This is a genomic window from Pelagicoccus mobilis (genome assembly GCF_016595505.1).
Lineage (GTDB): Bacteria > Verrucomicrobiota > Verrucomicrobiia > Opitutales > Opitutaceae > Pelagicoccus > Pelagicoccus mobilis.
This window is the reverse complement of record NZ_JAENIL010000029.1, coordinates 57,672-98,610: the sequence shown is the minus strand read 5'-3', so window position 1 is coordinate 98,610 and position 40,939 is coordinate 57,672. Positions and strand designations below refer to the sequence as shown.

Genomic DNA, 40,939 nt, shown 5'->3' with positions numbered 1-40,939 from the left:
GGGAGGGGGGTAGGGGGGAGGGGCATCCGAAGGAATCGCGAAGCCGTCAATCTGACGGGATAGAACCGAAGGGGCGAAACCTAGGGTTGGCGACTTAAGCGATAGAAGGCTACTGCTTGCGAAGCAAGAAGGAGGCTGAGTGCCTCTACACGATTCGTTTAGGAAGGTTCGTGTCGCCTAGATCAGCTCTTTGTTTTCGAGAAGGAAGCTGCTCAGTTCTGGGAGCCTTTGGTCAGCAAGGCTAAGAACGTACTCCTCTACGGTCTTGGGAGGGTTCTTAAGGCGGGCTCGGCATCGTTTGGCGGTGACTAGGATCGCGTCGGGTTTCAAATGAATCAGGTGCGAAATGAATTCGTCTGGATGCTGAGCTTCGAGATCGAAGTGAGAAAGAGTTTCGGACGGGAAGTCCTTTAAGTTGTAGGTAACGATCACGTCGCACCGACCTCGTATTGCTGCGGCCAATACGTGCCGATCGTCGGCGTCCGGAAGCTCGAGAGTCGGGATTAGCGCTTCGAAGCCTGTCACGAGAGCGTCGGGCACTGCGCGATTCATGAGGTCTTGCGTTCTTCTGAGCTGCCCTTCTTTCAGGTCGGGCCTGTTTTTGAGAACGTTCCTGATCCATTCGTCGTGGATCTCGGAGCTCCATCTCACTCGAAAAAGATTCGTGGTAGAGAGCTGGATCAGGAAGTCTCTAAGAGGAGCGGGGTAGAGGACGCAGGCGTCGTAAAGGGCTGTGTAGCGTGCCATGGTCGCTTAGGTCGCTGTTCAATTAGTATCCCATATCCAGCTCCTGAGCCTGCTCGGCGAGAGCGTCCAAGGCGTTGTTTCGGTCTTCGTCAACGCGAGCCTTGTACTCCTTCAAATCCGAAAATCGTATCCGGCGATGGGTGCCGACCTTGTGAGCCGGAAGTTTGCCTTCCTTGATCAGTTGGACGACGAATGGCCTTGATACGTTGAGGAAGTTGGCTGCCTCCTGCGTGGTGAGTTCGGCATGCACCGGGATGATCGTGACCGAGTTCCCCTTGGCCATTTCGGATAGGATGTTCACTAGGAACCCAACGGCTGATGGTGGGATGTCGACGGTTTGGCCTTTGCCTTCAGCGTCGTCGATTGGAACGCTCAGCCCGCGATGCCCTTTCAGCAAAGGCGCGAGCAGCCGGCTGGCTTCAAGTGCGGTGTTTCGCTCTTGTTCGTCGGGTAGGGCTGAATTGAAGGGGAAGGATTCTGAAAGCTTCATCTTATGTTCTCCTATCGTCTTTTAGGTTCACTAAGTAAACGAAATAAACGAAACAAACGAAATAAGTGCAAATGATTTCCGAGAGTTGTTTGTTTCCGTTTCTAGTATCGAATATCTCGGATTAGATGGAAGGGGCGGGGGTGAATGTGTGCAGAAGTGCCCGGGAACGAGAGGCGTGTCGTGTGAGTGGGCCTTAAAACCGGTCTTCAGGTTGAAATCCTGAAGGGCAAACGGATATTTTCTAAATGTAAAAATTTGCCATTTATTTGCCTAATTTCCGTTTTTGACCGCATCTCGCGTTTTTTGACCTCATCGGGAATCTCGTGGTTTCCGAACGCCTTCGGGGTGGTGTGTCCTCTGTAAGTCACTGATTAGCAGTATAAAAGGCGAAGGCCCAACGCTTTAAGCATTGGGCCTTCATGGGTGCAGGGGCTGGATTTGAACCAGCGACCTTCAGGTTATGAGCCTGACGAGCTACCAGACTGCTCCACCCTGCAACTGCAGTATCTAAACTGTAAATCTCCGCTCTGGTGTTCGGAGGAGCTGCAGAAAGGTGGATTCGTTTTCACCTGTCAATGCCTTTTCGCAACTTTCCTCGTAAATGTTGCAAATTACTCCTTGCCAAGGAGGGGGCTAGGGCTACGGTTCTCGCTTCCTTCAATCCTGAGGGAACTAACAATAACCAATAACCATGATCGTAAGGCAGCTCTCGAGCGGCCTGCGCCCCGCGATTAAAGGGGTGTTTTGAAAAGCATATGAATATCGAACTCACTGATCTACTCGACGCTGGAGTACACTTCGGCCACCAAGTTAAGCGTTGGAACCCGAAGTCTAAGGGCTTCGTTTTCGACCACCGCCAAGGTATCTCTGTCATCGACCTCGCTAAGACTTACGAAGGTCTCAAGGCAGCATACGATTTCGTTGAGGAAACAGTCGCTAAGGGCGGCGAAGTTCTTCTCGTAGGCACCAAGCGTCAGGCTCAGGAAATCATCCGTGAAACAGCTGCCAACACTGGCATGCCATTCTGCGTTAACCGCTGGATGGGTGGCACGCTCACTAACTGGCAGACCATCACTTCCTCCATCACTAAGTACAAGAAGTACATGAAGATGGAAGCAGACGGCTCTCTCGCAAAGCTTCCTAAGAAGGAAGGTTCCGCTATCCGCCGCGAGATGGCGCGTATGCACCGCAATTTCGAAGGCATCGTGAAGATGGAAAAGCTTCCAGCCGCCATGTTCGTTGTAGACGTGAACTACGAGGACATCGCCGTTGCTGAAGCGCGTCGCGTTAAGATCCCGGTTGCTGCGATCGTCGACACTAACTCCGATCCTTCTACAGTAGACTACGCGATCCCAGGCAACGACGACGCTGTTAAGTCTATCCGCATCATCCTCGAAACGATCGCCGAAGCGGTTGAAGCAGGTCGCGCTAAGCGCTCCGCTGCTGCTAACCAAGGCAAGAAGGGTGGCGACGCTACTGCAGCTGCTGCCGAAGCGGTTGCTGCTGCTGAAGAAGCTCCAGTCGCTGCTCCTGTTGAAGAAGCTCCGGTTAAGGCTCCAGTCGCTGCTGAGGCTCCCGTTAAGGCTCCGACTCCAGAAGCTCCTGCAGCTGAGGAAGAAAAGTCAGAAGGCTAAGAACGACTCTCTAGGAGGCGTTGTTTCGACAACGCCTCTTTTCGTTTCTACCAAATCAATCTCCACTCACTACATTTTATAAAAAGCAAATGAGCGCACAAATATCCGCGAAACAAGTAGGCGAACTCCGTGCTCAGACCGGTGCTGGTCTGATGGACTGCAAGAAGGCTTTGACCGAAGCCAATGGCGACCTCGAAGCCGCAGCGACTATCCTCCGCAAGAAGGGTGTTGCTTCCGCTGACAAGAAATCTGGCCGCGCGACTTCCGAAGGTCTCGTTGACTCTTACATCCACCTCGGTGGCAAGGTAGGCGTTTTGATCGAAGTGAACTGCGAAACTGACTTCGTTGCCAAGAACGACGACTTCAAGGCTTTCGTTAAGGACATCTCCCTCCATATCGCTGCTCTCAATCCGGTTGCGATCAGCCGTGAGGAAGTTCCAGCTGAGCTCGTTGAGAAGGAGCGCGAAGTCGCTGCTTCCCAAGCGGAAGGCAAGCCAGCCCAAGCGGTTCAGAAGATCATCGAAGGCAAGCTCAACAAGTACTTCGCTGGCGTTTGCTTGCTCGACCAACCTTTCGTAAAGGATGGCGACAAGACCGTTCAGGACGTTCTCACCGAGACAATCGCAAAGCTCGGCGAAAACATGAAGATCAAGCGTTTCGTACGTTTCGCGATCGGCGAAGAGTAATTCTTCACTGAATCGACGATCTTATATTATTTTAAAGCGGCTTTCCGGAAACGGGAGGCCGCTTTTTTTTGGTTCATCACCAAATATAGTGGAAAGGCAGTAGCGTGAAGCGGTCGAGCCGTGCAGAGTTTATTTGCTACAATGAACTCCAAATTGACCACAACCGCCTCACTGGATGGAAGCTGAGCTTTGTTCCCTGTTTTGGAAAGGCTATAGCATAGTCGTCTTGGATTTGCTTGAGCAGAACCACCTGCTCGTTCGTCTTCGTCCCAGCGGCGTGGCCTTCTGCGGGGATGCTGATTGGTTCCGATCATTTTGGAGTACCATCCGGCGAGAAAAGCTGGCAAGTAAGGAACATTTGCCGGCGCGATTTCATTCCAGCTCGTGCAAACTACTGGCCATCTTTCTAAGGCAAGATCCATGGGAAGGTGGTATGGTTCATTTGGTTCGGTGCTTGAATTTTGTTTACCTTCGAAGCGGGCGGAGCAGTTAATGTTGCATTCTTTGCATTGGTCCCAGAACAAAGAGAGGCTTTCGTACTAATTGTCTGTTCGGAAAGGAGCGGCTGGGAGACCTTCCTTGTTTGCGAGATTGGCGAAGTCTGGGTTGTCCGCCCAGGCATAGCGAACGTATCTAGGTTTGGATACTTCTTTGCTTGAGACTACGACTTTATCCCCTGCAATCTCAGCACTCGCCCAGACGAACCTCTTGTCCTCTCCTGCAATTGCGAAGTGGGCGAGTTCTTCTCCATTGTTTGAAACGAGGCCACTGCCTACGTGGTGGAAGCTGAGTACGATCTTTCCGTCTTTGATTTCTTGGGACGTGAAGATCGGGCCTGAGGGGACTATGGTCTTGTCGCTATAGGAGATTGACCGGGCTAGCAGGGCTAGCCGTTCTCCGACGATGCCTTTTTTGGCTGGGTGGATATCATTCCATTCGCCGAGGTCGATATTAATGCCTGTGCCTGTATTAGGAGTTGTGAGACCGGTTTTGAGTTGGACTTCTCGTAATTCGGCCCAGTTGCTTTCGGCTGGTAGATAATCTACGTCCATAAAGCGTGGAAGCTGGGCAATAAAGAAGCTGAGTTCATCAATACTCCACTTATTTCTCCAGTCGGTGATAAGGTTTGGTAGGAGCTGCCTATATTCCTGAGGGTTCGAAGCATTCGCTTCACCTTGATACCAGAGGGCTCCGCGAATCTGGTAGTTCGTCAGCGGGGCGATCATCCCATTGTAGAGAGAACTCGGCTGTGATTGGGCGGAGATGCCTTGTTTGTGTTCACGGGTAGCTGGCGCGAAGACTTCGCCGACTCTGTAATGCCATGTTCCTTTGAGGTCGATTGCTTGCCCATCGGCTTCGAGCTGGTAGGGACGGTCGGGGATAAATCCCCCGTTCCCGCTGTCGTTTCTTACTCTGACTACCAGAAGGTTCTTGCCTGATTTGAGAACGCCAGTCGGGATTTTGTATCGGCGCTGAGGATACTCGTAGCCAGTGCCTCCGACACGTTGGCCGTTCACGTAGAAGTCGTCAGCGTTGCGAATTCGGCCAAGCTTAGCGGTGACTTCAATCCCAGTCATGGACTCCGGGACCTCGACCTCGCGGCGGTACCAGACGACGCCGTCTAAGTTGCGAACCCCTTGATGTTCCCAGTAGCCAGGAATGTTTATTGGTTTCCAGTTGACCGCCTTGTAGGCAGGGTCGTACCAGTTGATTTCACCAGCGGTTCCTTGATCAATCGTTTTCTTTGGACCGACCTCTTCGCGGTCCGCTTTGGCTTCGGCGTTAACTCGTGCTACGTAATCAGAGTCTTTGTTTCGCTCGATTATTTCGAGTTGCTTGGGAAAGGCCTTAAGCCCTTCCTCGCTGGTCCAGGCCTCAATGCGTGTGCCGCCAACGCAAGACATTATTATCCCTTGAGGAACGTCGTAGGAATCGTGTAATGTTTTCGCGAAGAAGTAGCCAACCACAGTGAAATCCAATAGATTGTCTGGATTGGCTTTTTTCCAACTTTGATTGGGAACGTCGTTAGCAGGACCGGAGAGTATTGGAGTTGTGGGGACGGAGAACTGGCGGATCTTGTCGTTTTTTGAGTTGGCGATTTCCGAGGCGTAATCTTCCTGCCAGCGATTGAAGGCGTGGGTCATATTCGATTGACCGGAGGCCAGCCATACATCCCCGATGAGAATGTCATCCAGTTTTATCTCATTATTACCCGTGATTCGCATTGAATGCGGACCTCCGGCTTCGGCGGGAGGGAGAGATAGTTGCCAATCTCCGTTAGAATCAGCCTTGGTGGAGTGTGACTTGCCCAGGAAGTTTACTGTGACCTTTTCTCCGGCGTCAGCCCAGCCCCATACCTTTAATGAGACGTCTCGCTGCAGGATCATGCCATCGCTTACTATGCTTGGGAGCCTGACCTCAGCTGAAAGTTCTGAGCAAATGAAAGAGGCACTGGCGATTGCCAGTGCTTTGAGGTTTTTGGAAATCATTTTCTGGTGGATGTTACCACTGTTCAGCGGGGTGTCCGGGAACATGGTAGAGTTTAAAGTTTTTGTAGTGTTCGAGATCGTTCTCGGGAGGAGTAATTGATTTCGGGTAGGGGCGTTTGCTGAAGGTTTGGAAATAGCTGAGGCATGCGTCCTTCCAGAAGATCGCATCAGCGTGTTGGCGTATAAGCATTGCTGCTACACGAGCATGTCGTTGAGCGTCAATTTTTCCTGATAGTCCGTCCCATTCCTGTATCCACTTTGCGACGTCGTTTACTCCACGCTGATAGGTGAGGCAAAGTTCATTCCAGAGCGTTTCTCCCGAATCCATTTCGAAATCCCAGGAGACATGGTGGAACCAGAGAAGGTAGCGTTCGTCGATTTGCTCGGGGTCTGACCATTTGGCCACCCGTTCAGGGAAGTACTGCCCGAGCGCGTTCGTTCCGCTTTCGGTCCGGTCGAAGCCGATCCCAGCTTCATCCGCTCGGTGGTAGTAGACAGAAGTCCAGTCAGGTCGACCTTGGTCGAACCAGGGGCCCGGACCGTAGTGATGTCCCTCGGCCATAATGTGGTGCAAGCCCAGAGGCATGGAGTAGTCGACCACGGTTTGGTGAGAGGCGAGCATTATGTTCGCAATTGTATCCACAACCTCACTCTGGTTGTTGAAGGTCATGCGGATCCATTCATCAGCTATCTGCTCGGAACTGAGCGTGTGATCCCAGGCTAGACGTCCGAAGGCATACCAATTGGAGGCTGCGATTGGGTGGCCGGTCCAGTTACGTTCATTACCGGCGTTGGAGACGCCTGCGAAGGTCGTGTTTTTGTGACTGAATACGCTGCCATCAATCACTTTAGCGACAGTTGATCCCTTTCCTTGGGCAAAGGTGTCCGCATTCAGTACTTCGCGCCACATGGGGGCGAGGTAGGCAAGATGAACATCGCCCCCTAGATATTCCTGGGTGATTTGCAGCTCGAGGGCTTGGGTTGTCTCCGGAGTCGCTCCGAAAAGCGGGTGGTACGGTTCGCGCGGCATGAAGTCGATGGCCCCGTTTTTGGTTTGTACGATAGCGTTTTCCCGGAAACGCCCGTCGAGGTTGGTGAACTCTGTGTAGGCTTGCTTGTGGCGATCCTCCTTGATTTCGAAGTCGTATACGAAGGCACGCCACATAACGATGCCTCCGTGAGGAGCGAGGGCGTCTGCGAGCATGTTCGCTCCGTCCGCGTGGTCTCGCCCGTACTTTTGTGGGCCGGGCTGGCCTTCGGAATTTGCTTTGACGAGAAAACCGCCAAAGTCGGGAACGTATTCGTAGATCTCGGCTACTTTATCGTTCCACCATTTGATGACCACTGGATCGAGTGGATCCGCTGAGTCCAGGCCTCCTAGTTCGATTGGAGCACTGAAGCGCGCTGTAAGGTAGACGCGAATACCATAAGGGCGAAAAGTGTCAGCAAGTGCGGCAACCTTTTCGATGAACTGTGGATGAAGGACGGTCGAGTTGGCATTGACGTTGGTGAGGACGGTGCCGTTGATCCCGACGGAAGCGCAGGCTCTGGCGTAATCAATATAGTAAGGCTCGATGTAGTAGGGGAGATCGAACCAGTTCCAGAGGGAAGCCCCGCTCATCGATCGCTCGATGGTGCGGGTGAGGTTATCCCAATGGTTGAGGATGCGGTTTTCTACGCGAGGGGCGCTTCTTAAGGAGAGCCCTTCAATTGGTTGGTGGGTTTGGAGGTGTCGAAGAAAAGCGAATACGCCGTAGAGTACGGCTTGATCGGAGGAACCGGTAATTACGATTGTTGTTTGCTTACTCTTAGAGTCGGCGAATACGAGATACTCATCCTTCTGGTCGAAGTTGGTGTTTTGCTTTTCGAGGATCTTAGCGATTTTCGGATTTTGAGACGCCGTACCTATTAGCAATCTGGATTTGTTTGACCTCTCTCCGGAACCAAGCAGTCCAGACAGGCCCTTTTGAAGCTCGTCCGCAGCGACCCGAAGGGTTGGATTTAGGTCCTTTTGCGCGATATCTACCGTTCCTATGTTGGACAGGTAGGAATCAAGTATCTCCTGTTTTTGAATCGACTCGTACCTTAGCCAGAGACGGTAACCGTCTTCGGCGGAAACGAGGGAGTTTATTGCGAGAGAAATGAACAGAGCGCTGAGCGCTTTTAGTGAAAGGGGCTTCATGGATAGGGTTTGTAATTAAAAACCGATACTAGCTCCGCCGTCGACTGGGAAAACGGTTCCCGTGACAAAGCTCGCGGCAGCAGAAGCGAGGTACACTGCTGCCCAACCAACGTCGTCGGGTGAACCTAGCTTTTGCATGGGGGTACGGGAGAGAATCTTTTCCCGACGGGCTGGGTCGTTAGCGAAGGCTTTGCTGGACATCTCTGTTTCGATCCAGCCGGGGGCGATGGAGTTGACGCGTACTCCATGTGGAGAGAGTTCGGTGGAGAGCGTTCTGACCATTCCGAGGTGAGCGCTTTTCGCCGCGCTGTAGGCGAGCACTTGCGGGATTCCGAAGAGCGATGCCATCGATGAAACGAACAAGATGCTTCCTGACTTTCGCTTGATCATGCTTGGAGCGATTGCGGAAATAAGCGCGTGGGCACCGAGGACATTTGTTTCAAGAATGCTGTTAAATTCATCTACGCTCGTATCCAAGGCAGGTTTTTTGAGATGAATTCCGGCGTTGTTCACGAGGCAATCCACTTTACCCCAATCGGCGATGAGACGTTCTGCTAATTGCTCAGATTTTTGCGTTTCGGTTATGTCGTGAACCAGGTAGCTCGAGCGGTCGCCAAGCTCTTCGGTGGCTTTAGCAAGGGCGTCTTCTCTACGTCCGATGAGAACTACTTGAGCTCCAGCTTTGTGCATACAGCCTGCGATTGCCTGGCCGATTCCAGAGCCACCTCCGGTGATCACTGCAATTTGTCCAGAAAGGCTGAATACGTTAGTAGAGGTTTCGGGTTTAGATTGTTCGTCGATGTACATGATCAAAGGGGAGAGGGAGTCACATTTGATTTTGACTCAATTGATTGAAGTGCAGCCTTGATATAGCCCAGTGCGTAAGCCATTCCGGCGTGCCACGGTGCGTCGCAACTCATGGAAGGACAGTGGTCCGGGATTAAAACTCCTTGATATCCGTTTGTGTGGAGAATTTCCAGAGCTCGCAGCATATCGATGTCGCCATCGTCGATAAAGGTTTCCTTATAGTAAGGAACCTTACCGCGAACGTTTCGAAAGTGGATGTAGCCGATTCGGTTTTGGGAAGAGTATTGGTCGATCGCCTGGTACACGTCACCCTCCGTCATTTCGGCGATAGACCCGATGCAAAATTCTAGTTTGTTACGTGGACTTGGGTTGGCGTCGATGAGGTCTTGGTAGAGGTGAGGTTGGTGCACGAGTCGTGGTTGGGAGCGGATCGTCGGCATGGGTGGGTCATCTGGGTGGGCGGCGAGCGTGACTCCTGATTGTTCAGCGACCGGCAACACTTCGGCTAAGAAATTTCGCAGCCTTCGCCAGAGCTCCTCGTGGGTGACGCTCGGGATTGTGCCTTCGGCTGCGTTGAGGTCGTAGACCATATTCCAAGCCATACCGTTAGGGATGGGCTCATCGTAGGGGCCTTCCATTCCGACAGAATCAGCCTGTCCTCGGGCGTAGGGACCGGTGGTACGGCCAGCGACACCTGCAATGGAAAAATTGTACCCCATAGTCGGGATACCTGCTTCTCCGAGGCGACGAATGATGGTCTTAACATTTGAGATATGTTGATCACGCTTCGGGCCGTCGAGCAGGATGTCATGCCAATGGGCGGGGTCGAAGTTCTCGATCGCTTCCAGAATGAGTCCATTGGCTTCAACGTCTTCGCGAAGCTTCTTTAAATCTTCAAGTGACCACAGCGTGTCTGGATCACCGGCAAGTCCCCAGCCTCTGTCGCCTCCCGTTGGCTGATCATCGCCTCCGGAATGTTCGTCGCCTTTGAAGTAATCAACGAGATGGGCCACAATATGGGTTGCTCCAGCCTGCTTCGCGAAGCGGAAGTTTTCCGGAGTGAGCATGTGCTTGTATAGTCCGAGTCCTATTTTCAAGTGTCCTTGTTGGGTCGAAATTTATCGTCAGTTTGAAGGTAAGTTGCCTATATGACTAGTCACCATAGCTCCGATTTTGGAGATTACGCGTCGTCAACGAATAGACGTTGACCAATTAGTGGGACGAGAATGAGCCTCAGGCCCAAAACAAGGGTCAATATTAACGAGTTGCATTGCCATGTCGCTCCAACTGAATTGAAAAAGTGTGGAGTGTATTCCGATGATTTAGGGTCTAAAGTTAGACGTTGACTAGACTGGCAAATACAAGGTTCCCCTGTTTATTGTTGTTCTAATTTTTAGCCCAAAAAACTGTGAGCGTAAGAATCATAGCCAAAAAACTCGGAATCTCCCCTTCGACAGTCTCACTCGCGTTAAGGAGCAGCCCAAAAATCTCCGAATCAACACGTGAGAACGTTTTGCGAGAGGCGGATCTGATTGGTTATCGACCAAATGCTAAGATCAACGAGTTGATGAGTCACTTGAGACTCAATGGAACTCGTTCTAGTGAAGCTTGTTTTGGTGTCATCTCGTTTTATGAGACATTGCGCCCTTGGGAGCAATCTAAGCATCTAACCTTGATTCATGAAGCGATGCAAAAGCGTGGCGAGCAGCTTGGTTATCGCTTGGAGTCGTTGGGATTGAAGGCCCCGGGTATGAGTCACGGAAGATTTCGGGACGTATTGGATGCTCGTGGGATTCAAGGACTCCTTTGTTTTGGTAGTCCTGATTTTGAGGAACGCTTCCCTAAGGAGCTTGATCAATTTGCGGTTGTGACTGTGGGGTTGAGCATCTCTTCCCCAATGCATCGTGTTACGAGTCACTTCTTTAACGATTTGTATAGTGCTCTCGATCGAGTTTACGAATTGGGGTATCGAAGGCCGGGGCTTATCTTGGGGGAGTATGAGGAGAATCGGTCGGCCCATGTCTATCCGAGTGCATATTTTGGATGGTGCGATCATGTATTGGGAAATCCGCTACTGATGCCCGTTCTTAGAACGTCGAATGTTGAGTCGGACTCGGTGATGGACTGGTATCGATGCAACCGGCCTGATGTGATTGTTTGTGTGCACCTCTATGAGGAAGTCAGAAAACTTCCCGATATTCTTGAGGAAAATGGCGTTAGTGTTCCAGGGGATGTGGGAGTCGCGGCAGTTAGCCAATTGTTGGATGGAACCAATCTATCTGGAATGGAGCAAAATCAGGAGTTGATGGGAGCATGGGCAGTTGAACTGCTTGCGTCGCGAATCATGAATCAGGACTTTGGGCTACCATCCTTTCCCAAGATTCAGATGGTTGAGAGTAAGTGGATCGAGGGCGGTACGCTAAGGAACTCGAAATAGGCCGCAGTTAGAGTCTAGAACTCAACGTGTAACACGGATGGGGTTGAAGGGAGAAGCCGTTTGATAGGGCATAGCCTTCCTCTATGTGTCAGAAGTTCCTCGTTTCTGTTTGCAGTGCTCTAGGTATTTGCGTCCGTATCCAGACTGTTATTCAGATTTGGCAAAATGGGATTCTATTGCATCCTACGAACTATTGCTGCGAAAAGCTGAGGGCTTCGACGTAGAGTTAGAGGAGGAGGAAGTCGTATTAGAGTTTCTGGAAGAGTCGAACTTGGAAGAGGAGCGTTTTGTCGATTACGATACTCAGCTGATCAATAATCGCTTTTCAGCAGGTTGCACAGTTCTAGCTCTTGCGAGCGAAGGAGGGAAATTATAAGGTCTGCTATGGCTTCAGCTCCCTTGTTGTTGAAGTGTGTGACGTCTGCTTCAGTGGGGTTGAAGGAGTGGCTTGCCTGGGGGCCGATTGCGTTGTGGTAAGCGATGCTTAGGGAATGCAGATCAAGGAAGGTTGCATTGGCTTGTTTGGCAGCGGATCGGGCTGCCTCTGCCCATGGCCCTAAAGTGGACTGGATTTGCCCAGAATCGTTAAAATTACGTCTTGTAACGGAGCTTACGATTATTGGGTGGGAACCGATCTGCCTGAACTCGTCAATGTAGTGAATTATGTTCTCTCGGTAAGTTGAGTTGGGGTCTGTTTCTCGATCTGGTCCCTTGCCTGGTTGGTCGTTGTGTCCGAATTGTATGAATACGAAGTCAGGTCGGATCTCTAATGCCTCGGGCAACCTTCCTTCGTCGAACCAGCTCTTTGAACTTCTGCCGCCGACAGCAAAGTTTGTTACAGTTACAGACTTATCGAAGTGATTTGCGAATGCGGAACCCCAGCCTGATTCGTCGGTGACGGTAGAATCTCCGATTAGAGCAATTACAGTCGCTTTCCTTTCGCTTGAGAAACTAGAGTGTAGTGAGAAGATAAATACAAGAATAGCTAAGTAGAGGGATTTTCGGATATGGTTAGGCATGGTTTGATTCTATTTTGGCTATTTCTGGCCTGGCCAACCTAAGCTGCGAGAGAGTTCGTTAGCCTGATGCCGTACCGTTTTAGAAAACTCTGGAATTTTACCTTTTGTGAATCTCGATGTTGCTGCGGTTAGGCCAATTGCGGCGGTACAGTCTCCATTTTCATCGAATACGGGAGCGGCGATACATCTCACGTCATCGAAGAACTCCTGCTCGTCCATTGCGAAACGTAGCTCCCTTACGTTTTCGATCTCCTTTGATAGGTCTTCGATCGTTGTGAATGTTCTTCTTGTATGCCTCCGAAGATCGCTAGACAGTAAAGTTGTTTTTAGTGGAGTAGCGCTTGAAAATGCGAGGAAGCATTTTCCAGTAGCTGAGCAGTGTAGTTCCACGAGTGCTCCTGGTCCCCGCGATGCGGATAATGGGTGTGGACTTGTGTTTACCTCTATTATGAGGGAGCGATTACCCGAAGGGATAGCGAGGTGGCAGGTTTCTCCTGTTTTTTCCGTAATGTCCGCCAAATACGGTTTTGCTACAGATCGAATGTCTAGCTGGGATTTTGCAGCGTTTCCTATCCCTATAGGTGCAGTGCCAAGGCCGTATTTGTCTCCGCTCTTTTGAACGAAGTGCTCGCGCTCAAGGGTTATCAGAATGCGACGTACGGTTGTCCTTGGTACTCCGAGGTCTTCGCAAAATTCGCGTATGGTATGCGGCGTTCGAGTGCTCGATAGGTGAAGGAGGATCCTGCAGGCATTCCTAAGGTTAGGAATGAGGTATTTTTCCGACTCAGGTTGGGTTTTCATATTTTTGGGGTAAAAGATACAAAACGTGTTAGGTGAAATACTGGTCAACGTCTAATTAAGTTTTTCAGCACAGCGTTGACCTATTAATACTCTTAGGCCATAACAGGATTCATAGTTCAAATCTGGACTATGAGGGCTGTAAAGCCTTCTTTTTTTGTAACCCAACCTAACACGTATTAGGTGTTAGGCAACCAAACAAACCCAAACCCTACTCCAAACATGTCATCCTACAGATACAGTTCTGTACCCGCAGCTGCGTGCTGCTTTGCGAAGGCGGTGATTCGTGTATTGCCCCTTTTTATACTAGCGATAACCTTCGTCTCGGAAGGCTACTCTCAAGATGAGGGGGCTATCAGGGGCGTCGTTAAGAACCTGGCGACTGGCAAGGCTCTCTCGAACGCCCTGGTGACGATTCAAGAGACTGGTCAAAGCACTACCACCGATGAATACGGTGTTTACCGCTTTAGCGGTGTTTCCATCGGCGAATATACCGTATACGCCTCTTACGTTGGGCTTCGCGGGAAGCCTGTATCTGTATTTGTGGATACTGGTGTCAGCTCGAATGGCGATATTACTCTAGTGCCGAGTCGAACTGTTCAAGATGTGGACGATGACGAGGTGTTCGAATTGGACGCCTTCGAAGTGGATGGCAGCGAGAACTACAATAGTAATGCGATCGCTCTCAATGAACAACGACGCTCGGACAACCTTATTTCGGTTCAGCATGCTGAAGCGTTTGGTGAAATTGCGGAAGGCAATATTGGTGAGTACTTGAAGAACTTGCCGGGTGTATCTGTTAATTACGTAGCTGCAGACGTTCGTTCAATTAAGATGCGCGGTATGAGCCCTGCGTTTACTCAAGTAACGGTAGACGGTTCCCAGATGGCGAGTGCTGGATCAGGCAGTAAGATTCGAGCCTTCGAGCTAGAGCAAGTATCTCTCGCGAATGTGGAGCATCTCGAGGTATCCAAGCTTCCACGACCGGATATGTCTGCCAATGCCATTGGCGGTTCTGTCAACCTTGTTAGTAAAAACGCTTTCGCTCTTGGTAAGCAGTTCAATTACAAGGTTTCCATGAACTTCAACAGCGAGGAGACCTCGTTAGGTAAGACTCCTGGTTGGAACGCTGATCAAGAGCGTAGCAAGATCCTCCCTGGCGTTGAGTTCAACTACTCGGATGTATTTGCAGAAGACCGCTTGGGTCTCGCGCTTACCTACAAGCAATCAAACATGTTCAATGTTCAGCAGCGTTTTCGTTGGAGAGAGTGGGAGACAAGTCCTGAAGGTGATGTTGATCAGATCTACTTCAAGCGCCTTGAAATTCAGGATGGTCCAAAGAAAACTTCTCGCGAGTCGTTTTCTGCGAATCTGGACTACAAGGTAAGCGAGAACAGCATGTTTACGCTTAAGGGGCAGGTTAACTTCTACGACTCTACCTTCATAAATAGAAACGTCGGTTGGAGAGCGTCGAATCTGGACGCTGACGACATGCCAGCAGGTTACAACGGTTCTACAGAAGATCTGAGCGACAACTCCTATACGTTTGGTAGATCAAATGGTTTGTATTACGGCGGCTCGTTCCGTGGAAAATTCGGAAACACATACCACATCGATGCGGGAATGAAGCATCACCTAGGTAAGTGGGATATCGACTATGGTGTCACGATGTCGGAAGCGACAAATCATTATCGTAGTTTCAACAGGGGACATGTGGCCTCGTACTCCGCTCAGGAGCGCCAGGACAATCGTTTTGTCGAGTTTGACCAAGGCAATGGCGACATGAGAGCGTACTCTGACATCACTGTTTACGATTCCGATATGAACCCGCTTCCTAATGCTGGTATAAATCTCGACGGCTTTGAGCTTCGTCGATTGCGTGACCAACCGAAGGATGCTGTGGATACAATTGCCGGCTTCCGATTCAATGCTCGTCGCAACTTCAAAATGGGCGAAACTCAAGGGTACTTCCAGTTTGGTGTACGCAGTTCGCGCCAAGAACGTGAAGCGGTTGAACATCGTTTGCGCTACGAATACAATGGCTACAATACCGACGGTGAGCGTATCTGGCTCAGCGATATTAAGGACGAGGTATTCTCTGGGAACTCCCCAGGGTTTGGATACGGAGGCATCGACTGGTTTAGCCCGAACAAAGCTCTTGTTTTGCTCAACGACACGATGTCAGATTGGGAGTACAGGGAGGACTACGCGATTCAACACGCAGATGGCCAATGGTTCGAAATGCAAGAGGACATCGATGCGGCCTACGCCATGGCGAAGTTTGAGTTCTTAGACAACCGTCTTTCTGTTCTTGCTGGCGCCCGTTACGAGGATACCTCTGTCCAGGGATTGATTCCGGTTATCGGAAGTGCGAACAATTACGTTAATAGCCGTACCGACTACGGTTTTGAGACGACTGCGGTCGCGGATGGATACGATGGTTTTCACCCAAGTATACACATCAAGTACGACGTAAACGATAGGCTTCTGCTTCGTTTTAGTTACGCGAATACGATTGGACGCCCTGATTTCGGAGCGATGTTTACGCCTACCGAGTACGACGCTCCTTGGTTGGGATCTTCTGACAATCCAAACGATCCTGATTGGACGCCAAATGATCCAGAGACTACCTACGGATCAGTGGAGGTAGCAAACCCAGGACTGCTCCCACGTGAGTCGGACAATATCGATATCACAGCAGAGTACTACTACGGGGATACCGGGCTCTTTTCAGTATCCGTATTTCAGAACAAGATGGAGAACTTCATTAAGCGTGTTGACCGTGAGTTGACTGCAGCGGACGCGGAGCAATGGGGGCTGCCAGGTTTTGTTACGGGTGATCCTGTTAGTCAGTCGGACATCGATACCTACGGGCTAGATCAGGAGTCATTGGATGGTGAGTTCAACTACCGCATAGAAATCTCTGAGAATGTTGCTGACGCGACGGTTGAGGGGCTAGAGATCAACTGGAAGCAGGATCTTGATCTATTCTCCCAATTCTTAAGAGGATCAAGCATCTACGCTAACGGAACCTTCCTCTCGACAAACGCTGAAGGCGATGCCTCTCCATTTGCGAACGACTTCCAGGACTTTGCTAAGGAAACTGTTAACTATGGTTACCTCTTTGAGCGAGGTCCGGTTGATATTAAGTTCCGTTGGAATATCCGAGGTGACGAGATCGGCGGATCCTCAAGGACCTTTACCTTCCCAGGTGACAGGGTCGTCTCATCAGGCCTGTTCCGTGCAGAACGTAAATCGGTAGACTTCGATTTTGGATACAAGTTTAATGACCGGGCTGCCTTGTTCGTGAATGCTCGTAACCTTACCAACTCGCCACACCGTCAAGGTTACTACTTGGAGACTGAAGGTGGAGAACGCCGATTCATTCTAGAGCGCGAGGAGCGTTTCGGTGTTCAGTGGACTGTCGGTGTAAAAGGAAAATTCTAAGGGGTATAGTCAACCAAATCTAGTCAAGGTTAAGACTAGTAGTTCTTGCTGCGTCCTCGATTGATCGGGGACGCGGCTTCAAATTTAGTTTTTTTAAGTTGGGTAGAGGAAATTCGGTTTACACATGATTCAGGGATTTCGAAATGTAATACGTTCACAGGGAGGAGACTGTACACGTAGGATGGATACGGAAACGTTGCTCAGTAACTATGCGTGCAGAGGGTTGTTTGACGATGATAAGGTGACGCTCTCCTTCTGGGAAGTGGATCGAACGGTCGTTGGTGGTGTTGTTCCTATATCAACGGCTGTGAAATTGCCAGCGCCTGGCTATTTGGCCTGTCGATATTTTTGCCAACGCCGAGAATTAGGCGTGATGAATCTCGGAGGTGCGGGACGTGTTGTCTTAGATGGTGAGGAGTTTGCTTTGACGCTTCGAGATACGCTTTACGTTGGGCGCGGGACGAGGGAAGTAAGCTTCCAGAGTGATGACCCAAGTGATCCTGCGCGTTTCTATCTCTTGAGCTATCCTGCTCATGCGGAATACCCGTCGATGTTAGTTGAAGCGTCGACCATCGAACCTCTCGAACTAGGAAGTCCCGATGACTGTAATGAACGCCTGCTTTACAAGATGATTTGTCCAGGCGTGGTGGATAGTTGCCAGCTTGTTATGGGATTCACCCAGCTGAAGACTGGAAGCGTGTGGAATACGATGCCTCCACATACCCACGAGCGACGATCGGAAGTTTACCTCTACTTTGGTATGGAGGAGGGGAAGGCTGTGTTTCACATGATGGGCGATCCCAAGGAAACGCGTCATATGATTCTAAGAAACTACGAGGCTGCTCTTTCTCCTATATGGTCGATCCATAGTGGCGTCGGAGTTGGGAGCTACTCCTTTGTATGGGGAATGGGGGGTGAGAATCAGGAGTTCACCGACATGGATGGGGTCGCGGTCGACGAACTGCGGTAGGAAAGTCATCAACGCCAATTATAGTTAAAGAAATGATAGTGAAATCTAGAGCCATTCTGCTTTGGGGCAGTCTTTCAGTTTTTAGTTTCGGCCTCTTAAACGCCGAGGAAGTGGCAACAGTCACCGTAGTGAATCCGGATCGCACTGAGCGTGACGATGAAACTGTACATTTGCGGTTGATCGATCTTGGGCTCGCATTGGGTGATCCATCTGCTGAATCGATCGTGGCCTATGGAGGGAATCAACCTGTGCCCGTCCAGACTTGGGATCGAAATGGTGATGGTTTAGCGGATACGGTCAGCCTATCGATAAATCTTGAGGAAGTGGAGAAAAAGACACTGTCCTTGAGCATCAATGAAAGTGTCTCTGATGCGAATGCGTTCCCGCAGCGAACCTATGCAGAGATTTCGCGTAAGTTTGGCGGCGAGTGGCAGGGGAATCAATATGTGGGTGGTGAATTCGCAAACGTACAGAGGCTTGTCACTCCCCCAGGGCATAAGGATCATTCCTATTTTATTCGTTACGAAGGTCCTGGGTGGGAGTCTGAAGATGTTGGATACAGGTTCTACTTGGATTGGCGAAATGGTTTCGATATCTTCGGAAAACGAAGCAAAGCATTAGTTTTAAAGGATGTTGGCCAAGATGGTTTCGATTCTTATCACGAAGAAGCTCCATGGGGCATGGATATCCTTAAAGTTGGGAGTTCCCTTGGAGCAGGTGGATATGGATTGTGGGTTGATGGAAAGGCGGAACGGATTTCCAAAACCGATGGACTGGAGTGTGAAATATTAGAGAACGGACCCGTTTTGAGCCAGTTTGAAACGGTTTATCGCGGTTGGCAGGGATCGGGTGAGAAGAAAATGGATCTGAAGGCGAACTTTTCGATCGAGGCTGGTAGTCGTTTGAGCTGGGTAAGCTTGCGTCCGGAAGAACCTGCCGGTCCCTTCTGTGCTGGATTGGTGAAGGCTGACGATGTGGAGGTTTTTGTTGGTGATACCGATATTACAGGTGAGGCGTACACCTATATTGCGACTTGGGGTAAACAGGCTCTCGATGGAACTGATATGGGTATGGCGATCATCTTGAAAAAGCTATTCTTAGACGAGTTTACTGAAGATGAGTTGAACCATGTTGTCTTATTCAATAACAAGTATCGAGGGGTGGACTACGCGTTTGCAGCTGCATGGTCGCAGGAGGATGGCGGATTTCAGAGCAAGGACTCGTTCAAGGCTTATTTGGATGAAACTGTTCATCGGCTGACCATCGCGCCGCGCGTGTCGATTACCTCAAACCTTGAGGTGACACAGAAGAGTGGAGAGTTGTCTTCTGAAACAGCTCTCTACTGGACCAAGCGAATGGCAGACTCAATCCTGGAGCGTCGTGGTGACACGCTTGCCTACGGTAGTTTTGATCCTGAATCGGGTAGACTTGCGAGATGGACCTACACGACTGGACTGATAAGTAAAGCCGTTTACGATCTTGCGGAACCCACTGGTACTCCCGAATACGCAGATTGGGCGAAGGGCGTAATCTCTTCTTTTATTGAGGAGGATGGAACTATCAAAACGTATAAGATTTCTGATTACAATATCGATAAGATCAACTCTGGAAAGATGTTGCTCCAGATGCACGCGGAGACGGGGGAGGATCGTTACCAAAGGGCTGCTGCTATTTTGCGTAATCAGTTAGAAGAGCATCCAAGAACAAGGAATGGAGCGTTTTGGCACAAGAAACGTTACCCGTGGCAGGTTTGGCTCGACGGGGTCTATATGGGGATACCGTTTCTTGTCGGTTACGAGGAGGCATACGGGGATAAGGAACACCTTGACGAAGCGATCAACGAGTTTCTCGTCTGCGAACAGGAGTTGAGGGATTCCAAGACAGGCTTGTACTGGCATGCTTGGGACGAGGCGAAGGAGCAAATTTGGGCGGACCCCGAAACTGGCCGTTCCGAATATTTCTGGGGGCGTGGTCTAGGTTGGTACTCAATGGCTATTGTTGATACATTGGACTACGCGAAAGATCATCCCAAGGCCTCTAGGGAATTGAAGCGGCTTTTGGTCGATCTGGCGGAAGCTCTGAAAAAGTCGCAGGATCCGGAGACTGGTGTATGGTATCAGATTATGGATATGCCCAATGAGCCAGGAAACTACAAAGAGTCCTCTGCTAGTTGCATGTTCACCTACATGATTGCCAAGGGTGTCAATGAAGGGTGGTTGGATGAAAGCTATCGTGAGGTTGCTCAGAAGGCCTTCTCGGGAATTCTGAAGCTTTTTGTTCGCCCCCACGCAGACGGGACCAGCAGTCTGGATCACATCTGCCGTGTTGCGGGCTTAGGGTACGGTCGCGATGGCAGCTACAAGTACTACATGAGCGAACCAGTGGCCGCTAACGATCCGAAGGGGATCGGGCCGTTTCTCATGGCTGGGTTTCAAATCTCAAAAATGCTTAATAACGAGAGCGTAAAATGATGTTTATCGACAAAAGAATTTGGATGGCCTGTGCCGGTTTTGTGGCATGTGGATTGGTTGACGGAAGTGAAAGTCGAGTCATATCCGATGAGGAAGCTCACGAGTGGCTTGTTGCGGAAGAAATCGTTAAACGGATAAAGGCTCCCGTTTTTGCGGAACGAGTGTATTCCGTCGAGGACTACGGAGCGGTCGCTGATGATTCTAAGGATGATTCAGCTGCAGTTCGCGAGGCTATCGCAGCTTGTTCGGAGTCAGGTGGAGGACGCGTTCTCGTTACCAATGGTACTTATGATGTCGGACCAATCGTTTTGAAAAGCAATGTCGATTTGCACATCGCTGAAGGGGCAACACTTCGATTTAGTACAGACCCGAATGACTATTTGCCAGCTGTTTTCTCAAGGTGGGAAGGCATGGAGTGTTATAATTACTCTCCGCTTATTTACGCATTTGGGGAAACTAACGTAGCTGTAACCGGAAAAGGAACGCTCGACGGACAAGCCGATGATGACCATTGGTGGTCTTGGAAGGGGAAATCTGAGCATGGCTGGAAGGAAGGTATGCCCCATCAGAAACCGGCTCGAGATCGTTTGACGCAGCAAGTGGCCCGAGGCGTTCCGGTCGAGGAGCGCTATTATGGGGATGGAGATTATCTGCGGCCGAACTTTGTTCAGCCATACAACTGCGAGAATGTGCTGATAGAGGGGGTGACGATTGTTAATTCGCCCATGTGGGAGATCCACCCTGTGCTGAGCAGAAATGTGATTGTACGAGGCGTAACTGTGGTTAGTCATGGCCCCAACAATGATGGCTGTAATCCCGAAAGCTGTAAGGATGTACTGATCGAAGATTGTGTGTTCGACACCGGAGACGATTGCATCGCCATCAAGTCGGGTCGAAACAATGATGGGCGCCGGTTGAATGTACCTTCCGAAAACATCGTTGTCCGCAATTGCTTGATGAAGGAAGGTCACGGCGGAGTCGTGATCGGAAGTGAGATTTCCGGCGGATGCCGAAACGTTTTTGTAGAGAACTGCGAGATGAGTAGCCCGAATCTTGATCGCGCGATACGAATTAAGACGAATTCGATACGAGGTGGTCTAATTGAAAACGTATTTGTACGGAACCTACATGTCGGGCAGGTCAAAGATTCTGTTGTTAAAGTGAACTTCCACTATGAGGAAGGGGATGTCGGAGAATTTGCGCCGATTGTCCGCAATATTGTGATACGGAATCTGGTAAGTCTAAAGAGCAAGTACCCGCTCTATATCAAAGGTTACGACCACACGCCTATTTCCAATTTGAGAATCATCGACAGTCAGTTTGAGGGAGCTCAAAAGCCAAGTGTTTTGCTCAATGTGAAGGGGCTCGTTTTCGACGATGTTCGCATGAATTCCGGTGAGAAGACGGACCAGTGGGGGAACCCGCTTTGAGAAACACTCAAGCTGGAGCAAAGAAAATGGGATTTGAGGCTGGTTTTGCCGGAGGAGCAGTAGTGTTCCTGTGGATGGTGTTCTCTGTGTTTGCGTTTTGCTCGATCGCAAATGCTGCCCCTTATCCGACTCGCCTGGTCGTATCTAAAGATGGCACTGGTGATTATTCCAACATTCAGGACGCGATCAATAACTGTAAGTCGTTTCCGGACCAGCGAATCACAATCCTGGTCGAGCCAGGAGTATACGAGGAGAAGATAGTCGTGAACTCCTGGAATACAAGAATTTCGCTGATCGGAATCGATGCAGATCGGACTGTAATTCGTTGGAGTGATGCAGCGGAAGGGAGAAAGAACGGTACGTTTTGGAGCTATACGATGCTTGTTCAAGCGAATGATTTTCGAGCGGAGAATCTGACTATTGAAAACGCCGCTGGCAGTGGACCAGGGATCGGTCAAGCAGTCGCTTTGCACGTAGAGTCGGATCGGGTCGTCATTGATGCTTGTCGGTTAATTGCTGATCAAGACACGCTTTACGCGGCGGGTGAGAACTCTCGTCAACTTTATCGTAATTGCTACATCGAAGGAACGACTGATTTCATTTTTGGGGAAGGTACAGCGGTATTCGAAAACTGTCAGATACACTGCAAAACGGCCTCATTCATTACTGCTGCTTCCACCGCGGAAGGAGTCCGCTTTGGTTACGTTTTTCTCGATTGCAAACTGAGCTTTGCCCAGGGGGTGGATAACGTCTACCTCGGAAGGCCTTGGCGCCCGTTTGCGAAGACTGTGTTTGTGAGGTGTGATCTTGGAAATGGAATACACCCAGAAGGTTGGAGCCGTTGGGGCTATAAGTATGCGGAAACGCATTACGCTGAGTTTGAATGTACGGGGGCTGGTGCTGACCGCTCCGAACGAGTTGATTGGTCCTTTGAGTTAAGTGAGGATGAAGCGAAGCTCTATACGAAGGATCACGTCTTTAACAATGGATTGCAGGATCCGGTTCCATTGAGGGATTGGTACAAAGACTAGAACTGATTTTGATATGACTAAGAGTGCTTCTATTTTTTCTGTGGGTGTTCTTGTAGGCGTGCTCGTAGCGTCGGCTGTGTACGCCTTTGTGTCCGGTGGAGGCAGTGATGTCGCTGGTGGACGTGTGTTGAAGTTGGCCCACGGTTTGGATACGAGCCATCCGGTGCACTTAGGGATGGTAAAAATGAAGGAACGTGTGCTCGAGCTCTCTGGTGGACGTTTGAGTATGGATATCTATCCAAGTGGTGTATTGGGATCAGAAGTACAGTGCATCGAGCAATTGCAGAGTGGAGAGCTTGCCATGTCTAAGACTTCAACTGCCGCTATGGAGTCGTTCATTCCTGAGATGGGAGTGTTTGGCGTTCCGTACCTTTTCAATGATGAAGATCACTTCTGGGATGTGCTGGATAGCCCGCTTGGCAAGGAGCTGCTTTCGGTTGGAAAGGGGACGGGGTTGATCGGACTTTGCTACTATGACGCGGGTAGTCGCAATTTTTATAGCACCAAAAAGCCAATACGTTCGCCGGACGATCTGAAGGGAATGAAGATACGGGTACAGAATAGTCGGATGGCTATCTCGATGATCGAGGCTATGGGTGGTTCGCCAACGCCAATCGCTTGGGGCGAACTCTATTCGGCCTTGGCGCAGGGAGTTGTTGATGGGGCGGAAAACAACCCCCCCAGTTTTTATAGCAGTCGCCACTACGAGGAGTGCAAGTACTTCACTCCAGACGCTCATACGAGAGTTCCGGACTTGCTGATGATCAGTTCGAAAATCTGGATGAGCTTGAGTGGAGAAGAGAAGGATTGGCTGCAGCAAGCCGCCGATGAGTCTTCCATTTACCAGAGAGAGCTTTGGGCCCAAAAGACAAAGGAGTCCTTGGCTGCTGTCGTAGAAGCAGGTGTCGAGATTGTTGATTGCGATCCGAGTCAATTCCAAGCGGCTTGTTCTTCAATCAAGGATACACTCGTTGGAACTCCAATGGAGCCATGGTTGAATAGGATCGTGGAGGAGGCGGAAAAATGAGTATGGAGTCGCAATCCCAGTTGCTTGGGGCAGCTATCGCAGTTCGAAAAAGCGTGACCCGCATCTTACAAACCTTGGTTATCCTCCTAATGGCGGTGTTGGTCCTAGATGTGCTTTGGGGAGTTATCTCAAGGTATGCTTTTGGGCAGCAGGCGAAATGGAGCGAGGAGCTCGCTCGTTTGTTGTTGGTTTGGGTTTCCCTTTTTGGAGCAAGCGTCGCCTTTGCGATGAAGGCACATCTTGGGCTCGACTATTTTGCTGAAAAACTACACCCGACAGGAAAGAAGCTGAACAAAGTGATAGGCATTGTAGTGTGCCTGTTCTTCTCTGTATCCGTATTTCTTATCGGTGGTTTCGATTTGGTGCAGAAGACCTTTGCATCAGGGCAAACAATGGTGGCCCTTCCTATGGCGAAGTGGTGGGAGTATATTGCCCTTCCGATAAGTGGAGTGTTTATGACGTTTTTCTTGCTTGAGCAACTTGTGGAAGTTTTAGCGACTCCAAAAGACCGGAGTGAGGAGGCTGCAGGATGATCGAAGTAATCGTAATTCTCGTTATGGTGTTTGTCGCCTTGCTGGTGATGAACGTGCCAATCGCTGTAGCGATCGCGGTAGCGACTATGTTCGCAATGTTGCTGGAAGGTTATGACCCCAATCTAATGGTTGCTTCAAAAATGGCCAACGGGATCGATAGTTTCGCACTCTTGGCCATACCGTTCTTTATCCTGTCAGGGGTCTTGATGGGGCGTGGTGGAATGGCTCGTCGTCTTATGGATTTGGCGGCAGCGTTAATGAGTCGTTTTCCCGGAGGTCTTGCATATGTGAATACACTGACATGTATGCTATTCGGATCGATATCCGGGTCAGCGGCAGCAGCGGTGACATCCATCGGCGGGTTTATGCTGCCTGAGATGAAAAACAAAGGGTATAACAACGAGTTTAGTGTGGCAGTGACAACCACCGCGGCAACCACAGGACTGTTGATTCCGCCGAGCAACATCATGATCGTGTATGCAGTTGCGTCTGGTTCTGTATCCATCGCTGCCATGTTTATGGCTGGCATTCTACCCGGTATCTTGATCGGTCTACTTCTGATGCTTGTCTGCTTTATCATCGCGAAGAAGACTGGGCTCAGCTCTGGAGAAAGCTATCGTCTTAGCGAAATATGGTCAGCTTTTAGAAGAGCGTTTCTGAGTATGCTGCTGCTTGTTATCGTAATAGGCGGTATTTTGAAGGGGGTGTTTACTGCGACCGAGGCTTCAGCTGTTGCCGTGGCCTATTCCTTTTTCCTCTCGGTCGTGTTGTATCGGGAGGTCAAATTGAGTCAGTTGCCTGAAATCCTGTTGCAGACGGGGGTGACGACAGCAGTCATAATGCTACTAATCGGTGCGAGTTCAGGGATGTCCTGGATCATGACGATTTCGAACATTCCGCAAACTGTGTCCGCTCTGCTGTTGGGACTATCTGACAATCCTCTCGTGATCATGCTCATGATCAATTTGTTACTGTTGTTCGTCGGGACGTTCATGGATATGACTCCAGCTGTCCTCATCTTTACGCCGATCTTTTTGCCGATCGCGAAAACGTTGGGAGTCGATCCGGTTCACTTTGGTATCATCATGATCGCGAACCTTTGTATCGGGCTCTGTACACCTCCGGTTGGCACGTGCCTGTTTCTAGGGTGCGGAGTAGGGAAGACAACGATTGCAAAGGTGACGCCGATAATGATCCCATTCTTTGTGGCGATGTTTATTGGGCTGATGCTGATCACCTATGTGCCTGCGTTTTCAGTGGCGCTGCCTCGTATGTTTGGACTGTAGCTCCGTTTTCGCTAAATCTGTGGGAAGCGGCCTTGTGCCGCGGTTCTCGACGAACCAGCTCGCTCTTACAGATACGGTAACCCTATCGCGATTTGCGAGGTGTGTGGCCGTAGTTTTTTTTGAAGGCACGACCGAAAACGTTAGTTGAGGAGTAGCCGCTGGCTTTGGCGATATGGCAAATGTCTAAGTTCGTTGTTTCGAGCATTTTTCTGGCGTGGTCGAGACGTAGGGAGCGCAACAACGCTCCAGGTGACGTTTGATAGCGTTTAGAGAATCTGCGGATGAAATGCTCGCGGGTGACACCGCAGGTGCTAGCGATCTCGGTGAGCGTGATTGGGCTCGTGTATCGGTTTTTTATTAGATGGTAGCCGTACTCTATGGGGTCACGGTGTTGGGTGTCGTCGACTTGCTGGCGGTAGATGGAAGTCAGTAGGCGAGTGATGTATTCAGATTCTTGATAAAGGTCGATGAAGTCGCTCGATTGGAAACGGTAGAAGATCTCATCGAAGAGACTGCAGGATTCGCTGCCATCAGGCATCGAGAGAACGGAGCCAAAATCGCGGCGAATTCTATTGAAGAGCGGCGTGGCGGTGGTGCTCGGATCGATGGAGAGGTAGCGTAGTTTGTAAGGCTCGCTGGCTGTGGCGGGATATCCGTAGCGGGAGTTCTCTCGCTGGGTGAAGGCGATGAGGGTCCCGATAGGGAGGGCGTAGCGTCCGGTTTCGTTTTCAAAGAAACCTTCTCCTGAGAGAGTGCGTTGCAGGTTGATTCGGTTGGATTCCGAACGCTTGGAATTGTCCCAATAGTAGCTTGTGTCGCGACGCGTTTCGTCTGCCCCTCCGTCTACTCTGGCAAAAACGTCTTCCCGCATTTGGGGAAGACGTATCATGTTTTGCATTATTTGCGAGGATTTGGTTCTCGCTACTTTTTGCTGAGACGAAGGGTGAGGACGTCGTGACTGGCGATGCTTGCCTTGAGCGGCTTGTGAGTGTCGCCGAGGTCATTGTCGTTCCAGAGGTCGCGAATTTGGTATTCGTCAGGGAAGGTCTGTTCCATGCGATGCCACTCGATGGTGACGTCCTGGCTTTCTTCTGAAGAGTTCAGGACTGTGACCGCCCAGTCGCCATTGTGGAGTGGCTTGACCCAAATCTCGTATTTGTCGGGTGCAGTGAAGATCCGCCAACCCGCGACTCCGTCGGGATCTTGATTGATGGCGATGATTTCCTTGTTGGTAAGAATTTCGACGATTTCAGGGGTGACGATTCGCATGTCGTTACCGGCCATGAGGGGAGAGGAAATCATTGCCCAAAGGGTGAAGTGGGAACGCGATTCCGCGAGGGTGAGCCCGGGGTTGCCGACTTCGAGCATATCGGCGTCGTTCCATCCACCAGGGCCGGAGTACTTGCCGAGTCCATCGCGTCCTACCACGGAGGGTTCCGCATCGTGGTAACCGTCGAGGATGACTTTAAAGCCGCGTGACCATTTGAACTCGCAGTCCCAGCAATCGTAGATGTCGCCCGAGATACGCCAGAGGTGCCCTATATCCTGGGCCCATTCCCAAGGCTTGTTGTCACCCCATTCGCAGATCGAAAAGATGACGGGACGCCCAGCGGCGTACAAGGCGTCGCGCATGGTGGTGTAAGCTTCTTTGGCGTCGCGGGTGTCCGTGGCGCACCAGTCGTACTTGAGGTAGTCGACTCCCCAGGAAGCGAATAGACGGGCGTCTTGGTACTCGTGCCCTTGGCTGCCCGGGTAACCGGCGCAGGTGGTTTTGCCTGCGTCACCGTAGATGCCAAATTTGAAGCCCATCGCGTGGAGCTTGTCGGCTAGGGCTTTGATGCCATTGGGGAACTTGACGGGGTCGGGTACGAGATTGCCTTCGGGGTCGCGTTCACGCAGTGACCAAGTGTCGTCGATGACGATGTATCGGTAGCCAGCGTCGAGCATGCCATTGGCTTTCATGGCCTCCGCGGTATCAATCACGAGTTGTTCACTGATTTCGGATTCGAAGGTATTCCAGGAGTTCCAGCCCATTGGAGGCGTGAGAGCGAGTCCTTCGAATTTTTTAGCTTGGGTGACGGTGCATAGGAGTGCGGTTGCCGTAATCAAAACAGCAAGTTTTAGGAGGCGGGCTAATAGCCCTGAGGGGGTGTTTAGTTGTGCTTTCATGACGCTGATTTTGTTGATCAATACAGCGTTGGACGAATCTCTCAGCGGCAATGGAAGTTCGCCTTAAGATCACAAAATGCACATTTGGTGGTCACTCTTTGCCTTCCGGGATTTGTTGTGGCGGCTGTTAACTGAATAAGGCGCATATAGAGATATCGATGCTGTTGTACCTCTGTTTTACTGGAGAAGTTTTCATCGGTATACCTCCTAAACCTGAATCTCTATGAGTACCCTAACTGGATTTGATTGGACTATTGTCGCGGTGTATTTCGCGGGGCTGGTCGGTATCGTTTATTGGTCGTCGCAGCGGCAGAAAACCACGTCGGACTACTTCCTCGCGGGAAGGCATGCGGCGTGGTTTGTGGTGGGGGCGTCCTTGTTCGCATCGAACATCGGTTCCGAACACATCGTGGGCTTGGCTGGAAACGGAGCCACGAGCGGGATGGCGATGGCGCACTGGGAGCTGCACGCCTGGGTGATGATCGTGCTGGCTTGGGTGTTCGTGCCGTTTTACTATAAGTCGGGCGTTTTCACGATGCCGGAGTTTCTGGAGCGTCGCTTCGATGCTCGCACCCGTTGGGTGCTGTCGATCGTTAGTTTGATCGCCTACGTGTTCACCAAGGTTTCGGTCACTGTTTACGCGGGGGCCTTGGTATTCAAAACTTTGCTACCAGATACCTTTGGAAGTCCTGATAATGCATTCTGGGTGGGAGCGTTTACCACTGTCGTATTGACAGGTATCTACACGGTGATGGGCGGTTTGCGGGCGGTCCTCTATACGGAGGTGGCTCAAGCTTTCATTTTGCTGATCGGATCGGTTTTTATCACCTATATCGGGCTTTCTCAGCTAGGTGGTTGGGGCGAACTCCAGGCTCTTTGTAAGGAGAATGCGGAGTCGTTTGCTTTGTGGCGTCCGCTTTCGGATCCAGATTTTCCGTGGTTGGGTATTCTGATCGCGTCACCCGTGATCGGTGTCTGGTACTGGTGTACGGACCAGTATATCATCCAACGAACCTTGGCGTCCAAGAGCCTGAAGGATGCTCGGCGCGGGGCCTTGTTTGGTGGATTGCTGAAGGTCTGGCCGGTAATGATTTTCTTGGTGCCTGGCTTGATCGGATGGGCACTGCACCAGAAGGGATTGATGGTTATTCCTTCGAAGGGAGAAGGGCAGATCGATGGGGACCAGGTTTTCGCTACGATGGTGACGAACCTGTTGCCTGTTGGCATGCGAGGCTTGGTCGTGGCGGGCTTGCTGTCCGCGTTGATGAGCTCGTTGGCGTCTTTATTCAACTCCTGCGCGACGCTCTTCACGATAGACATTTACGAAAAGATCCGCCCCGGCATGAGCGAGAAGCATCTCGTGAGAGTGGGGCGTTTGGCAACCGTGGTAGTCGTGGTTTGCGGAATCGTTTGGATACCGATTATGCACAACATGGCCGGTGGCGGACTCTACAAGTATTTGCAGAGCGTACAAGGCTACTTGGCTCCTCCGATCACTGCGGTGTTCCTGCTGGGGCTGTTCTGGAAACGCTGTACAAAGGTGGGAGCCTTCTGGGGACTGATAATCGGCTTCGTGCTTGGAATGGGTAAGATGGTCATCGAAGCGGTGGTGGCGAGCGATGCGGCTGCGTCAGGGGTGCTGGTGCAGATCGCGGAGATCAACTTCCTTTATTATTCTGGAGTGCTTCTGGTTATCAGCCTCGTGCTAGTAGTGGCTTTGTCGTTGGTTTCTGAGAAGCCCGATCCGGCATCGATCCAGGGTCTGACGCGCTCGACTTTGTCGGAGGCCGACAAGCGCGAGATCCGCGAGAGTTGGGACAAGTGGGACATCGTGATGACGACCGTGCTCCTGGTTCTGGTGGTTGGCATGTACACCTATTTCAGTTTCTGGTTAAGCTAGTTGGTAGTTTGATCTGGGTAACGTGGTAGTTTACGCGAGGGCCGGTTCAGTTTTGGGCCGGCCCTTGTTTGTTTGTTGTGTGGTGGCAACGACGGAGCGTCGCCCTTCTTGATTCTTGAAAATGGATGGCGGGTTTTTGCTGCCAGGGGCGCATGTAAGAATATGAAGTTTTTGCCTCTTATGTCTTTGCTGGCGGCATCGGTCGCGCAGGCAGCGAACCCCATTATTACAGATGTGCACACGGCCGATCCGGCCGCTCTGGTCCATGAAGGAAAGGTGTATTTGTACACGGGCCATGACGAGCAAGCTCCGGAAACGGCGGGCTACGTTATGAAGGACTGGCTGTGTTTCTCTTCGGATGACATGGTGAATTGGAAGCCGGAGGGTGCTCTTCTCTCTCTGGACGATTTCGAGTGGGCGGAGGCTAACGCCTGGGCGGCTCACACGGTGGAGCGCGATGGTAAGTTTTATTGGTATGTCACTGTTTGGCGGGGCCACGGTAAGGGATTCGCCGTGGGCGTCGCGGTAGCGGATAGCCCGACGGGGCCGTTCAAAGATGCGATTGGCGGTCCGCTGATTTCCAGCGACATGACCCCGAATCCGACCAATCCGCAAGGGCGTGAGGTGACTTGGGATGATATAGATCCGGCGGTCTACGTGGACGATGCGGGCCAGGCCTACATCTTTTGGGGGAATACGAATTGTTATTGGGCGAAGCTGAAGGACAACATGGTAGAGCTCGATGGTGAGATTCATCAGATCGATCTGCCGAACTTCGTAGAGGCTCCGTATGTGCATAAGAAGGGGGATCTGTATTACCTCACCTATGCATGGGGATTCCCGGAACGAACTGCCTATGCGACTTCGAAGAGCCTTGAGGGGCCTTGGGAGTACGGAGGAATTATCAACGAGATCGCGGGTAATTCGAACACGAATCACCAGTCGATCATCGAGTTCAAAGGACGAGACTATTTCATCTATCACAATGGCGGAACCTTGACCGGTGGCAGCTGGAGACGCTCAGTATGTATCGATTATCTTTACTATGATGAGGATGGGGCGATCCTACCGATTGTTCCGACTCTGGAAGGTGTGGGACCTGCCTATGAGGGGCGGGGGAATCCTATTGTGACTGACATGTTTACAGCTGACCCTTCTCCGCTGGTTCACGACGAGACCTTGTATGTGTATACTGGGCACGATATTCAGAACGAGACGGATACGTTCTTTAAAATGGATGATTGGTATGCGTTCTCCACTACGGATATGCTAAACTATGAGAAGCATGGTCCCCTTTTATCGGTCGACGATTTTGCGTGGGCGAAGGGTGACGCGTTCGCGAGTCATTGCATTGAGCGTGACGGAAAGTTCTACTGGTATGTTTCGATCCGACATAAAGACATCCAGGTTCACGAGGGCTTCGCCATCGGAGTTGCGGTAAGCGATAGTCCGACTGGGCCGTTTCGTGATGCAATTGGCGAGGCGTTGATTACGGATAAGACAGAGAATTCGATTGTTCTAAATATCGATCCAGCGGTTTACGTGGACGATGACGGACAGGCCTACATGTATTGGGGGTCATGGGGCGAGTGCCGCATGGTGAAGCTCAAGGATAACATGCTCGAGCTCGATGGATCGGTCGAGACGGTGCAGGCTCACCGCTTTTTCGAGGCGCCCTTCATTCACAAACGAGACGATCTCTACTATCTGACCTATGCATCTGGATATCCTTCGACGACCGAGTATTCAACGAGCAAAAGCGTGACGGGGCCGTGGGAATATCAGGGGGTGCTGAATGAGTTGCTACCGAAGTCCGAGACGAACCACCAAGGAATCGTGGAGTTTAAGGACAACTGGTATTTCGTTTACCACGACGCTTCGCTTCCTGGTGGTGGCGTCTACAGACGCTCGCTTTGTATAGATAAACTTGAATACACGGACGATGGTCTCCTGAAGCCGATCGTACGAACCCGATCGAGCGTGCCACCGTTCGAATAGGGGCACCAGCACCCACTAGGGCGCGAAACGGCTTGTTTTGCGTCTTTTGTTGATTCGGACGAGAACGCGCTTAGTTTGCTGGAAGGTGGCAGCTCCAAACTGCAATTCCTTATTTCACTCACCCCATGTCCCCATTACCCCTTGTGGAAAACGAAGTTCACAACACTGGAAACTCGATAGGATCCTCTGGGCCTGATCAGAATGGTGGTGAGCACGCAGCTGACATCACGCTTTGTTTACAGGCGATTGAAGAGGGGGATGTGAAAGCTTCCGAGGATCTACTCCCGCTGGTCTACGATGAGTTGCGGCAGCATGCAGGGGTACGAATGGCTCGGGAGTCATCGGGACACACCCTGCAAGCGACGGCTTTGGTGCACGAGGCGTGGCTCCGTGTGGTAGGAAAAGGGGGGGTGCGCTGGGAGAGTCGAGCCCATTTTTTTGGGGCTGCAGCAGAAGCGATGCGGCGAATATTGATCGAGTCGGCCCGCCGCAAGGCACGTCTAAAGCGGGGCGGTGACATGGTACGGGTCGATTTGTCGACTATTGATGTGGCAGCTGCGAGCCCGGAGGAAAAAGTCTTGCTGATCGATGATGCCCTCGAACAACTCAAGCTAAAGGACCCGGAGCAAGCGCGCGTGGTCGTTTTGAAATTTTACATGAGTCACACCAATTCTGAGGTGGCGGAGATGCTGAGCATTAGTGAGCGCACCGTCGAGCGGCGTTGGGCTTTTGCGAAGTCTTGGCTTTTTGAAACGATAAAGAAACAGCAAGGGGGCTTAGTGTAGTTATGGACTCCTTACGCGAAGAAGAATTGTTTGATGCAGCCCGAGCGATTAGCGACCCAGTGGAGCGCTCGCGCTACCTGACCGAGAACTGCGAAGATAAAGATTTGAGGCATCGTTTGGAATCAATGCTTGAGTCGTCGGGTGATGTGGATGCGTTTTTCGACGAAGGGGCGGAGGCCTTAAATATTACTCAGGTCGCCCAGGAGTTGAAGAAAGCTCCAGAGGACGAGGAAACGGTAGGAGTACGAATCGGGCGGTATCGATTGATTCAGCGTTTGGGTGACGGTGGCTGCGGTGTCGTTTATCTTGCTGAACAGGAAGAGCCTGTGCGGCGTGCCGTGGCTCTGAAGATCATTCGTCTCGGGATGGAGAGTAAGCGAGTGATTTCACGCTTTGAAGCCGAACGCCAAGCGCTAGCTATGATGGATCATCCCAACATCGCTCGTGTGTTCGATGCAGGGCAGACTTCCAGCGGGTCTCCGTATTTCGTGATGGAGCATGTGCGAGGCGAAGCTCTGACTCACTATTGTCGTGACCACCACCTTGGAATAATCGATCGTTTGGAACTCTTTATCAAAGTGTGCCATGCGATTCAGCACGCTCACCAAAAGGGGATTATTCATGGGGATATCAAGCCGTCTAACATAATTGTAAGCGAGCATGACGGAAAGGCGGTGCCGCGTGTGATCGATTTTGGAATCGCTCGTGCCACGGAGGCTGGGTTCAGCGAAATGATGCTATTTTCGGGTCCTGAAAACCAAGTGCTCGGCACTCCTTCCTACATGAGCCCAGAGCAGGTGCAGCTCGGTGGTTTGGATGTGGATACACGAAGTGATGTGTATAGCTTGGGTGTATTGCTTTACGAACTACTGACGGGGCTTACTCCATTTGATAAGGATCGATTAGCCAGTGTGGGAATCGGTGAATTGCGACGAATTTTCAGTGACGAGGAGCCAGCGAAGCCATCTGAGCGATTGATTGGTTCCGAGCCGGGTAAAGTGTCTCAGTTTGCTGGTACGATGAATAAATCGTCGGAGAACCTAGTCGGGCGACTGAAAGGGGATTTGGATTGCATTGTGATGAAAGCGCTCTCCAAGGACCGGAGACGACGCTATGAGACGGCAGATGCTTTGGCCACCGATCTGCGTCGATATCTAGCGCATGAGCCGGTGATGGCCCATCCGAACTCCTATCTCTATACGGTTAAGAAGGTGGTTAAGCGAAATCGGGTTGTCGTGCTCGCTTCGATTGTGGTGGCTCTCATCCTCGTTTTTGCAACCGGTGTATCCACGATGATGTTACTGAGGGAACGCGAAGCTAGGCAACGAGCGGTTGCGGCGGAGCAGCTTCAAGCTAGATTGCGTGAAGAAGCGGAGATTCGGGAGCGTATGACTCAAGCAGCGATGCTGGTAAATGATGAGGCTTTCGAAGAGGCGGATTTACTTGTACGCGATGTCGAGCTCAACGAAGCGACCATGGAGGGAGCCGCGGTCTTTCGAGCATTGGGCGAATGGCATGTCTTTAATGAAAACTGGACACTGGCCGCGGAGCGATTCCGGGTTCTGTTGAAGATCAACGAACTGGAAGGTGCGGATACGGTGAGCCTAGATTATCTAGAACTCGGACCCGTCCTGATGGAGCTTGGAGATTTGGACGCGTATGATTCTTTCCGTCGTTTAGCGGTTCAGCGTTTCGAAGGATCTGAGATTCCGTTCACCGATCGTATCGTAAAGATCAGTCTGCTTGCCCCGGCGAACCAAGAGATGCTCGCTCAATTGGCACCCTTTGCGGAGGCTTCTCGCGAGGCGAAGCTGGAGGCGGAGGAAATCGGTGATACCTTCCAAGCTTCTTGGCGCGCTATGGCGATCGCCTTGTACGAGTATCGTCGTTCAAATTACGCGGCTGCGGTAGCGGAGGCGGAGCACTGTTTGTCTTTCCCGGATCCAAATGCACCTCGCGATGCGGCGGCTCGGTTTGTGTTGGCGATGGCGAAATTTAAGATGGGTAAGGCGAGCGAGGCAGAAGATGCGTACCAATTAGCGAGTGCAGTGGTACGAGAGAAATACTCGGTCGCTATCGGTAAAGGAAATCCAGTGCAGGGGTTCTGGTTTGATTGGGCGTTTGCTCGGATCCTGGGCTACGAAGCCGGGCGTATGTTTGGTCCTGCGGGGAAGTAGGTTTTTGCCCACGAAGTTTTTTGTGGGAAGCGACCTTGTGTCGCAATTCTCCCGTTCTTGATCGCGGCACAAGACCGCTTCCCACGGTCCCGTTGAATATGTCTGCATTCCTTTGGCGGGTTTGAGAGCGGAAGGGCGCATTGCTTTGTGGAGGCTCTTTGAAGCTGCGTGGATGCGTGGCGACTGGAGCCGGTAACCCCAATTTGTACAACCTGCCCCGTAAGTCAGCACCGCTGATGCTAGGGAGTTGGTTGTGAGCTATTTAGAATGCAAAGCAAACGACTTTCGGTCATTGAAAAGGTAGGATTTGGAGCAGGCGACATGTCGATCAACGTGATGGTCGCGGCCCTGTTCTTCTTGATCAATAAATACTACACTGACGTATTCGGTTTGGATCCTGTTGATATGGGTATCCTTTTTTTGGTCGCCCGTTTCGTGGACGCATTTACCGATCCGATGATGGGACTAATCACTGACCGCTTCAAATGGAAGTCTGGTCGATTTAGGCCCTATTTTGCCTATCTTGCCATACCCTACGGGGTGTCGATGGTGCTGCTTTTTAGTACGCCGGACATGGAGTACGGAGGTAAGCTCGTTTGGGCCTATGCGACCTACCTTGCGGCTACGCTGATGTTTACTGGAGTGGCGATTCCTTACATTTCCTATATCAGCGTTTTGACCACGGACCCGCAGGAGAAACTTTCCGCCAATGGGTATCGGATGTTTTTCGCGAAAATCGCCAATGTCGTAATTGTTGGTTCGGTGCCGGTGCTCGCGACGAAATGGGGGAGTGACGAGAAAATGGGCTACACCCTAGCGATGGGACTGATGTCTGCGGTCGGAGTGTTGCTCATGTGGTTTTGCTGCGGTGCGACGCGTGAGCGTATCGAGCACAAGGTGAATCCTCAGCCGTTCTTCTCACAGTTGGGGGTATTGTTTCGCAATGACCAGTGGTTGGTTCTCGCAGGTTGCTGCTTGTTAGGAACTCTTGGATACGTAATCCGAGGGGGTACGGCTTTGTACTACGGCGAGTACTACTTGGGAGGCAGCAAGGCCATGGCTTCCAGTTTCGTAAGTGCGGGCATTGCTGCAACGGTAGTCGCGATGGTGGCTTCGACGTGGATCACCAAGCGATACTGTAAGGTGAAGTTGTTTCGTTGGTCTCAGATCGCCGTGGGGATACTTAGCTTGGCTATGTTCTTTTTGGTCAAACCAGGAGACATCGCCCTGGCATTCGTGCTCTATATCATCCTTAATTTTGTGGTAGATCTACATGCTCCTGTGTTTTGGTCTTCGATTGCGGAGGCGGTTGATTATGGGCATGACAAAAGCAAGAAACGTGTATCCGGAATTTCCTTCGGTTTAATCTCGTTCTGCCAAAAAGCTGGTGGTGGATTGGCAGGATTGTTGAGTGGACTGTTGTTGGCGTATTTTGGATACGTGGCGAACCAGGTGCAAACGGAAACCGCGATGATGGGAATCGCTCTGATGCTCACGATCATACCAGGGCTCTTTCACGCGGCCTTAGGCTTCCTCATGTTTCGGTATAAGATCACGGATAAGTATTACCAGAAGATGGTGTCCGAGAGCGATGTACTCGGCGTAGACGATGTACCCAGCAAGAAGAGTCTTCACACTGTTTAAGTATCATGAGCAAAACGATTGAACGAAAGATACAGCCCCTTATCGAGCAACGGGCAGACCCGCACATCTTACGCGGTCCGGATGGCTATTACTATTTCTCAGCGTCTGTACCTGAATATGACCGATTGGAATTAAGACGTGCTAAAACGATTCGAGGGCTAGCGGATGCGGAGAAGGTGACGGTTTGGACGAAGCCGTCTAAAGGTCCTTATTCTGAGCTAATCTGGGCCCCCGAGATTCACTTCGTAAATGGTGTTTGGTACATATATTTTGCCGCGGCTCCTTCACGTGAGATCAAGGATGATCTGTTTCAGCACCGTATGTACGTTGCCCATACGAATGCAGTGAACCCATTGGAAGGGAAGTGGATCGGTCCCATTCGAGTCGATTCTGGAATCGATACCTTTTGCTTGGATGCAACTGTGTTCGAGCATCGCCAAGAACTCTACTATGTTTGGGCTCAGAAGGAGAGGGGGATCGAAGGGAATTCGAACCTGTACATCGCTAAGATGGAATCGCCTTATGTCTTAGCTTCCGAGCCTGTTCGATTGAGTATCCCTGAGTATGAATGGGAAGTGCGGGGCTTCTGGGTGAATGAAGGACCTTCTGTTTTAAAGCGGAACAGTAGGATCTTCCTATCCTACTCGGCTAGCGCGACTGATGAGAACTATGCTATGGGATTGCTGTATGCGGACGAATGCAGCGATTTGCTCGATTCAAAGAGTTGGACTAAGAGCAAGACGCCGGTGCTTTGTTCGGATCTCGAATCCAATCACTTCGGTCCTGGGCACAACAGTTTCACGGTTTCCGAGAATGGAGAAGACGATCTTCTCGTGTATCACGCACGCGAGTACACGGAAATCGTGGGAGATCCGTTGTGGGATCCGAATAGGCACACGTTTGTGAAGAAATTAGCGTGGGATGAGGATGGTATGCCTCTGTTCACTGGGGCAGTTGAATTTTAGGGTCTTATTATGAGGATTTATTCCGTAGGTTTACTGGCCCTGCTGTTCGGGCTTGTCGGGTTGATTGTTTGGGCAGATGAGCCAGCAGTTGTAAGAGCTCGAGTGAATGTGCCGCAACTGGATGTGGTGGCTCATGATCCAGTAATTGTTAAGGAAGGGGATAGCTATTATCTCTTCACCACGGGGCCAGGTATCTCGGTTTGGAAGTCGGATGACTTTTCATCCTGGTCGATGCAAGACCCCGTGTTTCCGGATATTCCCGACTGGACAACTGAAACGGTATCCGGATTCAACGGACATTTTTGGGCACCCGATATCAGCCTTAGGGATGGAAAGTACTATTTGTATTACTCTGTATCCCGTTTCGGTACCAATGACTCGTGTATTGGTTTGGCTACAAACGTGACGCTAGATTCGTCCCATCCAGATTACAATTGGGTGGATGAGGGGATCGTCTTGCGTTCGAAGCCAGATGAGAATGATTGGAACGCGATCGACCCAAACTTGATCGTTGATGATGAGGGTAGGCCGTATTTATCTTTTGGATCTTTTTGGAGTGGACTGAAGATTGTACGACTAAAAGACAGTCTAGATGCTCCAATCGGCGAGGAAGAAAACCTCGTATCGATTGCGAGTCGTGTTCAGGTTCCGGTCAAGTCTGAGGAAGGCCAATTGGTTGGGTTCGAATCTGGAAATACAGCCATTGAAGGGCCGTTCATCTATCGCAAGGGAGATTTCTATTATCTCTTTGCGTCGGTTGACTTCTGTTGCCGAGGAAAGGAAAGCACCTACAAAATAGTCGTTGGGCGATCAAAGTCTGTAACCGGACCTTACGTTGATGATGCAGGCGTTGATATGGACGATGGAGGCGGACGCTTGTTGAACGAGGGTGATGAGCGCTGGCAAGGGTTGGGGCACAACTCGGTGTGCGCTTTCGACGGGAAGGAGTATCTCGTTTTTCATGGATACGACGGACTAACAGAGAAGGGATTGCCGAAACTCCTAATTGAAGAGTTGTCGTGGTCGGTGGATGGATGGCCTGTGTTGTCGGGCGATTCAACTGCAGAGGAAACAGCGGAAAATGAGGATTGATGGAAGAAACTTTGAATTACTTGGCGGGGTTCGAAGAAGAATCGCGCACTGATAATTGGAGGAGCTTAGCTCCATTCGCTTGAAAACAAATTAGCTACATATAACATACAGACATATCATGACCCCTATGATTGATAATTCATACCCCAGGGCAAAAAGCCCAAGCCGAAGGGACCGTAAGACCTTAAGTCTAGCGATGGCTCTTCTTTTAGGATTTTCCGGTGCTGCTAGTCATCTGAATGCTCAAGATGAAGGAGAGGTGTTTGAGCTTGAAGCATTCGTTATCGAAAATAGCATTCGCGATAGCCTAGCTGCTGGTGTTGAGATAAAGAAGAACAATCGTCAGATGATCGACGCTCTCGTGGCGGAAGACATCGGCAAGTTTCCCGACAACAATGTTGTCGAAGCCTTGCAGCGTGTTGCTGGCGTACAGACGACGGATCGTGCCCGTGGTGAAGTGAACACTGTGACGATCCGCGGTCTCAATGATGTAACTACAACGGTCAACGGCCGTAACATCTTCACAGCGTCTGGTCGTTCCGTTGCATTGGCTGACATACCAGCTTCCTTGGTGAACCGAGTGAACGTACACAAGACGCGCTCCGCTTCCCAAATTGAGCATGGCATCGCGGGCGTTATCGATGTCCGTACTCAGCGTCCTTTTAATTTCGATGGAAAGAAAACTGTCTTGGCGGCCCGTGGAATCTATTCCGAACTCGCTGACGAGTTCGACCCGAACGTCAGTGCCCTCTTCTCAAACGTTTGGGAAACGGATCAGGGTAAGTTTGGCGCACTCTTTAACGTTTCCTTCGCCGAGTCTAACTGGACGGACAAGAGTATCACGGCAGGGGCGATGGTACCATTCGCTACTGAAACGCCTCCTGCGGATTTTTCTTTCGCTCCGTTAGAGCGCTTTTTCACTACACATCCGTCAGCAGTTGAGAATCCCTTGTGGCAGCCAGGTCTCGAGGCGGGCTTGCCGTTCGATGAGGGGGCGACTTTGCCTTTGACACCTGTGAGTGGTGGAGCAACTCAGGACGTGCCATACTATTTAACGCGTGATGCGGTATTCTCCGCAGACTTTTATGGTAAGCGGGAACGTCCAGCTGCGAACCTGTCGCTGCAGTTTGCCCCAGATGACAATTCGACCTACACCTTCGAAGCGTTCTACAACGGCTACCGTGAGAGCTTTAATAATAATCTCATGTTTTCGCTTGCGGACTGGTGGGGTAATCCTGGCGACTTTGAGCTGATTCCGGGAACAAACATCATCAAGGAGCGTACTGTCGGAAATCCATTCTCTTTCATGAGTGGTGACCGTACTGAGCAAAAGACAGATAGTTACCTCTATGCCCTTTCCGGTGAATGGCAAGTTGGGGATAAGCTCTCCTTGACTGCTGATCTTTCGCATCAGAAGAGTGAGTTCTCGGTAGACTTCCTCGCGATTCAAACGAATCGTATTCCTCCAAGCATTTCTGTAGACTTCAATGCAGGGGGGGGCGTTCCAGCCTTCAGTTTCGGAGACGATCCGAACACTCCTCTTGATGAGAGTGACCTAACCGTCGCCGAACTTTGGAATATCGGACCGTTTTTTGACAATGCGGACCGCGATGAAGGTGATGCGACTGAATTCAAGGTAGATGGCGTTTATGAGCTCAGAGAGGGGTTCTTGGAGAATATTGCATTTGGTCTACGCTATGATAATCGCAGTGCTTCCGAGGCTGAATATCGAAGTGGTGTCTCCCACTTAAATCAGCCATTGGCCAACTACCCGGAGTTGCAGCATGTTAACTCTGGATACTACGACGGTCGCACCGACATTCCTGCCTCAGCAATGGTAATCAACGCGGATTACCTCAGCACAGAAAGGGACAGAGTTCGTAGTTTGTATGGATACCCGACTTCCTCGGAACTCGTGATCGCCAAGAATTTTGAAATCGAAGAGGAGACTCTTGCTGCTTACATTCAATCTGACTTCATGGTCGATCTTGGCGACCAAGCGTTGAGTGGTCAGGTTGGTCTGCGTTATGTTGAAGTAGACCGAGACCTAGATTTTATTACTTCGACTGCTTCGACTAGTGGTGACTCGCTTCTTCCGAGTGCTGTTGTTCTCTACGATATTACACCTGACCTCCGTTTACGAGCTAGTTATGGCGAAACGGTCCGGTATCCAGGATTTGGTGCGTTGAATCCAAATATTACATACGTTGAGGATGTTACTAACATCGGCTATGGTACAGCATCTGGAGGCAATCCTAATCTCGCTCCTACGGAGTCGAAAAATTATGATCTTTCGATCGAACGTTACTTCGGAGAGAAGGGAGCGAATCTTGTGTATGCAACCGCATTTAAGCGAAAGATAGATGGTCTCGTGATCGATTTCGTAAATCGTGTTAACTACGAAAACTACGACTACATCCTATCGCAACCGGATAATGCTTCCAATGGAGAACTCGATGGTTTGGAGTTTGGACTGGTGTGGTTTCCTGAGAACCTGCCGGATTGGGCCGAAGGCTTTGGTATCCAAGCAAGCTACACGACTTTGGACTCGGTTCAGGATATCCCAATCACAAATGATGCAGGAGAAGTCGTGGGAACTGATACGACACCTTTCTTTGCTGTATCCGATTCCTCTTACAGCGTAGTACTTGCGTATGAGAAGGAACGTTTCAGTTCTCGTTTATCTTATGTATGGAGAGACGACTTTCTCCATCACTACGAGGCC

At 50.8% G+C, this 40,939-nt stretch carries 29 protein-coding genes, 1 tRNA gene and 1 pseudogene (1 of these 31 running past the window's edge); 20 read left to right on the top strand and 11 right to left on the bottom strand.

What is annotated here, in order from left to right:
* Positions 1-177 precede the first annotated feature (177 nt).
* From JIN87_RS15995 to JIN87_RS15985, 3 genes are all read right to left on the bottom strand, one after another.
* Positions 178-747, bottom strand: a complete 570-nt coding sequence (locus JIN87_RS15995; protein WP_200356595.1) for a PIN domain-containing protein — start codon at positions 745-747, stop codon at positions 178-180.
* Positions 748-769: 22 nt separating this feature from the next.
* On the bottom strand, positions 770-1,237 hold the full coding sequence (locus JIN87_RS15990) for a helix-turn-helix domain-containing protein (RefSeq protein WP_200356594.1): 468 nt from the start codon (positions 1,235-1,237) through the stop codon (positions 770-772).
* Positions 1,238-1,657: 420 nt separating this feature from the next.
* Positions 1,658-1,734, bottom strand: a tRNA-Met gene (locus JIN87_RS15985).
* A 258-nt stretch (positions 1,735-1,992) separates the two neighbouring features.
* Between JIN87_RS15985 and rpsB the strand changes: the two genes are divergently transcribed.
* Together rpsB and tsf are read left to right on the top strand one after the other, a co-directional pair.
* Positions 1,993-2,871 (top strand): 30S ribosomal protein S2, encoded by an 879-nt coding sequence (rpsB, locus tag JIN87_RS15980; protein WP_200356593.1) that lies wholly within the window; start codon positions 1,993-1,995, stop codon positions 2,869-2,871.
* Positions 2,872-2,960: 89 nt separating this feature from the next.
* Positions 2,961-3,557 (top strand): translation elongation factor Ts, encoded by a 597-nt coding sequence (tsf, locus tag JIN87_RS15975; RefSeq protein ID WP_200356592.1) that lies wholly within the window; start codon positions 2,961-2,963, stop codon positions 3,555-3,557.
* A gap of 539 nt (positions 3,558-4,096) precedes the next feature.
* Here the strand turns inward: tsf and JIN87_RS15970 are convergent.
* Genes JIN87_RS15970 through JIN87_RS15955 form a run of 4 tightly spaced genes read right to left on the bottom strand, consistent with a single transcriptional unit; the run spans position 4,097 to position 10,132 of the window.
* Positions 4,097-6,046 carry a sialate O-acetylesterase gene (locus JIN87_RS15970; protein WP_200356591.1) on the bottom strand — a complete coding sequence of 650 codons (1,950 nt, stop codon included), beginning with the start codon at positions 6,044-6,046 and terminating at the stop codon, positions 4,097-4,099.
* A 13-nt stretch (positions 6,047-6,059) separates the two neighbouring features.
* The gene (locus JIN87_RS15965) at positions 6,060-8,228 is read right to left on the bottom strand and encodes an alpha-glucuronidase family glycosyl hydrolase (RefSeq protein ID WP_200356590.1); all 2,169 of its coding nucleotides are present in this window, start codon (positions 8,226-8,228) and stop codon (positions 6,060-6,062) included.
* A 15-nt stretch (positions 8,229-8,243) separates the two neighbouring features.
* The gene (locus JIN87_RS15960) at positions 8,244-9,035 is read right to left on the bottom strand and encodes an SDR family NAD(P)-dependent oxidoreductase (protein WP_200356589.1); all 792 of its coding nucleotides are present in this window, start codon (positions 9,033-9,035) and stop codon (positions 8,244-8,246) included.
* A 2-nt stretch (positions 9,036-9,037) separates the two neighbouring features.
* Positions 9,038-10,132, bottom strand: a complete 1,095-nt coding sequence (locus JIN87_RS15955) for a mannonate dehydratase (protein WP_200356588.1) — start codon at positions 10,130-10,132, stop codon at positions 9,038-9,040.
* A gap of 311 nt (positions 10,133-10,443) precedes the next feature.
* On the opposite strand from JIN87_RS15955, the gene JIN87_RS28830 reads away from it, so the two are divergent.
* Positions 10,444-11,472 carry a substrate-binding domain-containing protein gene (locus tag JIN87_RS28830; RefSeq protein ID WP_200356587.1) on the top strand — a complete coding sequence of 343 codons (1,029 nt, stop codon included), beginning with the start codon at positions 10,444-10,446 and terminating at the stop codon, positions 11,470-11,472.
* A gap of 311 nt (positions 11,473-11,783) precedes the next feature.
* On the opposite strand, the gene JIN87_RS15945 is transcribed toward JIN87_RS28830, so the two are convergent.
* Both JIN87_RS15945 and JIN87_RS15940 read right to left on the bottom strand, forming a co-directional pair.
* Positions 11,784-12,491: a rhamnogalacturonan acetylesterase gene (locus JIN87_RS15945; protein ID WP_200356586.1), complete on the bottom strand. Its 708-nt coding sequence runs from the start codon at positions 12,489-12,491 to the stop codon at positions 11,784-11,786.
* 18 nt (positions 12,492-12,509) lie between these two features.
* Positions 12,510-13,292, bottom strand: a complete 783-nt coding sequence (locus JIN87_RS15940; protein WP_200356585.1) for an IclR family transcriptional regulator — start codon at positions 13,290-13,292, stop codon at positions 12,510-12,512.
* 219 nt (positions 13,293-13,511) lie between these two features.
* Here JIN87_RS15940 and JIN87_RS15935 point away from each other — a divergent pair, with 219 nt between their 5' ends.
* From JIN87_RS15935 to JIN87_RS15900, 8 genes are all read left to right on the top strand, one after another.
* A complete protein-coding gene (locus tag JIN87_RS15935) occupies positions 13,512-16,736 on the top strand; it encodes a TonB-dependent receptor (RefSeq protein ID WP_200356584.1) in 3,225 nt (1,074 codons plus the stop codon).
* A 181-nt stretch (positions 16,737-16,917) separates the two neighbouring features.
* Entirely contained in the window at positions 16,918-17,706 is a 789-nt protein-coding gene (gene kduI / locus JIN87_RS15930) for a 5-dehydro-4-deoxy-D-glucuronate isomerase (protein WP_200356583.1), read from the top strand.
* 32 nt (positions 17,707-17,738) lie between these two features.
* The gene (locus JIN87_RS15925) at positions 17,739-20,177 is read left to right on the top strand and encodes a glycoside hydrolase family 88 protein (protein WP_200356582.1); all 2,439 of its coding nucleotides are present in this window, start codon (positions 17,739-17,741) and stop codon (positions 20,175-20,177) included.
* The gene (locus JIN87_RS15920; protein ID WP_200356581.1) at positions 20,174-21,607 is read left to right on the top strand and encodes a glycoside hydrolase family 28 protein; all 1,434 of its coding nucleotides are present in this window, start codon (positions 20,174-20,176) and stop codon (positions 21,605-21,607) included. Before JIN87_RS15925 ends, JIN87_RS15920 begins: the two co-directional genes overlap by 4 nt.
* Positions 21,604-22,638, top strand: coding sequence for a pectinesterase family protein (locus JIN87_RS15915; RefSeq protein ID WP_200356580.1), 1,035 nt, complete (start codon positions 21,604-21,606; stop codon positions 22,636-22,638). The genes JIN87_RS15920 and JIN87_RS15915 overlap by 4 nt, the downstream gene beginning before the upstream one ends.
* A 13-nt stretch (positions 22,639-22,651) precedes the next feature.
* On the top strand, positions 22,652-23,665 hold the full coding sequence (locus JIN87_RS15910; RefSeq protein ID WP_200356579.1) for a TRAP transporter substrate-binding protein: 1,014 nt from the start codon (positions 22,652-22,654) through the stop codon (positions 23,663-23,665).
* On the top strand, positions 23,662-24,198 hold the full coding sequence (locus JIN87_RS15905; protein WP_200356578.1) for a TRAP transporter small permease: 537 nt from the start codon (positions 23,662-23,664) through the stop codon (positions 24,196-24,198). The genes JIN87_RS15910 and JIN87_RS15905 overlap by 4 nt, the downstream gene beginning before the upstream one ends.
* Entirely contained in the window at positions 24,195-25,484 is a 1,290-nt protein-coding gene (locus JIN87_RS15900) for a TRAP transporter large permease (protein ID WP_200356577.1), read from the top strand. Before JIN87_RS15905 ends, JIN87_RS15900 begins: the two co-directional genes overlap by 4 nt.
* Before the next feature lie 82 nt (positions 25,485-25,566).
* On the opposite strand, the gene JIN87_RS15895 is transcribed toward JIN87_RS15900, so the two are convergent.
* Entirely contained in the window at positions 25,567-26,373 is an 807-nt protein-coding gene (locus JIN87_RS15895; protein ID WP_234033447.1) for an AraC family transcriptional regulator, read from the bottom strand.
* Between the two features lie 32 nt (positions 26,374-26,405).
* A complete protein-coding gene (locus JIN87_RS15890) occupies positions 26,406-27,653 on the bottom strand; it encodes a glycoside hydrolase family 27 protein (RefSeq protein ID WP_200356575.1) in 1,248 nt (415 codons plus the stop codon).
* 223 nt (positions 27,654-27,876) lie between these two features.
* On the opposite strand from JIN87_RS15890, the gene JIN87_RS15885 reads away from it, so the two are divergent.
* The 9 genes and pseudogenes from JIN87_RS15885 to JIN87_RS15850 all read left to right on the top strand — a co-directional run.
* A complete protein-coding gene (locus JIN87_RS15885; protein WP_200356574.1) occupies positions 27,877-29,553 on the top strand; it encodes a sodium:solute symporter in 1,677 nt (558 codons plus the stop codon).
* A 162-nt stretch (positions 29,554-29,715) separates the two neighbouring features.
* Positions 29,716-30,654 (top strand): annotated as a pseudogene (locus JIN87_RS28950) (glycoside hydrolase family 43 protein); the annotation flags it as partial.
* Positions 30,646-31,551: a glycoside hydrolase family 43 protein gene (locus JIN87_RS28945; RefSeq protein ID WP_345780799.1), complete on the top strand. Its 906-nt coding sequence runs from the start codon at positions 30,646-30,648 to the stop codon at positions 31,549-31,551. The pseudogene JIN87_RS28950 and the gene JIN87_RS28945, both read left to right, overlap by 9 nt.
* Positions 31,552-31,676: 125 nt before the next feature.
* Complete coding sequence (locus JIN87_RS15875; protein ID WP_200356572.1) at positions 31,677-32,336, top strand: sigma-70 family RNA polymerase sigma factor; 660 nt, start codon at positions 31,677-31,679, stop codon at positions 32,334-32,336.
* A 2-nt stretch (positions 32,337-32,338) separates the two neighbouring features.
* On the top strand, positions 32,339-34,513 hold the full coding sequence (locus JIN87_RS15870; RefSeq protein WP_200356571.1) for a serine/threonine-protein kinase: 2,175 nt from the start codon (positions 32,339-32,341) through the stop codon (positions 34,511-34,513).
* A 267-nt stretch (positions 34,514-34,780) separates the two neighbouring features.
* Positions 34,781-36,157, top strand: a complete 1,377-nt coding sequence (locus JIN87_RS15865) for an MFS transporter (protein ID WP_200356570.1) — start codon at positions 34,781-34,783, stop codon at positions 36,155-36,157.
* Between the two features lie 5 nt (positions 36,158-36,162).
* Positions 36,163-37,122: a glycoside hydrolase family 43 protein gene (locus tag JIN87_RS15860; RefSeq protein ID WP_200356569.1), complete on the top strand. Its 960-nt coding sequence runs from the start codon at positions 36,163-36,165 to the stop codon at positions 37,120-37,122.
* A gap of 9 nt (positions 37,123-37,131) precedes the next feature.
* Positions 37,132-38,214, top strand: a complete 1,083-nt coding sequence (locus tag JIN87_RS15855; protein WP_200356568.1) for a family 43 glycosylhydrolase — start codon at positions 37,132-37,134, stop codon at positions 38,212-38,214.
* Positions 38,215-38,410: 196 nt separating this feature from the next.
* Positions 38,411-40,939 carry the 5' portion of a TonB-dependent receptor gene (locus tag JIN87_RS15850; RefSeq protein WP_200356567.1) on the top strand. 219 nt of this gene lie beyond the right edge of the window, so only the first 2,529 of its 2,748 coding nucleotides appear in the window; the start codon lies at positions 38,411-38,413; its stop codon lies beyond the right edge, outside the window.

Coding starts and splice junctions, on each gene's coding strand:
- JIN87_RS15995 (WP_200356595.1), bottom strand. CDS start 747: ATGGCACGCTACACAGCCCTTTACGACGCCTGCGTCCTCTACCCCGCT.
- JIN87_RS15890 (WP_200356575.1), bottom strand. CDS start 27,653: ATGAAAGCACAACTAAACACCCCCTCAGGGCTATTAGCCCGCCTCCTA.
- JIN87_RS15900 (WP_200356577.1), top strand. CDS start 24,195: ATGATCGAAGTAATCGTAATTCTCGTTATGGTGTTTGTCGCCTTGCTG.
- JIN87_RS15865 (WP_200356570.1), top strand. CDS start 34,781: ATGCAAAGCAAACGACTTTCGGTCATTGAAAAGGTAGGATTTGGAGCA.
- JIN87_RS15910 (WP_200356579.1), top strand. CDS start 22,652: ATGACTAAGAGTGCTTCTATTTTTTCTGTGGGTGTTCTTGTAGGCGTG.
- rpsB (WP_200356593.1), top strand. CDS start 1,993: ATGAATATCGAACTCACTGATCTACTCGACGCTGGAGTACACTTCGGC.
- JIN87_RS15905 (WP_200356578.1), top strand. CDS start 23,662: ATGAGTATGGAGTCGCAATCCCAGTTGCTTGGGGCAGCTATCGCAGTT.
- JIN87_RS15925 (WP_200356582.1), top strand. CDS start 17,739: ATGATAGTGAAATCTAGAGCCATTCTGCTTTGGGGCAGTCTTTCAGTT.
- kduI (WP_200356583.1), top strand. CDS start 16,918: ATGGATACGGAAACGTTGCTCAGTAACTATGCGTGCAGAGGGTTGTTT.
- JIN87_RS15895 (WP_234033447.1), bottom strand. CDS start 26,373: ATGATACGTCTTCCCCAAATGCGGGAAGACGTTTTTGCCAGAGTAGAC.
- JIN87_RS15940 (WP_200356585.1), bottom strand. CDS start 13,292: ATGAAAACCCAACCTGAGTCGGAAAAATACCTCATTCCTAACCTTAGG.
- JIN87_RS15870 (WP_200356571.1), top strand. CDS start 32,339: ATGGACTCCTTACGCGAAGAAGAATTGTTTGATGCAGCCCGAGCGATT.
- JIN87_RS15960 (WP_200356589.1), bottom strand. CDS start 9,035: ATGTACATCGACGAACAATCTAAACCCGAAACCTCTACTAACGTATTC.
- JIN87_RS15885 (WP_200356574.1), top strand. CDS start 27,877: ATGAGTACCCTAACTGGATTTGATTGGACTATTGTCGCGGTGTATTTC.
- JIN87_RS15990 (WP_200356594.1), bottom strand. CDS start 1,237: ATGAAGCTTTCAGAATCCTTCCCCTTCAATTCAGCCCTACCCGACGAA.
- JIN87_RS15965 (WP_200356590.1), bottom strand. CDS start 8,228: ATGAAGCCCCTTTCACTAAAAGCGCTCAGCGCTCTGTTCATTTCTCTC.
- JIN87_RS15920 (WP_200356581.1), top strand. CDS start 20,174: ATGATGTTTATCGACAAAAGAATTTGGATGGCCTGTGCCGGTTTTGTG.
- JIN87_RS15945 (WP_200356586.1), bottom strand. CDS start 12,491: ATGCCTAACCATATCCGAAAATCCCTCTACTTAGCTATTCTTGTATTT.
- JIN87_RS15970 (WP_200356591.1), bottom strand. CDS start 6,046: ATGATTTCCAAAAACCTCAAAGCACTGGCAATCGCCAGTGCCTCTTTC.
- tsf (WP_200356592.1), top strand. CDS start 2,961: ATGAGCGCACAAATATCCGCGAAACAAGTAGGCGAACTCCGTGCTCAG.
- JIN87_RS15875 (WP_200356572.1), top strand. CDS start 31,677: ATGTCCCCATTACCCCTTGTGGAAAACGAAGTTCACAACACTGGAAAC.
- JIN87_RS15855 (WP_200356568.1), top strand. CDS start 37,132: ATGAGGATTTATTCCGTAGGTTTACTGGCCCTGCTGTTCGGGCTTGTC.
- JIN87_RS15860 (WP_200356569.1), top strand. CDS start 36,163: ATGAGCAAAACGATTGAACGAAAGATACAGCCCCTTATCGAGCAACGG.
- JIN87_RS15935 (WP_200356584.1), top strand. CDS start 13,512: ATGTCATCCTACAGATACAGTTCTGTACCCGCAGCTGCGTGCTGCTTT.